This window comes from Ignavibacteriales bacterium, from assembly GCA_026390775.1.
Lineage (GTDB): Bacteria > Bacteroidota > Ignavibacteria > Ignavibacteriales > Melioribacteraceae > Fen-1258.
The window spans coordinates 1153432-1211102 of the sequence record JAPLFF010000007.1 but is presented as its reverse complement, the minus strand read 5'-3'; the positions used below and the strand labels follow the sequence as shown (position 1 = coordinate 1211102).

52 protein-coding genes (2 of these 52 only partly in view) are annotated in these 57671 nt (G+C 35.3%); 28 read left to right on the top strand and 24 right to left on the bottom strand.

From position 1 onward, the window contains the following. On the bottom strand, nt 1–145 hold the 5' portion of the coding sequence (locus tag NTZ27_10555; GenBank protein MCX6175183.1) for a DinB family protein. Its footprint begins 335 nt before the window's first position; 145 of the gene's 480 nt are visible here — the first part of the coding sequence; its start codon is at nt 143–145; its stop codon lies off the left edge, out of view. 249 nt (nt 146–394) lie between these two features. After that, on the bottom strand, nt 395–709 hold the full coding sequence (locus tag NTZ27_10550) for a hypothetical protein (GenBank protein MCX6175182.1): 315 nt from the start codon (nt 707–709) through the stop codon (nt 395–397). Nucleotides 710–861: 152 nt separating this feature from the next. Between NTZ27_10550 and NTZ27_10545 the strand changes: the two genes are divergently transcribed. Next, on the top strand, nt 862–1293 hold the full coding sequence (locus NTZ27_10545) for a hypothetical protein (GenBank protein ID MCX6175181.1): 432 nt from the start codon (nt 862–864) through the stop codon (nt 1291–1293). An 86-nt stretch (nt 1294–1379) separates the two neighbouring features. On the opposite strand, the gene NTZ27_10540 is transcribed toward NTZ27_10545, so the two are convergent. The 5 genes from NTZ27_10540 to mnmE form a co-directional block, all read right to left on the bottom strand. Further along, the gene (locus NTZ27_10540) at nt 1380–1961 is read right to left on the bottom strand and encodes a PadR family transcriptional regulator (protein MCX6175180.1); all 582 of its coding nucleotides are present in this window, start codon (nt 1959–1961) and stop codon (nt 1380–1382) included. 70 nt (nt 1962–2031) lie between these two features. Next, nucleotides 2032–3150, bottom strand: coding sequence for an SIR2 family protein (locus NTZ27_10535; protein ID MCX6175179.1), 1119 nt, complete (start codon nt 3148–3150; stop codon nt 2032–2034). Between the two features lie 153 nt (nt 3151–3303). Then, a complete protein-coding gene (gene rsmG / locus NTZ27_10530) occupies nt 3304–3984 on the bottom strand; it encodes a 16S rRNA (guanine(527)-N(7))-methyltransferase RsmG (protein MCX6175178.1) in 681 nt (226 codons plus the stop codon). A 14-nt stretch (nt 3985–3998) separates the two neighbouring features. After that, entirely contained in the window at nt 3999–5876 is a 1878-nt protein-coding gene (gene mnmG / locus NTZ27_10525; GenBank protein MCX6175177.1) for a tRNA uridine-5-carboxymethylaminomethyl(34) synthesis enzyme MnmG, read from the bottom strand. Between the two features lie 73 nt (nt 5877–5949). Beyond that, a complete protein-coding gene (mnmE, locus tag NTZ27_10520) occupies nt 5950–7305 on the bottom strand; it encodes a tRNA uridine-5-carboxymethylaminomethyl(34) synthesis GTPase MnmE (GenBank protein ID MCX6175176.1) in 1356 nt (451 codons plus the stop codon). A gap of 224 nt (nt 7306–7529) precedes the next feature. Between mnmE and clpB the strand changes: the two genes are divergently transcribed. From clpB to NTZ27_10475, 9 genes are all read left to right on the top strand, one after another. Then, the gene (clpB, locus tag NTZ27_10515; protein MCX6175175.1) at nt 7530–10148 is read left to right on the top strand and encodes an ATP-dependent chaperone ClpB; all 2619 of its coding nucleotides are present in this window, start codon (nt 7530–7532) and stop codon (nt 10146–10148) included. A gap of 69 nt (nt 10149–10217) precedes the next feature. Beyond that, nucleotides 10218–10613, top strand: coding sequence for a hypothetical protein (locus tag NTZ27_10510; protein MCX6175174.1), 396 nt, complete (start codon nt 10218–10220; stop codon nt 10611–10613). Nucleotides 10614–10987: 374 nt separating this feature from the next. Then, entirely contained in the window at nt 10988–11368 is a 381-nt protein-coding gene (locus NTZ27_10505; protein MCX6175173.1) for an STAS/SEC14 domain-containing protein, read from the top strand. Next, nucleotides 11365–13614 carry a PAS domain S-box protein gene (locus NTZ27_10500; protein MCX6175172.1) on the top strand — a complete coding sequence of 750 codons (2250 nt, stop codon included), beginning with the start codon at nt 11365–11367 and terminating at the stop codon, nt 13612–13614. The genes NTZ27_10505 and NTZ27_10500 overlap by 4 nt, the downstream gene beginning before the upstream one ends. Before the next feature lie 162 nt (nt 13615–13776). Then, nucleotides 13777–14142 carry a hypothetical protein gene (locus tag NTZ27_10495; GenBank protein ID MCX6175171.1) on the top strand — a complete coding sequence of 122 codons (366 nt, stop codon included), beginning with the start codon at nt 13777–13779 and terminating at the stop codon, nt 14140–14142. A 272-nt stretch (nt 14143–14414) separates the two neighbouring features. After that, complete coding sequence (locus tag NTZ27_10490) at nt 14415–14723, top strand: potassium channel family protein (protein MCX6175170.1); 309 nt, start codon at nt 14415–14417, stop codon at nt 14721–14723. 51 nt (nt 14724–14774) lie between these two features. Next, nucleotides 14775–14924 (top strand): hypothetical protein, encoded by a 150-nt coding sequence (locus NTZ27_10485; GenBank protein MCX6175169.1) that lies wholly within the window; start codon nt 14775–14777, stop codon nt 14922–14924. An 18-nt stretch (nt 14925–14942) separates the two neighbouring features. Next, nucleotides 14943–15323, top strand: a complete 381-nt coding sequence (locus tag NTZ27_10480) for a hypothetical protein (GenBank protein MCX6175168.1) — start codon at nt 14943–14945, stop codon at nt 15321–15323. A gap of 42 nt (nt 15324–15365) precedes the next feature. Next, on the top strand, nt 15366–16241 hold the full coding sequence (locus NTZ27_10475) for a hypothetical protein (GenBank protein MCX6175167.1): 876 nt from the start codon (nt 15366–15368) through the stop codon (nt 16239–16241). 43 nt (nt 16242–16284) lie between these two features. On the opposite strand, the gene NTZ27_10470 is transcribed toward NTZ27_10475, so the two are convergent. The 4 genes from NTZ27_10470 to NTZ27_10455 form a co-directional block, all read right to left on the bottom strand. Next, nucleotides 16285–16530, bottom strand: a complete 246-nt coding sequence (locus NTZ27_10470; GenBank protein MCX6175166.1) for a TolC family protein — start codon at nt 16528–16530, stop codon at nt 16285–16287. A 64-nt stretch (nt 16531–16594) separates the two neighbouring features. Further along, entirely contained in the window at nt 16595–17884 is a 1290-nt protein-coding gene (locus NTZ27_10465) for a TolC family protein (GenBank protein MCX6175165.1), read from the bottom strand. Next, nucleotides 17862–21005 carry an efflux RND transporter permease subunit gene (locus NTZ27_10460; protein ID MCX6175164.1) on the bottom strand — a complete coding sequence of 1048 codons (3144 nt, stop codon included), beginning with the start codon at nt 21003–21005 and terminating at the stop codon, nt 17862–17864. The genes NTZ27_10465 and NTZ27_10460 overlap by 23 nt, the downstream gene beginning before the upstream one ends. A 4-nt stretch (nt 21006–21009) precedes the next feature. Continuing rightward, nucleotides 21010–22116 carry an efflux RND transporter periplasmic adaptor subunit gene (locus NTZ27_10455; GenBank protein ID MCX6175163.1) on the bottom strand — a complete coding sequence of 369 codons (1107 nt, stop codon included), beginning with the start codon at nt 22114–22116 and terminating at the stop codon, nt 21010–21012. 379 nt (nt 22117–22495) lie between these two features. Between NTZ27_10455 and NTZ27_10450 the strand changes: the two genes are divergently transcribed. After that, a complete protein-coding gene (locus NTZ27_10450; GenBank protein MCX6175162.1) occupies nt 22496–23368 on the top strand; it encodes a hypothetical protein in 873 nt (290 codons plus the stop codon). 123 nt (nt 23369–23491) lie between these two features. After that, nucleotides 23492–24475 (top strand): hypothetical protein, encoded by a 984-nt coding sequence (locus tag NTZ27_10445; protein ID MCX6175161.1) that lies wholly within the window; start codon nt 23492–23494, stop codon nt 24473–24475. A gap of 80 nt (nt 24476–24555) precedes the next feature. Here the strand turns inward: NTZ27_10445 and NTZ27_10440 are convergent, their stop codons facing one another. The 5 genes from NTZ27_10440 to NTZ27_10420 all read right to left on the bottom strand — a co-directional run bounded on the left by NTZ27_10440 (nt 24556) and on the right by NTZ27_10420 (nt 30514). Beyond that, on the bottom strand, nt 24556–26001 hold the full coding sequence (locus NTZ27_10440; GenBank protein MCX6175160.1) for an alpha/beta hydrolase: 1446 nt from the start codon (nt 25999–26001) through the stop codon (nt 24556–24558). Between the two features lie 34 nt (nt 26002–26035). Next, the gene (locus tag NTZ27_10435) at nt 26036–27487 is read right to left on the bottom strand and encodes a pitrilysin family protein (GenBank protein ID MCX6175159.1); all 1452 of its coding nucleotides are present in this window, start codon (nt 27485–27487) and stop codon (nt 26036–26038) included. Nucleotide 27488: 1 nt separating this feature from the next. After that, nucleotides 27489–28853, bottom strand: coding sequence for a pitrilysin family protein (locus tag NTZ27_10430; GenBank protein MCX6175158.1), 1365 nt, complete (start codon nt 28851–28853; stop codon nt 27489–27491). Between the two features lie 229 nt (nt 28854–29082). Continuing rightward, entirely contained in the window at nt 29083–29505 is a 423-nt protein-coding gene (locus tag NTZ27_10425; protein ID MCX6175157.1) for a hypothetical protein, read from the bottom strand. Between the two features lie 331 nt (nt 29506–29836). After that, nucleotides 29837–30514, bottom strand: coding sequence for a phosphoribosylanthranilate isomerase (locus NTZ27_10420; protein ID MCX6175156.1), 678 nt, complete (start codon nt 30512–30514; stop codon nt 29837–29839). Nucleotides 30515–30708: 194 nt separating this feature from the next. On the opposite strand from NTZ27_10420, the gene NTZ27_10415 reads away from it, so the two are divergent. The 6 genes from NTZ27_10415 to NTZ27_10390 all read left to right on the top strand — a co-directional run bounded on the left by NTZ27_10415 (nt 30709) and on the right by NTZ27_10390 (nt 34433). Further along, a complete protein-coding gene (locus NTZ27_10415) occupies nt 30709–31257 on the top strand; it encodes an ORF6N domain-containing protein (protein MCX6175155.1) in 549 nt (182 codons plus the stop codon). A 68-nt stretch (nt 31258–31325) separates the two neighbouring features. Continuing rightward, complete coding sequence (locus tag NTZ27_10410) at nt 31326–32060, top strand: HNH endonuclease (GenBank protein ID MCX6175154.1); 735 nt, start codon at nt 31326–31328, stop codon at nt 32058–32060. Nucleotides 32061–32326: 266 nt separating this feature from the next. Continuing rightward, nucleotides 32327–32539, top strand: a complete 213-nt coding sequence (locus tag NTZ27_10405; protein ID MCX6175153.1) for a cold-shock protein — start codon at nt 32327–32329, stop codon at nt 32537–32539. A gap of 240 nt (nt 32540–32779) precedes the next feature. After that, on the top strand, nt 32780–33652 hold the full coding sequence (locus tag NTZ27_10400; protein ID MCX6175152.1) for an SPFH domain-containing protein: 873 nt from the start codon (nt 32780–32782) through the stop codon (nt 33650–33652). A gap of 44 nt (nt 33653–33696) precedes the next feature. Then, nucleotides 33697–34215, top strand: a complete 519-nt coding sequence (locus tag NTZ27_10395; GenBank protein ID MCX6175151.1) for a hypothetical protein — start codon at nt 33697–33699, stop codon at nt 34213–34215. A 17-nt stretch (nt 34216–34232) separates the two neighbouring features. After that, nucleotides 34233–34433 (top strand): Arc family DNA-binding protein, encoded by a 201-nt coding sequence (locus NTZ27_10390; protein ID MCX6175150.1) that lies wholly within the window; start codon nt 34233–34235, stop codon nt 34431–34433. 24 nt (nt 34434–34457) lie between these two features. On the opposite strand, the gene NTZ27_10385 is transcribed toward NTZ27_10390, so the two are convergent. Together NTZ27_10385 and NTZ27_10380 are read right to left on the bottom strand one after the other, a co-directional pair. Beyond that, nucleotides 34458–34928: a copper chaperone PCu(A)C gene (locus tag NTZ27_10385; protein ID MCX6175149.1), complete on the bottom strand. Its 471-nt coding sequence runs from the start codon at nt 34926–34928 to the stop codon at nt 34458–34460. Between the two features lie 53 nt (nt 34929–34981). Continuing rightward, complete coding sequence (locus tag NTZ27_10380; protein ID MCX6175148.1) at nt 34982–35563, bottom strand: SCO family protein; 582 nt, start codon at nt 35561–35563, stop codon at nt 34982–34984. A 168-nt stretch (nt 35564–35731) separates the two neighbouring features. Here NTZ27_10380 and NTZ27_10375 point away from each other — a divergent pair, with 168 nt between their 5' ends. The 4 genes from NTZ27_10375 (at nt 35732) to NTZ27_10360 (ending at nt 40442) form a co-directional block, all read left to right on the top strand. Beyond that, nucleotides 35732–36445 (top strand): methyltransferase domain-containing protein, encoded by a 714-nt coding sequence (locus NTZ27_10375; protein ID MCX6175147.1) that lies wholly within the window; start codon nt 35732–35734, stop codon nt 36443–36445. Beyond that, nucleotides 36442–37881 (top strand): 23S rRNA (uracil(1939)-C(5))-methyltransferase RlmD, encoded by a 1440-nt coding sequence (gene rlmD / locus NTZ27_10370; GenBank protein ID MCX6175146.1) that lies wholly within the window; start codon nt 36442–36444, stop codon nt 37879–37881. The genes NTZ27_10375 and rlmD overlap by 4 nt, the downstream gene beginning before the upstream one ends. Before the next feature lie 161 nt (nt 37882–38042). Then, on the top strand, nt 38043–39260 hold the full coding sequence (locus tag NTZ27_10365; GenBank protein ID MCX6175145.1) for a YaiO family outer membrane beta-barrel protein: 1218 nt from the start codon (nt 38043–38045) through the stop codon (nt 39258–39260). Nucleotides 39261–39272: 12 nt separating this feature from the next. Continuing rightward, nucleotides 39273–40442 carry a hypothetical protein gene (locus tag NTZ27_10360; GenBank protein MCX6175144.1) on the top strand — a complete coding sequence of 390 codons (1170 nt, stop codon included), beginning with the start codon at nt 39273–39275 and terminating at the stop codon, nt 40440–40442. Between the two features lie 5 nt (nt 40443–40447). Here the strand turns inward: NTZ27_10360 and NTZ27_10355 are convergent, their stop codons facing one another. From NTZ27_10355 to NTZ27_10340, 4 genes are all read right to left on the bottom strand, one after another. After that, on the bottom strand, nt 40448–42439 hold the full coding sequence (locus NTZ27_10355) for a sulfatase-like hydrolase/transferase (GenBank protein ID MCX6175143.1): 1992 nt from the start codon (nt 42437–42439) through the stop codon (nt 40448–40450). A 31-nt stretch (nt 42440–42470) separates the two neighbouring features. Continuing rightward, the gene (locus tag NTZ27_10350) at nt 42471–43877 is read right to left on the bottom strand and encodes a glycosyltransferase (protein MCX6175142.1); all 1407 of its coding nucleotides are present in this window, start codon (nt 43875–43877) and stop codon (nt 42471–42473) included. Further along, nucleotides 43870–44868, bottom strand: coding sequence for a HEAT repeat domain-containing protein (locus NTZ27_10345; GenBank protein ID MCX6175141.1), 999 nt, complete (start codon nt 44866–44868; stop codon nt 43870–43872). The genes NTZ27_10350 and NTZ27_10345 overlap by 8 nt, the downstream gene beginning before the upstream one ends. Nucleotides 44869–44997: 129 nt before the next feature. Then, on the bottom strand, nt 44998–45375 hold the full coding sequence (locus NTZ27_10340) for a response regulator (GenBank protein MCX6175140.1): 378 nt from the start codon (nt 45373–45375) through the stop codon (nt 44998–45000). A 590-nt stretch (nt 45376–45965) separates the two neighbouring features. Between NTZ27_10340 and NTZ27_10335 the strand changes: the two genes are divergently transcribed. From NTZ27_10335 to NTZ27_10310, 6 genes are all read left to right on the top strand, one after another. After that, nucleotides 45966–51035 carry a choice-of-anchor A family protein gene (locus NTZ27_10335; protein ID MCX6175139.1) on the top strand — a complete coding sequence of 1690 codons (5070 nt, stop codon included), beginning with the start codon at nt 45966–45968 and terminating at the stop codon, nt 51033–51035. A gap of 431 nt (nt 51036–51466) precedes the next feature. Continuing rightward, on the top strand, nt 51467–51613 hold the full coding sequence (gene rpmH, locus NTZ27_10330; protein MCX6175138.1) for a 50S ribosomal protein L34: 147 nt from the start codon (nt 51467–51469) through the stop codon (nt 51611–51613). Then, on the top strand, nt 51614–52012 hold the full coding sequence (gene rnpA, locus NTZ27_10325; protein MCX6175137.1) for a ribonuclease P protein component: 399 nt from the start codon (nt 51614–51616) through the stop codon (nt 52010–52012). 1 nt (nt 52013) lies between these two features. Then, the gene (gene yidD / locus NTZ27_10320; GenBank protein MCX6175136.1) at nt 52014–52223 is read left to right on the top strand and encodes a membrane protein insertion efficiency factor YidD; all 210 of its coding nucleotides are present in this window, start codon (nt 52014–52016) and stop codon (nt 52221–52223) included. A gap of 13 nt (nt 52224–52236) precedes the next feature. Then, a complete protein-coding gene (yidC, locus tag NTZ27_10315; GenBank protein MCX6175135.1) occupies nt 52237–54084 on the top strand; it encodes a membrane protein insertase YidC in 1848 nt (615 codons plus the stop codon). A gap of 62 nt (nt 54085–54146) precedes the next feature. Continuing rightward, a complete protein-coding gene (locus NTZ27_10310; protein ID MCX6175134.1) occupies nt 54147–56855 on the top strand; it encodes a BamA/TamA family outer membrane protein in 2709 nt (902 codons plus the stop codon). Here the strand turns inward: NTZ27_10310 and NTZ27_10305 are convergent. Further along, nucleotides 56849–57397: a hypothetical protein gene (locus NTZ27_10305; GenBank protein MCX6175133.1), complete on the bottom strand. Its 549-nt coding sequence runs from the start codon at nt 57395–57397 to the stop codon at nt 56849–56851. The genes NTZ27_10310 and NTZ27_10305 overlap by 7 nt on opposite strands. Before the next feature lie 12 nt (nt 57398–57409). Further along, nucleotides 57410–57671: the 3' portion of a hypothetical protein gene (locus tag NTZ27_10300; GenBank protein MCX6175132.1), read on the bottom strand. 260 nt of this gene lie beyond the right edge of the window; the window shows 262 of its 522 coding nt (coding positions 261–522); its start codon lies beyond the right edge, outside the window — the gene reads right to left on this strand; the stop codon is at nt 57410–57412.

The window sequence follows — 57671 nt, the reverse complement described above, 5'->3', positions numbered from 1 at the left end:
TAATGTTATGTGCAGATGGAATTGATCTTTTGTTTGCTTGCTTAAAAGAAATGTTTTCAAGAACATCTTTTAGACATGCGCCGTGCCATGGATCGCCGAAAACTGAGTTGTGTAATTCAACAGATAATTTTTCAGAACGGTTCATATAATTGTTTTTAATTTAAAATATCCTTTAATGTTTTTGAAAAGGGTTGCGACTCTTCTTTTTTATTTTGTCCATATATTTTTATTCGATGCAAGATAAGGTTCGGTTTCTTTAAATAAAATGAAAATAAATAACACTATCACTAAAAACTGAAATTCGATCTCTGAATTATTATTAAAAAATCCGCTCTACTAAACTTCATAGAGCGGATTTTAGGGAGTATGTATGAGCCACTTGTGCGGGGGAAGACTATTGTTTAATTCTATTATGCTTCTTTATGTAAATATTTTTACTCGCTCTATTTTGTTCGTTTCGAATATGTCTGCGCTCGCCGGGAGTTAGAGCGCCATCGGCTTTTGCAATTCGCTTATCACGTTGAATTGCCTTTTGTTGATTTTCTAATTTCCGAACTTCGCCTCGCGTAAGTTCTCCGCTTTTTATTCCCTGATGAATTCTTAGTTGCTGGTTTTTTTGAGTTTTGTCTATTTTGGGTGTAACAGTTTGTGCGGAAATGGCTGTATAGCTTACACTGAGAATTATTAATATTGCGAATATCCTTTTCATTGTATATTCCATCTAAATAAAAAATATTTTGCTTACAAACCATAGACAGGTATGTCTATGCTAATGGTTTAATGCAGAGTAACAAATATTTTTTTCCTTTATTTTCTCAATCGTTTTTATAAGATTAATCTTGTTAATAAAATGAGTTCTACTTGACAAAAATCAGACTTCTCTCCGCTATTCTTTTCGTTATAGGTGGCATTGGCTGTAAAGAAAATGTAGACTTAACTTCGCCGAATACACCGGCTGTTGTTATAAATAAAATAATTGATTCTGTTTTAGTACAGATAAATTATGGTCAGGAAGCATCAATTGAGAATAATATTACAATCAAATTTGATGGTGTTGGCGATTCACGTTGCCCCATGGATGTAATATGTGTTTGGGCTGGTGACGGCGGGGTTAGTTTAATACTCTCTAATGGAAGAGAACAATTACATACATTTCTTCACACTGCATTATTCCCAAGAGAAATTCATTATAACGGCTACCGAATAATTCTTAAATCATTAAATCCTTATCCAAAATCTGCAAGCTCAACAAAGTTAGATGAATACAATGTTGATCTAATAATTAAACGGTAAGAAATTTTGATTTGGTAGAGAACGTGTTTTAGGAGGGCCGCACTGTTTCGATAACTGCTAATTAAAATTATTCTTCTCGGTAAGTCTTACATCATTCTCATATCGAAAGGTGATATATCAGAAATAGTATATCTAACATTTAATTCTTTGATCAACTCACGAATTGTTTTCATTTCAGCTTCTGTTAAATGCATCCTATGTTTCAGCATAGCCAAACTAGTATATGCAACTTTAGAAGGATCCATTTCGAAATTCAAAATTTGTTTTCTGATGTTATAAGAAAAATTTTCAAGCCGCTCTAATTTTTTTTTAAGCTTCATCATAATTTCGGGTTTGCTAAGATTGTACATTAATAGAATTCCTATATCAAAATTTGATGGCCCGGTTGAATCATCTTCTAAAAAACTTGTTATCGAAGAATGTAATTCAAATTCACCTTCAGGCGTGATATTGTAAATTGTTTTCTCAGGAAGATTTCCATTTCTCTCTTGTCGTCCTAAAATGAGTCCGTTTTTTTTCAAATTATTAATTGTCGCATATACTGTCGAATCTGCCAGCGGCAGCCATTTGCGTGTATTTAATCTTTCAAGCATTTTTGTAATCTCGTAAGGATTATGCTCTCTTTCGGACAAAACGCCTAATATTAACGTTGCTAATTTTGATAACATTGTGATAATTCCACTACTTTAATGAAGTAGTGTTAAAATAGAGCGAGATTTTGATTGTGTCAATAAATTTCTAAGAAAAGATTGAATTTATTTCATTTTCGTCATTAACGAATTCTTCGAAGGAAGAATAAATGAAACGTACATTGGGAGTGAGTGATTTGTAGTTAAGTTCTAAAGATTCTTTGTGTTTGGGGTTTATAACTATTATTTCTTTTTCCAGAGTCATTTGTTTTTTAAATAATGCTTTAATATGTACGTCTGAGTTAGAAAGCGAATAACCGATGAACACAATTTTTTTTGTCGCTCTAATTTCGCGGGAAGCTTCCGCCATTAATTGCGAAATTAATGGATGATGGATTGTTTTGAGATACGTTGGCGGCATTATAAGTGTTTGAAATTCTGTCCCGTCTATGGGACATAGAACCTCGTATTCTTTATTCTCGGGATAAGTATAACCCAAAAATTTTCCCTTATTTAAATCTATCATTCTATCCCAGGGAGTAAGCAAAGTTTGGTTGCAACACTTACAATATTTCCAGTTTAAGCTTCCATGTAATTTTATAATTTTAAAAGGAATTGGATTATCCTCTTTATCTACCGATACAGGTTCTCGCGGATTAATCCAAAAATTAAAATCCCGTAATTCTGGTAAGCGCTCGTAATTCATTAAATGAATACAATAATCAATGTACCCGTGATTCTTAAACAAAAAATCAAATGCTTGTTCAAGCAAGGTATCATAGTTTAGTGTAATGATTGAAGTGTTTGAATTATTTTTTTGTATTGCTTTCCAAAATAGATGATAGAAATGACTTCGTTTATCAGTTTGAATATTAACAACGTAGTGAATTAACTTAATTAGATATTCTTTAATGTCTCTAATTTTTTCATTTGTATATTTAGAATTAAGGCTTTCATTCTGTTGAATAAAATAATCTATGAACCCAAACACTGCTTCTAACTGCGGGTATTGATTTGTAGTCGGATTGAATTCAAAATTATCTTTAATAAACTCCGTTACAATTTTCCCAATCTCTGAATTTTCAATCTCGTTTATTCTACCTGAAATGATCATCGGCAACATATCTCTCTGCAACGGAACTCCATCGGCGTGAGAAGCTCCTGCGCCTAGAACAAAAACGACATCTCTATTTGCAGAATATCTTAAAAATTTTTCTGTAAGATTCATTTTATCAGATAGCTATTTCAGCTTTATTTTATAAGGGCGAAATAAAGGATTAAATAAGTTAAATCATTATCAAATAATTCCGACGAACAAATATAGCTTTATTCTTGAAACTGTTCACTTAAAAAGAGGAGGGTATTCTTTGGTCGAAAAAGTTTACTTGTTGATCTCCAATAAAATCAACTTCTTCCCTTTTTCATTTCTTGCATTGGTGGGTTTGTATGACAATTCGAAAACAGTGGACTTTTTAATGTGTGCTTTGTATTTCAATTCTGCTGTTTTAAATTCATCAATCAAATCCCCCCCTTTAATTGTAGCAATGTAAGCTTTCTCTTTAATTAAAGGCAGCGAATAACGAAGGAGAATAATTAATGGAACTGTTGCGCGGCTTAATACTAAATCAAAAGAATCGGAATATTTTTGTTTAAACTCTTCGCTTTCAACTCTGGAATTTTCTGCTACGATATTATTCAGTTTAAGTTTATTAATAAATTCTTTTACTGCTTCAATTTTTTTTGCAGTTGAATCTACAAGAACGCCTCGCATCGCAGGGCAAGTAATTGCCAACGGAATTCCCGGGAACCCTCCTCCTGTGCCAATATCTAAAAATTTAGAAATTTTACTCGGAAGATATTCTGCTATATAAGAAGAAATAAAAATATGGTTTTCGATTATTTGTAAAACATCACGTCGAGAGATTAAGTTAAGTTTTGTGTTTTTTTGTGTAACAAGATGTGCAAAGTGTGCTAATCTTTCTAACTGATATTCATCTGGATTAAGACTATTTTCCCAAAAAAGCTTTTTTAGTTCCCGTAAGTACTGCTCTTGAAGATCCAACAAAACCCTCTGAATTAACTTTTTAAATATACTAATAAAACGGAAATATCTGAAGGTGTGACTCCAGAGATTCTAGAGGCCTGACCTATCGAATGTGGCTTGATTTTAGCTAATTTTTCTCTTCCTTCAGTAGAAATAGTCTTTAAATTATTATAATTTAAATTTAATGGTATTAACATTTTTTCTAATTTTTCTGTTTTTACAACTAGTTCTTCTTGCCTCTTAATATATCCCTCATATTTTATTTCAATCTCTAGTTGCTCTAATAATTCTTCTTTATTAATCAAATTACTATATACTACTGAATCTTCTAATCTTAACAAATTTAATATCTCTTTTAATGACAGTTCTGGTCTTTTTACTAACTTTTCAATTGTTTCGGAGTTATCAATCTCGGAAAGATTTTTTGTCTCTAGTAAAATATTTATTTGATTAGGCAGTATTTTCGTTTTCGACAACAAATCTTTACCTATAGTTATTAAGACTTCTCTTTCTCTCGTTTCATTAAATAATTCTTTAGATATTAGTCCAAATTCATATCCATATTTTAGAAGTCTTCTGTCTACATTGTCTTGCCGTAGAAGAAGTCTATGTTCAGCTCGAGAAGTAAACATTCTATAAGGTTCACTAGTGGACTTCGAAACCAAATCATCTATTAAAACCCCAATATAAGCTTCACTTCTTTTTAAAATAAATTCAGATCTCTTTTGTATTTGTAGAGCTGCATTAATTCCTGCTATAATTCCTTGTCCAGCAGCTTCTTCATATCCGGAAGTTCCATTAATTTGTCCTGCAAAATAAAGTCCTTTTATTAACTTAGTTTCTAGAGTAAGATCAACTTGATAAGGTGGAAAATAATCATATTCAACTGCATATCCAGGGCGGACTATTTCCGCATTTTCGAGTCCTCTAATTTTTTGTATTGCTTCATATTGTATCTCTGCTGGCAATGAAGTTGAAAAACCATTAAGGTAAATCTGATCTGAGTCTAAACCTTCAGGCTCTAAAAAAAGCTGATGTCGAAGTTTATCCGAAAACCTAACAATTTTATCTTCTATTGATGGACAATATCGAGGACCAACACCCTCAATTAACCCAGTGAATATAGGTGATTTATCAAATCCCCTTTCAAGAATACTGTGTACTACTCTATCAGTATAGGTAATGTGGCAGCTTACTTGTGGAAGAAATGGGAATTGATTTTTAGATGTTCGAAGCGAAAAAGGCTTAGGATTTTCGTCTCCCTTTTGCTCTTCTAAAATTTCCCAGTTGATTGAATCTTTCTTTAATCGTGGTGGAGTTCCAGTTTTCAACCTACCTGATGAAAAACCTAAATTTATTAGCGATTCAGTTAATCCTAATGCCGATTTTTCACCATATCGTCCGCCCTTCAATGAAATTAAACCCGTGTGCATTAATCCGTTCAAGAAAGTCCCAGAACAAATTATTAGTGCTTTACATTTTAATTCATTCCCTGAAATAGTTTTTACATACGAAATTTTCTTATTTTCCTCATAAATTTCAAGAACTGAATCTTCAATAATTTCAAGATTATTAAATGAAGTTATTAAATTTACAGCCTCTAGCGAATATAACTTTCTATCTGATTGACACCTACCCGCCCATACAGCCGGACCCTTTGATTTATTTAGTACACGAAACTGTATTCCAGTTTTATCAGCAAGAATACCCATAAATCCACCAAGTGCATCAATTTCATGAACTAAATGCCCTTTAGCACTACCTCCGATCGCTGGATTACACGACATTCTACCAATAGCATTTTTATCCATAGTTACAAGTCCAACTGAACAGCCCATTTGAGCAGCTGAAATGGAAGCCTCAATCCCAGCGTGACCTCCACCGATAATTATAATATCAAAATTTCTCATTAAAAGCTTTCTGTTTCACATGGAACGATTTTATTTATTAAGATTTGATATCATCCGTTTCCCGTGAAACTAATTATTTTCCAATGCAGAATTTTGCGAAAATATTGTTCAATATGTCATCAGAAGACACAATCCCTATTATTTCTCCAAGGGACTCTTCTGCACTTCTCAGATCTGTGGATATAAATTCGCCGCTCATTTTATTCTCGGCTGATTTTCTAGCATTTCTTAGTTGTCCGGTTGCATTAACAAGTGCTTCATAATGACGGACTGATGAAATAATGGCCGATTTCTCTGTATAGTTGCTAGAGCCTACTGCTTTTTCCTTCAATAAATTGAATAAATCTTTAATGCCTATACCATTCAATGCTGATATTTTAATATCTCCAAAATAAGATTCCCCAGGTTTTAGATCAATTTTATTCAATACTGTTAATATTCTTTCTTTGGATGTAAGTTGTAATAATTGATTATATAAGTCCATAGAAAAACTCTCAGTTACATCATTTAAAAAAATTACAATATCCGCATCTTTCACTGCTTTTTGACTGCGAGATATTCCCTCTTTTTCAATTTCATTATACGAACTTCTGATTCCGGCCGTATCAAACAAACGAAATAAAATTCCATCAATTGAAACTTCTTCGCGAATTACATCTCGTGTAGTCCCGGGAATATCGCTTACGATTGCGCGAGATTCTTTTAAAATATAATTTAGCAAAGATGATTTCCCCACATTCGGTTTGCCAACTATCACAACATTCACTCCATCTCTTATAACTTTGCCAAATTTATATGTTTTTAATAGTTGATCAATTTCAAGAATTATTTCATCAATTAATTTAATTACCTCAGTCTTTGAAACGAATTCTAGATCTTCTTCTGCAAAATCCAACTCTAATTCTATAAGCGATGATGCCGTTACTAATTTATTTCTTAAATCCTCAACTTTTTGGGAAAGTAGTCCATCAAGCTGATTTCGCGCTCCTCGAAACGAAGCTTCAGTTCTTGAATTTATTAAATCAGCAACGGCTTCAGCTTGAGCCAGATCTATTCTTCCATTCAAGAATGCTCTTTTTGTAAACTCCCCAGGATCAGCCGTACGAATATTCAATTTCAAAAGTGTTTGGATTATTTTCTGTGTTATGAGAGAACTTCCATGAGTGTTGATTTCTACAGATTCCTCTCCGGTGTAAGAATTTGGTTTTTTGAAAATTGAAATTAGTACGTCATCTATCAATTCTTTATTTTCATCAAAAATCTTTCCGTAATGAATTGTATGTGTTGAACTACTAGATAATTTATGTTTCCCCTCAAAGATTTTATCAACTGAAGAAATGCTAACTGGGCCGCTAACTCGTATTACCGAAATAGCGCCAACTCCGGCCGGTGTTGCTAAAGCTACTATTGTATCATCTTCAAAATTCATTTCGTTCCGGAATAATTTATTAAAGAGTTTGAGAAACGGGGGCACTAAATTAAAACAATTAGCAATTACACTCAATAAACTGATTATGAAATAACTGACAGTAGAATTTTATTACTAATTCAATATTTACTAATTCGTAATGATTTATTACGAACTCGAAACTATTTTAGTAAATGATTTGTATGAGCGGTAAATTAGTATTAAAAATTATTTGGGTTATGACAATGGCTTTTAATTTAAATAAGTTTACGGTCAAGGCTCAAGAAACTGTTCAAAGTGCAATAGAGATTGCCCAAAACTATAACAATCAAATTGTTGAACCTGAACATCTTCTTGCTGCTATGCTTCAAGATCAATCAAATCTTGCTGTTTCAATTATTCAAAAATCCGGCGCTAACATCAATCATATAAGAATAAAGATTGGAGAGTTATTAGAGCGGCTACCAAAAATTTCCGGAAGCGGAATAGGGAACCAACAACTTTCGATAAACTCTGCAAAATTGTTTGATATCGCCTCCGAAGAAACAAAATTGTTAAAAGACGAATATGTTTCGAATGAACACATTCTTCTTGCACTAAGTGAAGATAAAAGTCCCGCCGGAAAAATATTAAATGAAACGGGAATCAATAAAAAAATAATTTACTTGGCGCTTAAAGATATCCGAGGAAATCAAAGAGTAACTTCACAAAATCCAGAAGACACATATCAATCTTTGCAAAAGTACGGGCGTGACCTGAACGATCTTGCACGTTCTAATAAACTTGATCCAGTGATCGGGCGCGATGAAGAGATCAGACGTGTTTTGCAAGTACTTTCGCGAAGAACAAAAAATAATCCGGTGTTAATCGGCGAACCCGGTGTTGGTAAAACTGCTATTGCTGAGGGCATTGCTCATCGAATTGTATCCGGGGATGTGCCGGAGACTCTCAAAACAAAAAGAATTGTTGCGTTAGATATGGGCGCTCTCGTAGCAGGGACACAGTTTCGTGGACAATTTGAAGAACGTCTCAAAGCTGTTATTAAAGAAGTTCAGGAAGCCGAGGGTGAAATAATTTTATTCATTGATGAATTGCACTTACTTGTTGGTGCGGGCAGAACAGACGGATCAATGGATGCGGCAAATATTTTGAAGCCGGCGCTCGCTCGCGGAGAGCTTCACGCAATTGGTGCTACAACTCTTGATGAATTTAGAAAGTACATTGAAAAAGATGCGGCGCTTGAAAGAAGATTTCAGCCTATACTTGTATCTGAACCAAATGAAGAAGATTCAATTTCAATTTTACGCGGACTAAAAGAACGTTATGAAATCCATCACGGTGTAAGAATAACCGACGGGGCAATCGTTGCTGCTGTTCAACTTTCCAACCGTTATATCACTGACCGCTTTCTTCCTGATAAAGCTATTGATATTATAGATGAATCCGCATCAAAGCTTAGAATCGAAATTGATTCTATGCCGGAAGAGCTTGATGTTGTTGAACGAAAAGTAAAACAGCTTGAGATCGAAAGAGAAGCGTTAAAAAGAGAAAAAGATTCGGATTCTGCATCACGTCTTGGCGAACTGCAAAAAGAGCTTAGTGAACTTCATGAAGAACGAAACAAATTAAAAGGGCACTGGCAGTTGGAAAAAGAAAAGATCCAGAGAATTCGTTCTATGAAAAGTGAGATTGAAAAAGCAAAAGTTGATGCAGATCGTTTTGAACGCGAAGGAAATCTTGGTAAAGTTGCTGAGCTACGTTATGGTATTATAAATGAATTAGAACGTAACCTAAAAAAAGAAACCGAAGAACTTGCTGTCATTCAAAAGAACAACAAAATGCTTAAAGAAGAAGTTGATGCTGAAGATGTTGCTGAAGTGGTTGCAAAGTGGACCGGCATTCCGGTAAGCAGAATGCTTGAAAGCGAACGCGCAAAACTTTTACGATTGGAAGACGAATTGCATAAAAGAGTTATAGGGCAGGACGATGCTGTTGCTGCTGTTGCAAATGCAATTAGAAGATCGCGTGCGGGATTGCAGGATTCCAACCGTCCGATCGGTTCATTCATCTTTATTGGAACAACGGGAGTGGGAAAGACAGAACTCGCGCGTTCTCTGGCAGAATTTCTGTTCGATGACGAACACGCTATGATAAGAATAGACATGAGCGAATACATGGAAAAATTTTCCGTGTCGCGGTTGATTGGTGCACCTCCCGGATATGTTGGTTATGATGAAGGCGGACAATTAACGGAAGCGGTTCGCCGAAGACCTTATTCAGTTGTTCTTCTTGATGAAATTGAAAAAGCCCATCCGGATGTTTTTAATATACTTCTTCAAGTTTTAGATGACGGCAGATTAACAGACAATCAAGGCAGAACGGTTGATTTTAAAAACACAATTATTATAATGACATCTAATCTCGGCTCACATTTGATTCAGGATAAACTTTCTGAGATAAATGAAACCAATTTCGAAAACATAATCGGTGAACTTCGTGTTTCGCTCTCTGAACTTTTACGAAGAACCATCCGCCCCGAGTTCTTAAACCGTATTGATGAAATAGTATTTTTCAAACCGTTATTAAAAAGTGAACTGAAACAAATTATTGATATACAATTGCAGAAAGTAGGAAAGATGCTCGCCGAAAAGAATATCATGATAGACGTTGATGAAGATGTAAAAGATTTTCTGCTTCAGCACGGATATGATCTAACATATGGTGCTCGACCTTTGAAACGCACTGTGCAAAAGTATATCATCAATCCGCTCTCTGCAGAATTGCTAATGAACAAATTTGAATCGGGAGACACAATTGTAATTCGTTATCCCGGAGCGGGGAAACTTGAGTTTGTTAAGCGTTAGGGATTGATTCTTGTTGATTTAAATTCAGAGCCGGCTTAATTTTCCATGAAAATAATTCTAGGAGAATTTATGAAATCAGTAAAATATATTTTTATTGTGGCCGGAGTTTACGGATTAATTGTTTTGCTGCCGATGTACTTTTCCGAATCTAGATTTAATGTTGACTTTCCGCCCGCAATAACTCACCCGGAATATTTTTACGGATTTATAGGTTTAGGCATCGCTTGGCAAATTTTGTTTTTCCTGATTGCAACCAATCCTCTTCGTTATAAACTTATGATGATTCCAGCTATAATAGAAAAATTCTCGTTTGGTATTGCGGTTATAATACTTTTCTCTCAGCAGCGCACTCCGATTATGATTCTCAGTACTGCAATTATAGATCTTCTCTTTGGCGTTTTGTTCATATATGCGTTTTTCAAAACGAAAAAAGAACAAATAAATACTAAGCTCTGGTTATTTTAAAAGCATAATAAAAATAATTTTAGAACGGTGGTTGGTTGCCGGTTTTAGGGTTGTCACTCCGGAGTAACGGCACTTAACAAAATAAAAAATACTGAGACCCAGCTCTGAACCGCCCGGATAATTCAATTGCACAATTACCTTATTTCTTTTAACTTAATATCAATCGGATCGCTTATATGTGTGGATTCGATTCTCAGTTTCTTTCCACTGAATCCATTTTGGCTCTGATCATGAGGCATTCTGACATAACTTAATTCGTTATAAATTATCTCCTCTATTCTAGAATTGTCATGGAAGGATAATGTTCCTTTAGCCATGCTTTTCTGTTTGGTTCGCAAATTAGTGAAAATACTTGCACTAAGAAGGGAGGTATTATGAGAAATGAAATTACTACGTCATCCCATAAAATTTTCTTTCTTGACATCGGGATTATAAAGGACATTCCTTTTACTCAGGATGAGACCCTGAATAAAGCTAAAGAAGCCTTAGAGGCAGCAAAAAAATATACCGGTAGTAAAAAATTTCCATTACTTGTAGATGTTAGACAGCAAAAATCAATCTCAAGGGAAGCTAGACATTTCTACTCAAGTAAAGAAGTCACAGATAATGTCACAGCCCTCGCTTTTCTCGTTGAGTCCACAACATCAAAAGTGCTCGCAAATTTCTTTCTTGGTTTGAATAAACCTCCGTACCCAACCAAATTATTTACAAACGAAGATGAAGCTATTGAATGGCTTAAGGGTTTTTTGAAATGAATAAGAATCTAAATGTTTCGAGTGATGAGAAAATTTCTAAAATTTTGAATGCTATTATGGAAGTTGCAGCGGGCAATTACGGAACAAGATTAATTCCATCAGAAAAGAATGACGAGATTGATGCAATAATGGTCGGCTTGAACATGCTTGCTGAAGAAATCGAAGCATCGGGGGATAGTTTAGAAAGATTACTTAAAGAAAGAACAAACAAGCTGACCGAGTCCGAAATCAAATACAGCACGCTTGCGGAATCCGCATCAGAGCATATTTTTATTATTAATCAAAATTTTGTCCTTGATTATGTAAATGAATCAGCCGCCAAATTTTTCAGTGCCTCTCCAAATTATTTGGTTGGGAAAAACATAAACGAGCTATTCCCTCCCACACAACTTGAAATGATGAAAGCAAATGTTTCCAAAGCATTTAGCGCGGGCATATCTCACTATGACGAAAGGGAATTCGTATTCAACGAAAGGAGCATATGGCTTCAGACTTCTTTAGCGCCAATTTATTCATCAGATAAAAGGAATGTAGTTTCTGTTCTCGGCATTTCCCGCGATATTACCGAGCGCAAACAAATAGAGAAAGATCTTTACGAAAGTGAAGAGCGCTTTCGCCAATTGTTTGAAAACTCGCCCATCGGCATATATCGAACCACACCGGATGGGCGCATCCTCGCCTCCAACCCAGCTATTACTCGTATGTTAGGTTATTCATCATTCGAGGATTATGCCGACCGTAATTTGGAAAAAGAACCAGATACCTCATTCTCTCGCAGTGCTTTCAAAGAACAACTGGAACGCGACGGTTACATTACCGGACTTGAAGCAATTTGGCACAAAAGTGACAACACGCTCATTTATGTTCGAGAAAACGCTCAAGTGGTACGGGATCAAACCGGCAAAATCTTATATTACGACGGTACCGTTGAAGATGTTACCGAGCGCAAACGGACCGAAGCAGAAGTCCAACGCCGTGCTAACGAAATTGCAAGTCTGTACGAAACAACCCGAGATTTAGCTATCCTGCCGGAAGATTTAACCAGCCTATTACTGAATATTGTGAAACGTGCCGTTGCGCTTCTCATCAGAACCGACGGAGGAATTTATTTGTATGACAAAGAACATGGCGATTTGGTCGTTGCAGTAGCAACAAATCCTTTGAAGCCAGTTGGCACGCGGGTTCAACTCGGGGAAGGCATGGCTGGCCGAGTTGCACTTACCCACCAGCCGATGATTGTCGACGATTATCGCACTTGGCCCCACCACTTACCGATATATGAAGGCGCACCTATCACTGCCGTCATCGAAGTGCCCATGCTTTATCGCAGTGAGTTGTTAGGAGTACTCGTGGTAGAGGAATTCCGCGAGACAACACGCAAGTTTACTCAAGACGATTTACGTCTATTAACTATCTTTGCGGGACAAGCAGCAGGCGCCGTGCATACTGCACAGTTATTCTACAATGTTCAACAAATTAATGCGGAGCTGGAAAAGAACATAAATGAACTTAAAGCAACGAAAAAAGAAATTCAAAAAATCAATCTCCACTTAGAAGAACTGAATGCAAACAAAGATAAATTTTTCTCGATTATTGCACACGATTTGAGAAGTCCATTTAATGGATTAATTAATGCATCGGAAATTCTTCTCAATGAATTTGAGACTCTCTCAAAAGAAGAAATTAAAGAGTTCCTCCAGCCAATTAACTCCAGTGTAAAAAATATTTATAAACTTTTGGAAAATCTTCTCAATTGGTCTTTAAATCAGATGGGTAAAATGGAATACGAGCCATCAAATATTGATTTATCGAAGGTTGTTAACAAAACATTCGAAGACGTACGGGAAGAAGCTCTTAAGAAAAATATTAGTATTTCAAATCATGTAAAGGATAATACATTTGTGCATGCTGATATCAATATCCTTCATACAATTATTCGAAATCTTATCATTAATAGTATCAAGTTTACAAATCCGGGAGGAAAAATAAGTGTTTCCTCAGTTACTAAAGATCCTTTCGTTGAAGTCTCTGTTCAAGATAATGGTATAGGAATTAGTCCGGAAATTATAGGAAAACTTTTCCATATTGATAAATCACATCCTACTAAAGGAACTGCTGGAGAGAAGGGAACGGGATTAGGGTTGCCTTTATGTAGAGATTTTGTTGAAATGCATGGCGGTAAAATTTGGGTTGAAAGTGAATTAGAAAAAGGAACAAAGCTTACATTTACTTTGCCGGAGGCATGACAGCATCATTACCTTTTTACAATCACTTCATTAGAAGCTTTATGTTATATAGATAAATCACAAAGTGCTTTAGTATTCACCATCTTACTTAATTGAGCACTAAGCGTTAGACGCAACTCCGTTACACGCCCGCGTATTGTTTAACAAAAGAGGAGAACTACAATGAGTAAAGCTGGTTTGAGTGTTTTCGTTTTCGGTTTGTATCTGGTTTTCTTAGTCGGGCTCGGTTTCATGATTATGCCTCACTTTATTCTGAGCATATTCGGGCTGAGCGCCGGAGACGATATATGGATTCGTATGGTAGGAATGCTAGCTTCAATTATTGGTGCCTACTATATTATTGCCGTACGAAAAAAGATCGAAGGATTCATCAAGTGGACGGTTCCGCTTCGATATTACGCAGCTTGTTTCATGCTGTTAATGTTTGTGCTGGGCAAAGTGGGTTCGGCGATATTGTTATTTGCAGCTATTGATGCAGTTGCTGCAACATGGACTTTTGTTTCGTTGCGCTCCACAAAAAGTACATAATACTTCTTTAAACAAAAATAATTTGAGAGTGTTTAGTCAAGACTCTTGATCTTGCTTAGATATTCAATTGTCATTCCAGAAAGTCCCGGTTTATCGGGAGTTATCCGGAATCTATATGATTTTTCCTTTATTGATAAAGTAAGTTTTAAAGTTTAAGTTGAATATAAAGTGGCGTTGGCAAAACCGTCATTGTTGTTTTGGGCGGCGCGTTAGGCGCAACACCGCTATAAATCTGCTCTATCTTAAAATTAAACAAAGGAGAAATAACAAATATGAAAAGATCATTTCCAAAAGAATTTTTTTCACTTCTTTCTGCCGCATGGAATCTTCTTATCTTTTATTTAATACTAATATGCGGCGGGGCCTTCGTTTTTCATATTGAGGGATTAAAAAACAGTAACGGCTCTTTTGGCGATTGCCTCTACACTGCTTTTACTACTTCCTTTACTATCGGCTATGGCGATATGACGCCGAGCGGAACACTGGGAAGAGTTACTGCAATAGTCTTGGCAATCGTCGGAATGATGTTTGTCGGAATTATTATTGGCGCGTCAGTTAAAGCACTTGAGAGATGTAAATAAAATAGTTACGCAATTAAAACGATGTACCGAAATCATTTTTATAAATAATTATTGACGTTGGTTTTTCAAACTGGCATTGCTGCTATGGGCGGCGCTTTAGTTGCAACGTCGTTAGCTGTCTTGAACAAAGGAGATCAAATGAAATTATTGAAAATATTTATGGTTTTAATGCTCGTTTTTTTCACAAAACTACTCGCATAATTTTCGATAGAAATCTTCTTGAATGATCCTTTTGATCAAACAACCACCACTATTAGAGAAAAACTTGTTGATAAAAAAATTGAAGAAAAAGAAATTATGAATTACAAAGCGTTGATGTATTACGATTGGCTAGAACCGATATCAATAAAAGTCGGTTATATGTTTACAAAAGATGATAAACAAAATGAGAAAGTCATCACGACTGGGAAAGAAAAAGAAGACGACGCACAAAAATTATTTGACATATCAAAAGTAGCCCTCACAAAAAAATATGGGAATAATTATTCTGAAAATAGTATGCTTGGATTAACAATGATAACGTGGAAGGGAATAGAAGGATATTTAGTTATGTTATCTCAAAAAGGTGAAAAAACAATGCTCATAATTATGAGCAAGTGATTATTCTTTTAATAAAAATTAAACGGTTAACAAAAAATACAAATGGCAGAAAATACAGATACAGGAGACGAAACTTTAGAAGATCCAATAAATATCGAATCGGTTAATACTTCTGACAAAAATATTTCTTCTAAAGAGCCTGACACATTAACTCCAAAAAAAGAAAGTGAAAATATGGAAACACACGCCCATCACCTGCATAATGCCCCAGGACAAAACTTCTGGCATTACTTCTATGAATTTCTAATGCTGTTCTTTGCAGTGTTTGCAGGGTTTTTGGCAGAAAACCAAAGAGAGCATTATGTAGAGGGAAAGCGGGGAAAAGAATTTATGGTATCTCTTGTAAAAGACCTTCAATCGGACACCGCTCAATTTTCGAGAATAAGGATGTACCGGCTTGACAAATTACGTACAATGGATTCATTAATTATTTTCTTTGTTAACCATACTACCGGGCCGGTTCCTGCTCATGGATATACGTTAGCCATAAAGCTTTTTGGTCATTTCGGTTTTTTTCAAACCAGTGGGACACTCGATCAGTTAAAAAGCTCCGGCGGCTTGCGATTGATAAGTCATAGAAATGTAGTTGAATCCATCGAATCCTATGATCAGCAAACTAAACGTATAGCGTTGCGGGATCTCTATGAAACCAATTTTTCTTTTGATAATAATACTATTCTGCAGAAATTATTTGATGGCAGAGCGCTGTTAAAAATTTATGCCGATACTACTTATTATAAGAAACCTGCATCTCCATCTGCTGTAATAAAACTGAATGAGCAATATTTAGATGAATTCCTGAATAGCTTAAGAACTTTTCAATATTTGGTAAGGCTTGACATGGACTTGCAGGTAGCGGTTAAAGAAAAAGCAACAGAGCTGATAAGCCTGATCAAAAAAGAATACGAGCTGGAATAAAAAATGGATGAAAATAACAATAAATTTAGTAGACAAGTACCTGCTAATTAGCTAAAAAGAAGCACGAACGCACAACATGGGCCTGACAAACTTTCTTCAACAGCAAATTTTTTTCATTCATCTTCGCGGCGTAACGAGCGGTTGAAAGTCTGCTTTGTGCTGCAGTGTAACTCTTTTGTACTTCGCGGAATTCAAGCGGGGAAAAGGTACCGATTTTTAATTCCTCAAATGCAAGATCAAGATTTTCTTTTGCAACCGAAACATTCTCTTCTTCTAAATTTAAGATCATTTCGAATCCGAACAATATTTATCATCTCATATATTGGCGGCAAAATAGGGTGATTCAAAATTTTTTATTTAAGTATTCCGATTGCTTTTTGCAAGCGAACGTAAGAAACCTGGTAGTCGTACAAAGCCTGTATATACAGAATCTGTGCATTGAGCAATGTAACGCGTGCATCTGTTATTTCTATCGGGTTGCCTACTTCTTCCTTGTATCTTCCTTCGGCAATTTTAAGTGTTTCTTCCGCTTGGCTTACTAATGATTTCGTCGCGTCAATTTTAGCAACTGCAAGCCTTAAATTTGTGTATTGCTGTTGAACATCGAGGTTAATATTCTGTTGAATAAAATCGAATGTTGCTTCCGCATTTTTAAAATTTGCCCTTGCTTGATCAATTCCTGCATCCAAAGCAAAGCCCTGGAAAAGAGGTAATGATAAAGTAACGCCGAGATTCCATGAATTTAAAAAATTCTGATCTAAAGAAAATGTTCTCCAGTTATAACCGCCTGTAAGATTAATTGAAGGAAGATTTGCTGTCCATGCTGAAGTTAAGAATGATTTATTAGCATCAACTCTAAGCTTTGCACCGATAAATTCAGGACGATTTTCCCATGCCAAAGCAAGCGCACTCTGAATTTTAACTGTGTCTTTTGTAATTCCCAAATTATCTTTTAGATGAACATTATTACCGAATTTTGTATTAAGTATATTTTCTAATTGAAGTCCGCTTACTATAATATTGTTCTGTGATGTTATCAGGTTAACCTTTGCATTAGCTTCATCGGTTTTAGCTTTAAGCACATCAAATTGGGGTTTCTTCCCAACATCATAAAAACTTTGCGCTTGCCTAAGATGCTCTTGGGCTTGCCTCAAAGATTCCAGACTAACATTATTTATTCTATCAGCTTGTAAATAAGTAAAGTAAGCAATGTAAGTATTTAAAATGAGGGTTTGTTTTGACGAAAATAAATCCTGTTCGGAAGCGCTTTTTAAATCCGAAGTTCCTGAAACACGCGAATACGATTTGTCGAAATCGAAAACAAGCTGCTGCAATTGAAAACCGTAAGAATAATTTTCATACGTAGCCTCTCTTGCTGTTGGTCCTTGGAAAAAATTACCGCCGTTTCTATTCCATCCCGTGTTAAAAGATACCTGTGGAAATAATGTTGATCTTGTAAGCGTCAAATTCGCAGAGGAAAGTTCATAATTACTTTCTGCAATCTTTATCTGTGGATTATTTTTTAAAGCAAGGTCAATGCACTTTTCAATTGTTAATGTATCCTGCTGTGCAACAGCAATGTTAGTAATAAATAAAAAGGTAACTGGCAATAAATAGTATTTATTCAATTGAGTATTCTTCATTTATATTTTTCTTTTTTTTGCTAAATCTCTCTTCAAAGATTGTATAAAGAGTTGGAACAAATAATAATGTTAAAATTGTAGAGACAGTTAGACCACCAATAACTGCAATGGCAAGTGGTGATTGAGATTTTTCTCCACCCATACCTAAAGCAAGAGGTATCAAGCCTAAAACGGTTGCCAATGTTGTCATAAGAATCGGGCGGAGTCTTGTTCTACCGCCTTTAATCACAGCTTCGTGCAATCCCATTCCGGTTTTGCGCAACTTGTTTGTGTAATCAACTAATAATATTCCGTTGGATACAACAATTCCTATCATTACAATCACACCTTCAAAAGATGTAACTGAAAGTGTTGTATCAGTTAAGAATAATGCCCAGACAACTCCGATCATACCCAGAGGAACCGTAAACATAATTATGAAAGGATCAACAAGAGATTGAAATTGAGAAGCCATTACCATATAAACAAGAATGATTGCAAGTATTAATGCCAATCCAAGATCGCCGAACGTTTTGTTTTGCTGTTCAACATTTCCGCTCACGGTCACCACAAATCCGGACGGAATTTGAACATTGGCTAATTTATCATTTATGTCTTTAGAAACACTTCCAAGATCGCGTCCGGTTACGTTTCCGGTAATCTCAACAATTCTTTCCTGGTATTTTCTATCAATTTGAATTGGAGATTTGACAAGAACAACTTTCACAAGGTTCGACAACTTTATCAATTGTCCCTGAGTACTTTGCACGCTTAACTCTTTTATGTCATCAATTTTATTTCTGTAATCCTCCGATAGCCTCACCAAAATATTATATTGATTGCCGGTGGCAGGATCGGTGAACACAGAAGCAACAGAACCGCTGATTGCAGTTGTAATTGTATTTGAAATTTGAGAAACACTAACACCAAGAGCGCCGGCTTTATCACGGTCGATCGAAACATTTAATTCAGGTAAATTTAATTCACGAGATATCTGAACATCTGTTGCACCGTTTGTAGATTTTACGATATCGTAAATCTGCTGGCTGAGTTTGTTTGCCTGATCGAAATCTTGACCGCTGATAATTACATCAATTGGTGCCGATGAACCGAAGTTCAAAAGGAATTTCAAAAAACCGCCAGTAGTAATAAAGATTTGAGCCCCAGGAAGATTCATTAGTTTTGGACGAATGGCTTTAACAACATCGAATACAGTTCTGTCTCTTTCACCGGGGGCAATAAGTGAAACGCTTATATTGGCAGCATGACCACCAGAATTTCCACCAAATGAAGATCCGCTTTTTGCTGACGGAACACCTATGTCAGAAATAACAGTCTTTGCTTCTGGAACATTACTACGAATTATACTTTCAATGCGTTCTATGAATTTTTCGGTTTCTTCTATTCTGGTCCCAACTGGTAATTTAACTGATATAGAAAATTGGCTTTCGTCTGTATCCGGGAAAAATTCTGTTCCAACAAACTTGAATAAAAGAAAAGAAAAAATTGCAAAACCAATAACCCCAAAAATTACAAAACGTTTGTGCTTCAATGATTTTGTCAGTGTATTCTGATAAAAAGTATCAATCTTGTCTAGTAAATTTTTGAAGTAATTCTGAATTCGATGCGAAAGTTTTTTAGAATTCAGATCCACTTCTCGTTCCGCATGAAGATAATTGTAACACATTAACGGGGTAACGGTTCGAGAAACAAAGAACGAAGAAAACAATGCAACGGTTATTGTAATTACCAAAGGAAGAAAAAGAAGTTTGGCAATGCCCGTCAAAAATATAACCGGAAGAAATACAATAACCGTAGTGAGAGTAGAAATGAAAATTGGGGAGGCAACTTCGAGCGCTGCATCAAGCGTGGCTTGCATTTTCACTTTGCCATCAGCTTTCATGGTTTTGTAATGACGGGTTATTACTTCCAGTTCCACAATCGAGTCATCTACCAATCTCCCTATTCCTAAAGCTAAACCACCGAATGTCATAATGTTCAAAGTTGTTCCGCTGAACCTAAAAAAGATAAACGTAACAAAAATTGAAAGCGGAATGGCTAAAAAGATAATTACAGCACTTTTAGAGTTTCTAAGAAAAATTAAAATTACAAGCGTTGCTAAAAGAGCTCCTAAAATTGCTTCCTGGAATAATCCGCTAATTGATTGTTTAATGTATAAACTTTGATCTGTACCCAGCGATGCTTTTACAGATGGAGGCACATCTCTTAGTTGGGTAAGTGCTTTAACAATTGCGTTTACAACTTGAACAGTATTAGCACCGGAAGTTTTTTGAATACGAAGAACAACACCTTCCTTACCATTATTTCTAATAACTTCCGTCTGTTCTTGATATGAATCTTCAACATAAGCTACATCTCTTATCCTGACCGAAATACTGTTCTGGGTTTTTACAACAACATTACCCATTGGCTCAACAACATTGAATTCACTTTCTGTTTTCAGCGAATAATCAAAAACTCCTGTTTTCAAATCGCCGGATGGAACAATTAGATTCGATGCAGACATAGCTTCCAAGACTTGCTGAAGTGAAAGGTTAAGAGCGTCAATTCTATTTCTGTCAACCTTAATATGAATTTCACGAATCTTGCCGCCGGTTACTTGAGCAAAAGCAACACCTGGAATATGTTCTAATTGAGGTTCAATAACGTTGTAAGCTAAATCGTAAAGCGCTCTTTGATCTAAATCGCCGTTTAAAGCAATTGTGCAGACAGGAATATTTGTAATATCAAACCTGAGCACAAGCGGTTGTGATGCCGCAGATGGAAGAAAGTTTAGAATTCTATTAACCTTCTGTATAACATCGATTAAACCAACATCCGTACTTGCATCCCAATTAAAATAAACTCGAATACTTGATTGTCCTTCCCGTGTTGATGACTGCACATAGTTCACGTTATTTGTCGAACTAACAACTCTTTCAATTGGAACTGTGACAGTCTGTTCCATGTCGGTTGGACCGGCGCCGTTGTTATAAGTTATTACACTAACAACTGGAATCTGAATATTTGGAAGCATGTCTATAGGTAGCTGGTTAAGAGAAACAAATCCTAATACAAAGACGGCAATAGCCACCATGAAAGTTGTAATAGGATATTTAAGAGCAAATCGGGTAAGCCACATATTTTTACTTTGCTATTTTAACTTTCATTTTATCTTTAATTAACGTCTGACCAACAAAAACAATTCGATCGGTTTCATCTAATCCGGAAAGTATCTCCAGTTTATCATCCGTTCTGATTCCAATTTTAATATACCTTTTAGAAACGGAGGTATCAGAATTAAGAGCATAAACAAAATCACCTTTTTCGTCATTCAAAACAATTTGATTGGGAATAATATTTGAGTTGGATTTTTTTTCTGTTACAAATTGAACGGTTGCAAACATACCGGGCTTTAACAGAGAACCAGAATTCACTATTTCTATTTCTACTGCCATTGTCCGGCTTGCAAGGTCAATTGCCTGACTAATCTTACTTATTTTTGCACCAAATTTTTTGTTAGGTATGGCATCGACAGTTACAATTACTTCTTTAACGCTCGATAAATAAGAAACATTTCTTTCGGGAACATTTACAATTGTTTTCAAACGATCAATATTCATCAACATAAATAAAACTGAACCTTGAGCATTTGTTGTCGCTGTAATATAAGAACCGGGATCGAAATTTCTTTTGGTAATAGTTCCTTGAAACGGTGCCGTTATTTTACAATAACTTAATTGAGTTGCTGCGTTATTATAGACGGCTTCCGCTGCTTCTAGCTGAGCAAGCGCGATATCGGAGGCAGCTTTTGCATTATCCAAATCCTGTTGAGCAACTAATTTTTGTTCAAGAAGTTTTTTATTTCTTTCATAATTTAGTTTTGAATTTAGATTGTTTGCCATGGCTTGCATGTAATTTGCTTTTGCTTGTTTTGCATTCTGAGAATAAATGGTTGTATCAATTAAAGCAAGTATCTGATTATTTGAAACTCGAGTTCCAATATCGACATAGTTTTTTTCAATAGTACCGTTTACTTTTGAAAAAATACTAGCTTGTTGAATTGGAAGTATGTCTCCCGTCAATGATTCGGTGCTTTGAATATCCCCCTTGATTAATTTACCAATTACAACAACTGGTTTCGGTGTTTGTCGTTTTAAGGAATCCCCACTGGCAATTTTGATAATAAAAATAAGCAGAAGAATAAAAATTGCACTGCCTACAATTATGTACGATTTTTTTGAAAGATGCATTTCAGTTCCTATTTTAACTCACTTTTATTAAATAAAACCAAAGCAAAAAAATTATTATTAATAATTCTCAACTTAAAAAAGAAGTATAAAAAATTTTGTTTTCTCATTCAAGGATTTGAATTGTAATAAACCAAAATGTAAAATGATTCCAAAAACAGACGCTGTGAAAAATTGTGTAGTTTTAAACTATAAACTTAATTATCATTTTACTGTTCATATATTATTATGCTCTAAGTTTGATTGTTTTCTGTTTTGCCGGTAAAAATAAGAATAAGATTTTTACTTTCTCAGTTAATTTTTGTTAAGAATCTATAATTTATAAACTCAATAATTTGTATTGAAATCTCAGCCTTATTAAGTTTACGCAACAATTTTATGTATGATGAAAACCCTTCTTCTTCTTTTTGCAATTGCACTCGGCGTATTCTTTCCCTACGGACATGAATACACTTTTTTAATCCGCTACTTTTTAATGCTGATGCTCTTCTTTTCATTCCTTGATGTGAAGATAGACAAGAAAATTATCAGAAAAAGTCATTTCGTTATTCTCGGCACTATCATATTTACTTCTGTCATAATTTATTTTCTCTTAAAACCGTTTAGTCAAATACTTGCCGAGACAGCATTCGTAACGGCTATTGCACCCACAGCTATAGCCGCTCCTGTAATAATAAGTCTAAAGAAAGAAAAAGTAGAGTTTGTTACATTCTCGCTCTTGTTGAATAATGTATCTATTGCTCTTCTGCTTCCTTTTCTTCTCCCGCTGTTAATGAACAGCAGTTCCGATATTTCTGTCGGAAAAGTTTTGCTTCCAGTTATTATAACTCTTTCAATTCCTTTGGCGGTAGCGCAGTTAATAAAATTTATCTCACCAAAAATTTGGCGGCTCTTAATTAACTGGAAAGATTCTTCTTTCTACATTTTAGTAATAAATATTTATATAGCCACATCCGAAGCTTCTTACTATATAAAATCGGAGCTTACCAACAGTTTAGAAATTGTTTTTCTAATAGCGGCTACATCCGCTGCTTTGTGTATTTTATTTTTTACTCTTGGATGGTTTATCGGTGGAAAAGAATATTCTTCCGAGGCGAGCCAATCTTTAGGACAAAAAAATAACGCCTTCACAATTTGGATCTCGCTTACATTCATTAATCCTTTGGCGGTGCTTGGTCCGGTCTTCTATGTGTTTATACAAAATATTTATATCTCGTGGGAGTTGTATAAACATCGCCGTGCTGAACAAAACTAGCGCTTAATTTGTTTTCTCTTCTTAAAACTATAAAACAAAGCATACGTCAACCGGTACAAAAAATGTGGACATTTTCTCTTTTTTAATTAAATTATTATTGTCTAACCAAAAAGAAAGGATTAAATGAAGAAGTTCTTAAAAATTGCAGCATATATACTTGGGGGAGTAATTGTCTTAGTAATTGCTTTCTTAATTTATTTCAATTCTTCTTTTCCAAAAGTAGATCCACCGTCTAACGAAAAAGTTGAGATTAATCCAGCGCGATTAGAACGCGGGGAGTATCTAGCTCATCATGTTACTGTTTGTATGGACTGCCATTCAACTCGTGATTGGTCTAAACTTTCCGGACCAATAACACCCGGCACTCTTGGCAAAGGCGGAGATAAATTTGACGAAGCTACCGCCGGAGTTCCCGGTGTTCTTTATGCTGGAAATATTACACCTGCTGGAATAAGCAAATACACAGACGGCGAGTTGATGCGGGTAATTACAAATGGCGTAACAAAAGAGGGAAAAGCACTTTTTACTTTGATGCCCTACATTGGATATAATAATCTTACAAAAGAAGATTTGTATTCAATTGTTGCATACATTCGTTCTCTTGAACCGATAAAAAATGATGTGCCTGAGAGTTCTCTTAATTTTCCGTTGAACTTAATTGTAAAAACAATTCCGCCAAAATCTTATAAACCTTCGCCGGAACCGAATAAAAACAACCCGACTGAATATGGAAAATATCTTGTTTCTGTTGCCGGATGTTTTGACTGCCACACACAAATGGTTAAAGGCGATTATGTAATGGAGAAAGCATTTGCAGGTGGATTCGAATTTTATTTTCCGGGCGGTATTGTTCGTTCGACAAATATTACACCCGAACCTGTTTCCGGTATTGGTGCATGGACTAAAGATGTATTTGTTGCAAGATTTAAATCCATGGATCCCCAAAAATATCCGCCGATGCAAACCGAAATGAATGATTTCAATACTGCTATGCCGTGGACTATGTACTCGGGAATGACAAATGAAGATCTTGGTGCTATTTATGAATTCTTGAGAACTGTTATACCGATTAAGAATGCCGTAGTGAAGTTTACCCCTAAACAATAATGGATAAATGTCATTCTGAACGAAGTGAAGAATCGCTAATTTCATCGAGACACTTCGCTTCGCTCAGTGTGACAAATTAATTACTTTGTTACCAGTAAAATCCAATCTTTCATAATCTTCAAAGCATCTTCAGAAAAAGTTTCTTCAAGCTCTCCGTACTCTGTAATTGTACAAGTTTTACATTTTTGAAATAAATGATTAAGTCCGGGCATTTCAACTATTTTAAAATTTTTATTTCCTCCGGCTTTAAGAGCTTTCTCAATTTCGGGTAAGTTCTGTTTTGGATCTACTTGAAAATCCTTCCCGCCATTTATTGCAAGAACGGGAACGGTTACGTTTTCTAAAGTTGGGCGGGGATCATACTTTAAGAAAAATCTAAACCATGGGGAAAGTATTTGTTTTATTTGCTGATCCATCATCGGTTTTTGTGTATCCTCTTCTTTCTTCTCTGCATCAGTTAGAGTCGGATATATTTCATCATACAATGCTCTTATTTTTTTCTCAGCTTTATCATTATCGGATTCATTTAAAACAATGTCATAAATTTTTTCTGAAAGTTGATTTCCTTTAATAATTTTTTCCTCGCTCTCTCCGCTAGCTTGATTTATTAATTTTGCTTGAAGAAGAAGAATCTCTCTACCGGAAACGCCAGGTCCTGCTATCATTACAATGAAATGAACATCGCTAGAATTAACGGCACACATTGGTGCAATTAATCCGCCTTCGCTGTGACCTGCAATTCCAATTTTTTTAGGATCTACTTCTTTCCTTGTCTTTAAGTATTCTACTGCGGCAAGCGCATCAGTAGCAAAATCTTCTGAGGTTGCAATTGCAAAATTACCTTTCGATTTCCCAATACCGCGGTCATCAAATCGTAAAACAGCAATTCCATTTCGGGTTAAGTAATCAGAGATCACCAAAAATGGTTTGTGATTCATTAATGATTCGTCTCTATCCTGGGGACCCGAGCCGGTAACTAAAACAACAGCATGAAATTTTCCGTTGCCCTTGGGATAAGTGAACGAACCAGCAAGAGTAATATTCGCAGATTTATTTTCAAAAGTTACTTCTTCATCATTATACGGATATGGTTTCTGTGGATTCTGCGGGCGTTTTATCTCAACAAGTTTATCAATCTTTTTTAGTTCAAGCGGTAAGGTCATTCCTCTTTGGGTGAAATTTCCGCGAATGATCATACTGTCTTTCACTGCTGCACCAATATATTTCGCGCCTATTGTTTTGGATTCGAATTTCAAACTGTCTTCGGTAAACAAAACATTTTCTACCGGAATATTATTTACGCTTTGATCGGGACTATCCATAAAAGCACCGTTAGAACCGTCATCATTTTTAAAAGTCTTTATCACAATTCGTAAAGCAACCGCACCAAATTTCAGTTTCCCTTCCCACAAGCTTGTGAATTTCTTTTCTTCTTTCTTTTGATTTTCCTGTGCGAATAAGAAATTATTCGCTCCGGAATAGAACAGAATTGAAAATAAAGCAATATACTTTACTAAACGTTTCATTTTATTCCTCGGTTGTTGATAATAATTATTTTGTTCATTTGCTAAGCTGCGGTACTTTGCCTAAAACACCTTCGATCGAAAGATTCTTTAATTCTCCGAGATTCAAATTTTTGATTCCTTCTTCGATCTTTGCTTTGTCTCCCACAACAACAACTATCATCTGATCCGGTACAATATATTTTTTAGCGGCACCGTTTACTTCTTTATCATTTACATTTAAAATCTTCGAAACAAATTCACCGAAATAATTTGAAGGCAGATTATATGATACCATTTCTTCAAGCTGTCCCGCTATTTCTGAAACAGATTGAAAATTTCCGGGATAACTGAGAGCAACTAAATTCTTCGCACGGTTTAAATCTGCATCTGTCAATGGTTCGCGGATTCCGTTAAGCTCGTTAAAAAATTCTGTTAATGCTTTATCTGTAACTTCCGTTTGAACAGAAGAAGATGCAATGAAACTTCCCGGTGCCGGTCTGAACATAAATCTTGATGAAGCGCCGTAAGTGTAACCGTGTTTCTCTCTCAAGTTTTGATTTAAGCGCGAGGTAAAAGATCCGCCGAGAAGTGTGTTCATTACAACGACGGGATTGTAATCCGGTGATAGCCGCGATGTACCGATCCTTCCAATATTAATTACAGATTGAGCAGCCCCCGGTTTATCAATCAAATAAACAATGCGGTTAGCAACTTGAGCCGGTTCATTTATTTTAACCTGCTTAACATCACCCTTTTTCCATTTACCAAAAATATTTTCTAATTTTTTCTTCAGTTCATCTTTCTTGACATCTCCAACAACGATAACAAAAGAATTATTTGCCGTAGAGTATTTTTTATAAAAACTCTTCATATCATCAACAGAAAAACCATTGATCTCATTCTCGCTTGTCATTCTTCCGTAAGGATGATCTTTTCCGAAAAGAATTTTATTAAATGCCGCGGCTGCAATTGCCGTCGGTTGATCATGCATTTGCATTAACGATGTTAAGCGGTCTTTCTTTTTTCTCTCCAATTCTTTCTTAGGAAAATCCGGACGCAAAAGGATATCGCTCATGATTTTCAAAGCTTCATCAAACTTTGATAGCGGTGTATGAAGATATATTCCTGATGAATGTGCGCCTGCATTTGCAGAAATCCTTGCGCCTAAAAAATCTATTGCATCTGCAAGTTCAAGAGAAGTTTTCCCTGAGGCACCTTCGGTTAACATACTCATCGTTAATCCGGCTAATCCAGTTTTATTTTCCAGATCGTTAACGCTTCCCATTTTAATAATAACATTCAGTTGAACTAACGGGACTTCGTGTTTTTCCATCAACACAACTTTTAATCCGTTTGAAAGTGCAAATTGCTGAATTGACGTCAGATTTAATTTTTGAGGTGCAGGCAGCAATGGCGGTTTTGTTCTATCCGGAGTCTGTGCATAAAGAGAAAAACAAAAAGCGGAAACAACAATTAATCTTATCGAAACTAAAAATATCTTTTTCATATTATTTACCCTCCGCTTTAGGTTGAACTGCTAAATCTGTTTTGCCTTTAGGGACAATGCTTAGAATTACCCGTCCGTTATCGGGCAAATAAGTTTGTGCGGCGGTTTGAATATCGTCTACACTTAACGCTTTGTAGCGTGAAAGATCTTCGTTAGCATAATCGGGATTTCCTGCATAATAAAAATAGTCATTTAGTTGATTTGCTTTTCCGCCGAATCCGCCCGGCTTTTCTAACGCATCTAAAAACGTGGCTTCATATTGATTGACACTACGTTGTAATTCTCTTTGCTTTGGTGCTTCGTTTTTTATTTTATCTATCTCCTGCTGAATTACTTTTTTCAATTCTTCGAGAGTATGACCGGAGCGTGCTGTTGCAACTATTTGGAACTGTGAAGAAAGTTTGCTTGAACCTTGAGATGCACGTACATCTTGCGCGATCTGAAGTTCGTAAACTAATTTTTGATACAGCCGTGAATTTTTTCCTCTAGATAATATATTTGCAAGAACATCAAGCTCCGCATCTCCCGGTGCGAATCTCTGCGGGGTAATCCAGGTCATATACAAGCGTGGAAGCTGAACATGGTCTTCCATAACTAAAATTTTTTCTTCGTTCAATCTTACCGCTGCAGGATTTTGAGGTTCTACAGGTTTTCCTGCCGGAATTTCGCCGAACCATTTCTCAACAAGTTTCAAAGTCTCTTGCGGATTTATATCTCCCGCAATAGCGATTGATGCATTGTTCGGTACGTAATATGTTTTGAAGAACTCAACAACGTCGCTATATGTAGCAGCACTTAAGTCAGTCATAGAGCCGATGACCGGCCAGCTGTAAGGATGAGTCGGCGGATAAAGATTTTTTAAAATTGTTTCTTCAGATAATCCGTATGGGCGGTTCTCATAGCTCTGACGTCTTTCATTTTTTACAACCGCTCTTTGTGCATCTACACTTTGAGGTGTCATCGCATCAACAAGAAATCCCATTCTATCAGAATCAAGATATAACGCAAGTTCAAGTGCGTTAGAAGGAAGGTCTTCATAATAATTTGTTCTGTCTTCGGTTGTTGATCCGTTATTTTCTGCGCCTGCTGCTTCAAGCAATTTATCAAATTCGCCATCAGCAACATGTCCGGATCCCATAAACATTAAGTGCTCGAACAAATGTGCAAATCCTGTGCGTCCCGGTTTTTCATAACCCGAGCCGACATGAAACCATGTGTTAACCGTAACCGTTGGAGTTGAGTGATCTTCATGCAGTAATACATTTAATCCGTTTGAAAGAACGTGGCGTGTATAAGGAATTTTGATCTGACCCTGTGCAGATAAAACCGTGCACAAAGTAATTAGTAGAACAAGAGTTTTTCTCATGCTTTCACCTTTGATGAATTATGATTGGATAAAAAATATATATTTCCGCTGAATAATAGAACGAAAGAATTAATGCAAGATTAGGCGCGCTAAAACATTGTATGGCTTAATAAAAGATTGCCTTTGACAAGGATGAACATTTTCCCGAATCGTAACAACAAGATTAGAATTTGAAAATGTTTACCATTTTGACAAAACGATCTATCGGAAGTTTGCAAAAAAAATTGCGTTAATCTTCTGTCCTAATTTTTCTAAAACTGATTGAAATATATTTTCTTCCCATAACGAAAGTTCCATTTAATTCGATTTTTCTTGAGCTAAGTTCTCCTTTAAATAACGAATCAATTTCCTTGAAATATATCTTGACCTTATAACCATCAACTATTGTTTCTGCGGCAGTAAGATTAAAAACATCCGCATCGGGACTTTCCATTCTGGTTACTAGTATTCCTCCAACATCTTCAATACTAAAAGAAATTCTATACAGGTTGCCGTCAATGTCTAACGTATTCTCGCGATTTGGTCCCGTTACCCATTTGCCTATAAATAATTTATCAGTGTTTTCCTGCGCGAGCGAATAACCATTAAGAACGGATAAATAAATAATCGCTGCAAATAAAAATATTTTGAATAATGAAAAATATTTTGTCATTGTAATTCCCTTCAAAATTTGTAAACTGCAGTTATAATTACTTCCGAATTTATAGTAAGTTTTTGTTTAAGCAAAATTAGAAAAGAAACATGGAATAGTGAAAATTTTTGCTTTCTATTTATAGATCGGCTTTAAATCCCGCCTCTTGATATTAAAAACAAACTTGGGCAATTTGCGTCTGCAGAAACTCAGCGACAAATGAAAAGAAATATCAAAATAAAGAAGAAGAAAATCCGCATTCCTTTGCCGAAGCAGCGAGAGAAGGTAAAAGAATCGAGCAAGATCTATAGGCGAAGTAAAATAAAAATTATTGAAGAGTAATTTTCCGTTTCTAAGAATTGATAAGCGCAAATCCTTCTTTGGATTTTTCCACAAACCTTTTAACCATGTCGTAATTTTTTCTTCCATCTTTGGATTCCACTCCAGTATGTACATCAACTCCGGCGGGATGAATTTCTAAAATTGCTTTTTTAACATTCGTGTGATTAAGTCCGCCGGCAATGATAACCGGCTTGGGAGAGATCTTAACTAATTTTCTGCTGATACTCCAATCATGAGTTTTTCCGGTTGCGCCTTCAGCACCAGTTGCCGGATCGAAAGTATCCGTGATGAATGCATCAACAAAAGCTGAATGCGTTTCAATTGTTCTTTCAAGTTCCGTATAGTTGTTCTCTGCGACAACAAGACTTTTAATTATTTCAAGATCGGGTCGCAGTAATTTTGTTCTTTCCAATTCTTCTCTGGAAATCTTTCCGTGAAGCTGAACGATTTTAACGTTCAGTTTTGTGCAGAGTTTTATTATCTCGTCGGCATTATCAAGATAAGTTATAAGTACGGCTCTGTGCGGAGAAGAAATTGTTTTGATCACTTCAACTGCTTCATCTTCGGTTAGATCTTCTTTATGCACGGGCAGTCTAAGCGGAAAGCCGAGATAATCAACGCCCGCGTTCATCAGCATTGTTGCTTCTTCTTTATCAATCACTCCGGCTATTTGAATTATATCTTTCATAATGTCTTTTTGTTTTATTAAAAATAGTCCGAAGAATAATCCCCTCCAAATACCTTAACGTAGAGACGCATGGCTATACGTCTCTAAAATTAACATAACAAATATTACTGCTTGATATTGAAATCGAAGTTGAGCAAGTTGCAAATAAATAATTGGAGGTCACAAATTGTGACCTCCAAAACCAAGGGGACCTTATGGGGAAAAGAACAGAATCATTATTGCCGGTTGAAAGAATTACTTCCAAAATATTTCTGCTTCGCAATGAAAAAGTTTTGATTGATCGTGACCTTGCTGAGCTTTACGGGGTCGAGGTAAAGAAATTCAATCAAGCGGTAAAGAGAAACATCGAAAGATTCCCGAATGATTTTATGTTTCGTTTAACGGCAGAGGAATACAAAATCTTGAGGTCACAAATTGTGACCTCAAGTTTAGCCGGACAAAAGACTGGCTGGGGCGGAAGAAGATACTTACCTCTTGCCTTCACAGAACAAGGTGTTGCTATGTTGTCTTCTGTTTTGAACAGCGAAAGAGCGGTGCAGGTTAACATTGCAATTATGCGTGCGTTCGTGCAGATGAGAATGTTCCTGCAGAGCAGCGATGTGCTTGCAAAGAAATTGAACGAACTTGAAAAGGAAACAAAGAAGAAATTTGCAAAACAGCAGGAACAGATAAAGTTTATATTTGAAGCGATAAAAGAATTGATGCTGGAAAAGGCAAAGCCGAAAAGGAAGATTGGGTTTTAGATTATTATAATGCTTGATATTGAAAAATATGTTGAGGAAGTTGTGGTTGTAATATTAAGCGAAGAAAAATGAAGTCCTTTCTTATTAAACAGAATTTTAAAGTTGACGATATAATATCTTATACCGAATTAGTTGCCACCGAAAAAATACCTTTACAAAAGGGAATGAACTTTAATGTAAATCTGGAATATTCCGTCTTTTTAATGTCCGTTCGTAAAAACGCTCCTTATGCTGACGTATACAATGAAAAGGCAAATGCAATTATTTATGAAGGACACGATGTGCCAAGCAATTTGGCTGATGATCCTAAAAAGGTTGATCAACCTTTAACTACACCAAAAGGCTCATTAACTGAAAACGGAAAATTCTTTACTGCCGCTCAATCTTTTAAAGAGGGGTTACTAAAAGAGCCACACAAAATAAAAGTTTATGAAAAGATCAAAAATGGAATTTGGTGTTACAAGGGGTTTTTCAGTCTAGTAAATGCAGAAATAAAATACAGTGGAACACGAAATGTTTTTAAATTTTATTTAATGCCGATAGAATTAAAATCCTTTAAGAGAGAAATTGAAATTCCACATACTAGATTAATACCGACCAACGTGAAAATAGAAGTGTGGAATAGAGATCGTGGTGAATGTGTAAAGTGTGGTTCTAAAATGAACTTACATTTCGATCATGACCTTCCGTTCTCAAAAGGTGGGACTAGTTTAACTGCTGCAAATGTTAAAATACTTTGTATGAAGTGTAATCTAAGTAAATCAAATAAAATTTTATCTATACCACCTATTTTTCTATCATAAATACTTCCTCGTTACAAAATCCTTCCATCCATTTTCAAACAATGAAGCACTTAATCTCAATATAAATAGAATGGCGAGTTAAATTTTATCTCGGCACAGCGGCTCTCTTTAAATTAGTTTTATAATAATCCTTTCCGTATGTTTACACCCGTAAAGGCAGTAACTTTAGATGTAGATGTAGACGTAGAAGTATCTTCGAAGCCTCACCTGTTTAAAGCCTGTCGTAAACAATCAATTATCAACAAATTAACAAAGGAGCATCTGTCATGGCAGAGCGCAAACAAGGATCTGTTAAATGGTTTAACAGCACCAAAGGTTTTGGTTTCATTTCACAAGAAGGCGGAGAAGATGTATTTGTACATTTTCAAGCAATTGTAGGCGATGGATACAAAACATTAAACGAAAACGATAAAGTTGAATTTTCAGTTACTCAGGGTCCGAAAGGACTTCAAGCTGCTGAAGTTAAAAAGATCAGCTAATAGTAACTCGTTTTAGATTTAGCCCCCGCTAGCCGGGGGTTTTTTATTTTAAAGAAGATCAAATAAAATTTTTAATTCTCTGCCAAGCTAAACTTCCTTGCATCCATAATAATCTCTGATTTTTAGCTAAAATCTAACTGTCTTTTCTCTGATTTTGGACTGAAAAATTAATTTTATCTACCTCTTGACATTATAATACCAATATGATATCATTACGATAGCAATAATTAGGAGTATTAAATGGAAGCAATAACTGAAAAATCAGCCAGAAAAATGAATGGCTTTGTAGCGCTTGTATTTGTTATCATAGCAATTTTTGTTGATGTAACAATTCTGATCAGGGGAATAATGAATGATAAACCGGAAGTTCTCTGGATCTTTGTTCCATTTACATTATTAATTTTTCTTTCCTTCAGCGGATTCTTAGTTGTTCAACCGAACGATTCGAGAGTGCTTGTTCTTTTCGGAAAGTATCTTGGAACGGTCCGCGTTTCCGGATTCTGGTGGGTTAATCCTTTCACAACAAAAAAATTGGTTTCACTACGGATCAGAAATTTTCAGAGCGAGACAATTAAAGTAAACGATCTTCACGGCAATCCAATTCAAATTGCAGCCGTGGTAGTGTGGCGTGTTGTTGATCCGGCGCGTGCTCTTTTTGATGTTCAGAATTATGAAGGATTTGTCGCGATACAAAGTGAAACAGCTATTCGCGGACTTGCAACCGAGTATGCCTATGATTCATCCGAACACGATAAATTTTCTTTAGTTGGAAATCAGGCTGAGATTGCAGAGGCAATGAAAAAACAAGTTCAAACAAGACTCGAGGTTTGTGGTGTGGAAATATTGGAATCAAGAATAAGCCACTTATCATACGCACCGGAAATTGCACAAGCAATGTTAAGAAGACAACAAGCACAAGCAGTTGTTGCAGCAAGAACAAAGATTGTTGAGGGCGCTGTTGGTATGGTTGAGATGGCGTTAAAAGCATTGAGCGAACATAATATTGTAAATCTCGACAACGAAAAGAAAGCAACAATGGTTAATAATTTATTAGTAGCGCTTGTATCTGAAGTTTCTGCTCAGCCGGTGATCAATGCAGGCTCGTTGTACTAAAAGTGTAGCGTGTTGAACGAAAAGTATTTAATTAGGATTTTAAAATGAAAATGATTTCAGATTATGTCGGCAAAAGTATTTTTATTGCGCAAACATCTATATTTAAAAGAAATTATGAGATACGAGTAAGCGAAGAACTTATAGGTTCAATGCAGCAAAAAGGATTTTTCGGAATGAAGTGGGAAGTGGATATTCAAAACAAAAAATGGGAAATATATAAACCGAGTTTTTGGAGAAGTGCTTTAGATATACGCGAAGCCGGTTATGAAATGCCAATTGCAAATTATACAAGGGACGGATTTAGAAGTAGAGGAACTCTTTCTTTGCCGTTGGGTGAAAAATTAAAAATTGTTCCTCACTTATTTAAAAGTTTCTGCGAAATCAACAACGAACAGGAAGTTTGTTTGGCGAAAATTATTCCGAAAAGAATTTCCATGAAAGATCGGGCTGAAGTAATGATTTATTCGAAATCAGATTTGCTGGATAAATATCCTTGGATAATAATTCTTGCATATATAATTACAATTGAACAAAGACATCAAGCGGCACATTCGGCTCACTAGAAACAAAGAAGAAAGTAATGGCTGAAAAGAAAAAATTTTTATTAAGAATAGATGAGAACATCTATGCCGCACTTGAAAAATGGGCGGCAGATGAATTGCGCAGCATCAATGGACAGATTGAATATTTATTGAAAGACTCATTAAAAAATGCGGGAAGATTAAAAAGTAATACAGGTGAGAGTGAAAATAACAGCGATGTGGGTAATTCCCCCGGTTAATTCAAGTTGGTTCTGCTTATTGATCTATTGTTGAGTCTTATTCGTCATCGGCATATCGCGTACTTCGGCTTTAACTTTAATTTTCCCAGCATACTTTAATAGAAGTACGGCATCGAATGAATCGCCAAGTTTAAGGTCCTTTTGTAAATCCAAAAGCATAACATGAAATCCGCCCGGCTTAAACTCAAATTCTGATTTCGGGTTTATAGCCAATTTACCGGCGGGGCGCATTCCAATTCTATCATTATCCCTTTTGTATGACTCGTGCACTTCAACTATGTCTGCTAGTTTTGATTCTGCGCCGATCAGTGTATCGGGTTTAGAGCTATTATTCTGAAGTACAAAATAAAGCGCCGAGTTTGCACCTTTTGCTGCCGGTCGTACCCATGCGTTTTGAATTTTGAGTTTTGAATTTTGAATTTTAGGCTGCTGTGCAAATATTATCATATTGAGGGTGAATATTAACATGACTATTGCTAATGATCGTATTTTCATTTTCTTTCTACTTTCTTTTTACATTATTTTCTATTCTTTTAACCAAGTGCTGCTTATTGTAAACTTTTTATGTCGGCAACTATTTCGTTTACATTAATAGTGCTTCCTTTATAATTCTTTCTGATCTTACCGTCGGCATCAATCAACTGAATTCTGTCTGTATGAACATAGTAATAAATTTTTCTGCCGTTCTTGAAAATGGTTGAATCACTTGGAACTGCGAACACACCAACTTTCTTTATGATCGAATCCGTAACCGGTTTTTCTCCGGTAAGGAAAACCCAATTACTCAAATCAAGGTTTCTTATGCCGGCAAATTTTCTAAGTGCTTCCGGTGAATCGAATTTAGGATCAAAGCTGAGCGATACAAATTGAACATTATTAATTTTTTCTTTTTTTAACTGCTCTTGTATTAATCGCATGTTGTTTGTACTGAGAGGACAGATATCCGGACAATTAGTAAAGATGTAGTTCATAACGACAATTTTATTTTTTACAAAATCCGGAAAGACAACATTTAGATTATTCTGATTAACAAGATTGTATCGTGTGCTTCCAAACTCCCCAATAACCGGAAATTTCTCTTTGCAACCCCAGAATAGAATTATAATAAGAAGAAGATGTTGCCGTTTCATAAATTTTTTATCTGATATAAATTCAAGTGTACTTATATTTTCATGATCAAAATAACAAAAATGCTCTATAGATTTCACAAAGAATAATTAAGGGGGTCGTGTGTATATTTTTATCAATTAAAAGTTGGTAACTTTGCGCTGACAAAGGAAACAATATTGATAAAATAAATGAACAAAGAAAAAATTCTTCTCCCAGGCTTAGATAAACAAATAAATTTCCTCCGAAAAAATCTGACTTCTGAAATTAACTCTGCATTAGTAATCGGATCCACCAGCGAAATTCCCGCGGAAATTATTTTTAATAAATTTAATTGTAATGTTGAGGTTATCGTTGAAGACTATGAGTCCTTGTTAAACTCGAAACTAATTTTAAGCAGTGAGTCTAATGTTAACGTAAGATTAATGAGTTTTGAGGCAACCGATTTCAACTCTTCCTCATTTGATCTTGTCTATGCACAAGCTTCAATTTCTTCTACTACGAGAAATAAAATAGTAAAGGAGATTAAAAGAATATTGCGGCCGGATGGATTCTTCTGTGTTGGAGAGGTTGTAACCCTGAAAAGAGATGTCCCACAATATGTTCAAGATATTTTTGATGCTTCTGATTTATTGCCCCTATTTGTAGAAAATTTAGAAAAATATTATTCCGAGCAAAAATTTATTTTATCCGGTCGCATAGATCTCACAAACACTTTGAATGAATATTTTTTATTAAACAAAAATTTGCTCTCAACCAGCAAAGAAAATCTAACCGAACGAGAAAAAAGTTATTACAAAAAACTTCTCAATAAAATCAATCATGAATCAAATGCATATTTAAAGTTAGGGGCCGATAAGTTTATTGGTTTTATTTCTTTGCTGCTTAAGAAGGGACATGAATGAAAAAAGGAGACCTTCTTGAGCTGAAAATTACCGATTATGCTTTTGAGGGAAGGGGCGTTGCAAAAATTATCAAAGAAGTTCACTCCTTAGATAATGAAGAGCAGAGAAAATTTGTTGTATTTGTTGATGGCTCATATCCCGGCGATGTTGTTACTGCACAAATAACAAAGATCAGAAAATCTTACGCTGAAGCAAAAGTAAAAGAGTTCATTAAAACTTCGCAACTAAGAATACCTGCAAAGTGTAAATACTTTGGAATATGTGGCGGATGTAAAGTACAAAATCTTAATTATGTTGAACAACTGAAATTTAAGCAAGAACACGTTGCGGATTTATTTACTCGAATCGGCGGAGTTAAAGAATTTGAACTTCTTTCTATTATTCTTTCTGAAAAAATCTTTTTTTACAGAAACAAAATGGAATATTCTTTTTCTGACAAGCGGTGGCTCAGTGAAGATGAGATCTCTTCAATGCAAGAAATACATGATCAGTCGTTCGCATTGGGATTACATATCCCGGGTATATACGATAAAATTTTGGATATTAATGAATGCTGGTTGCAGTCAGAGATTAGCAACAGCATACTAAATCATGTGAGGGAGTTTTTCAAAAAACACCAAACTTTACCCTATTCTGCTCAAAATCATACCGGTTTTTTAAGAAATTTGGTAATAAAGCAGTCGTTTTTAAATAATGAAATTATGATCAATCTTGTTGTTTCAGAAGAGAACGAACGACTGTTCATATTATACAAAGAATCTCTTCTCCTTTCGTTCCCTCAAATAACAACATTGGTTTTTAATATTAATAAAAAATTATCTCAAGTTGCTTACGGTGATTATGAAATTGTTTCCTATGGAAGCGGCTTTATTTTTGATTTCATCGGCAAATGGAAATATAGAATCAGCGCTAACTCTTTCTTTCAAACAAATACCGCTCAAGCGGAAAAACTTTTTACTATCGCATTAGAGTTTGCCGAGTTTAATGGGGACGAAATTGTTTACGATTTGTATTCTGGCTCCGGAACTATTCCAATTTTTATTTCGAAATGTGTAAAACAGGTTTACGGATTTGAAAATGTTGAGTCCGCTATTGCAGACGCTGTTGTAAATGTTTCGTTGAATAATGTTTTAAACTTTGAGCCGATATTAACGGACTTGAACAAATCATTTCTTCCAATAATAAAAGAAAGGAATCTACCAAAGCCCAATGTTATCATTGCCGATCCGCCGAGGAGCGGTATGAATCCAAAAACCGTTAAGGATATTTTAGAATTGATGCCTAAAAAAATAGTTTATATAAGCTGTAATCCCGCAACTCAAGCACGAGATACTAAATTACTTTGCGACGGTGGATATAAATTAATCAAGCTTAGACCAGTTGATATGTTCCCGCATACTTATCATATAGAAAATGTTGCATTGTTAATAAAATGACTTTCAGCACAATCCATCTAAAACTATTTTATAAATCTACAGTCTTCTTCTCGTTAAGAATTTCTCCGGATAATGTTATTAATTTTAAGATTATTCTATATATTAAGGAGAGATATTGATAACGATCATACTTTCCGCATTTTAAAAACTATGAGAAATAAATGAAATATTTTCTTCTCTCAATTATACTTTTGTTAAGCATAAATTTATGGGGACAATCTCAGCTTACTTCAGATGAACTTTTTGTTAAAGCAAAAGATGCTGCCTTTAATCAGAAAGACAGAAAATCTGCCAGACAACTTTGTAAACAAGCATTAACAAAAAGTCCTGATTATGCTGATATCTCTATTTTTCTCGGCAGACTTTACACTTGGGACAACATCTATGATTCAGCTAGAGTAATTTTTAACAATGTTATAAAAAAGGACTCTTCAAACAGCGACGCAATAAGCGCCGCAATTGATCTTGAGTATTGGTCGGGTAATTCCATCGTGGCTTTAAGGTTTTGCAATCTTGGTGTTTCAAAATTTCCTACCTCAACTGATTTTTTATTAAAGCAAGCTAGAGTTCTTGATGATCTGGAAAAATATGATGAGGCTTTTCTCTCTCTTGAAAAAATATTTAAGCTGGATAAATCGAACACTGAGGCTTTTGCTTTTGCCGAACGGCTGAAAGATAAAGTCAGAAAAAATGCTATCGGGCTAACGTATCAGTATGAGCGTTTCGATAAAACATTTGAGCCGTGGCAACTTGGCTCATTCAGTTATTCTAGAAGACTTTTTTTCGGAACAACTATTTTTAGAATAAATCTAGCGCGAAGATTTGAGAGTAACGGTATACAATATGAAATTGATATGTATCCGAGTTTTGCTAGCGGTTTTTATTCTTATTTAAACTTTGGTTATTCCAAAGACGGAATATTTCCGAAGCAACGCTACGGTGCATCTCTATATTTAAGTTTGCCTCTAAGTTTTGAAATTGATGGGGGGTTCCGTTTACTAAAATACTCGAGCGATACTTGGATCTATACCTTTGCTCTCGGAAAATATTGGGGAAATTATTGGTTCTCCTTAAGAACATTTATTACCCCGCAGGTTGAAAAAGCATCTTATTCATATTCACTAATTATTAGATATTATCTATCGGGCGCAGATGATTACTTGGCTTTATCAGTCGGCACAGGAATTTCTCCGGAGGAAAATTCAGTTGATCTTCTGGGAAATTGGCTGAAGTCCGATAAACTTGGGATAGAGTATCAAAATAAACTTAGCGGAAAATTTATTTTAAATTTATCCGGCGATTACAGTCGAGAAGAATATCTCACAAACGAATTCAGAACCAAGATCTCTGCTGGTCTCGGCTTAAAATTTTTATTTTAACTCCTCCAAAGAATGAAAAAAAGAAATCTCCTCCTAATATTTCTTCTGATAATTTTAATTTCATTACTGCCTTTAATAATGTTTGTAACTTGGCATCTCAAACCGAAAAAGGAATTAAAAATTGCTGTAATTGATAAAACCAGTTTTACAACAGACTGTGATGAACACAAATCTTTAAACTGGATTCTTAACAACAATAAATATTGCAGACCGAACAGAGATTTATATTCTGTTTCTGAGGATTACTACGGCTTCTTTCCTAAAGAAAACAAAAAATATTTAATAAACGATTTTGAAAATTTTGATGAGGTTCAACTAAAGAATCTTGCAAATAGACTTGACATGATTTATATGACCGACCTATACGGAATTTACAGTAAGGATTGGTATGGCAATAATTATCGCGGCGAGCGTTCGCAATTAATTTATGGGGGAATGTCTGGCAAAGATTTATCGTTATTAAATTTGATGCGGGACCAAAAAAAATTAATTATTACTGAGTTTAATACGATTGCTCCTCCTACATCGAGAAGAGTTGAAACTCAATTTGAAGAAATGTTCGGATTAAAATGGAGCGGTTGGACGGGAAGATATTTTAACGTTCTCGATACAACCGCCAACAAAGATATTCCTGTTTGGGTAGTAAGAGATTATAAAGATCAGCATAATAATCATTGGCCATTTAAGGGTTCAGGAATTGTTTTAGTAAACAACGATGACCGAATAGAAATTTTAGAAAATAAAAAAGACTTAAAAGAAGAAGTTCCATATATAATTTCCGCTGAAATAAATCAAAAACGGTTTGGGATTCCAAAAAAACTAAAATATTCTTACTGGTTTGATGTTATGTTAACCAAAAGGTTAAACAATGTTGTTTCCGTCTATCAAATTTTCAGCAATGCGAGAGGAGATTCTATTTTGCAATCGTTAAATATTCCGAACCCTTTCCCAGCGGTGATAGAACATTATGACAAGGATTATAAGTTTTATTATTTCTGCGGTGATTTTTGCGATAATCCAGTTAGAATGATTCTTTCAAAATTTTGGGGAATAGCAAAATTTAGATGGTTGATGTATCCCTCAAATGATCTTGCCGAAAGAGAAAGTTTCTTCTGGCTGTATTATCAGCCTCTCGTTAGTACGATCTTAATAAATTATTACGATTCGTTGCAGAAGAAATAGGTTGGTTAGTTTAATTTTATTAGCAGCGAATCCGGGATTAATTTTTTTGTTTCCAACATGTAATTATTGCGCCTTCTATAATCCGCAAATTCATTTTCAATTTTGTTTTCCATTGTTTTATCATCTAAAGGAACAATGCCTAAATCCTTCGATATTTTATATAGTGTTTTATCGGAATAAAAATATTCTCCGTACAGATAATCAATAAGTTCATTTTTATTTCTCATCAACGGGTATCTATGAATATTTCTAAATTGTCTTGCTGTATCAAGACCGGATCCGATAAAAGTTGAATGAGAAATTTTTTCCGTTTTGTATTGATCCGCTAGAAATGCTAAAAGTGTGGGCGATATATCAAAATGCGAAGAGATTGAAGAAAATTTAGCTGAACGTTTTAGCATCGGGGAGTAAATTATTAACGGAACATGAAACCTATCGATTTGAGTAGCAATCGGAATCTCGGGCATTCTATGGTCGCCGGTAATAATGAAAATTGTGTTCTTAAAATCATCTCTATTTTTGTATTCATTAAAAAAATATCTGAATGCATCATCGGTATAAAGCACGGTTGAAAGTATATCTCTATAGCTTTTTACGCTCTTCATAACATCCGGCTCTAAATGAAGATTAGAGTATATTTCATCAAACTGTTTTCGATAACGGTCTTGATCATCTACTAAAAATGGATCGTGCATAGATAATGTAAGAAAAATGTTGAGCTGATTTTCTTGTTTATCAGAATTAATCCCTACAAACCCGCGTTTAAACAAATCTTTGTCGCCGTATCCCCATGAAAATCCGTTTCCTTTAGCGGGCATCTTATTATAACCGCTACCAAAATTATTCTCGTCAACAATAAGATCAACATTTTGTTTTTTAAGAAAGATGTCCATTAAATCGAAATGTGAATTTCCGCCATAATAAAAATGTACTTTATATCCATAACGCTTTAAATATTTTATCAAAGAAAAATGCGGTGGTTGGTTTTCTGCCATCTCTAAAAAACCATTTTTTCCAAATGGAAGAGAGCCAAATATGGAAGAAAGTGCAGCAAAAGTTCTGCCTCCAGTGCTCAAAAAATTTTCCCAATAAAGACTTTGTTTTGCAAGTGAATCTAAAAACGGAGTGAAACTGCCCATATAAGCATTCTCGCCGGAATATCCCCTGCCCAAACTTTCTGTAATAATAAAAACAAAATTCGGTTTCTTCTCGCCAATATTAAAAAAATTGGATAATACATTTTTTGTGTTTTCTTCATGAAGAAATGGGTAATTACTGTCTGTGTACTTAAAGAAAACTTCTTCTCCTTTGCCCGAATCTATATAATAATTGGAAACCGGTAGCTCGAGTTCCTTTTCAAAAAAATACGAATATGTTTTAGCTGTAAAGAAATCCAGCTTATTTACTGCTAAAAAATATTCTGATGTGTTTGAGAAATTTTGCGGTTGGGGATTAAGTTCAGTTCCAAAAATCAATGAGCCGACAATTAGAATGCAATAAATTTTTATTACAGTAAAATTGAATCGGATCTTATGAAATAAGAATATTATTCCCGAAATAATGCCGATAAATAAAATTAATAAAACAAAATAGATGGGATTCAATCCGCCGCTGGAAGTAACAGTTTGGTTTATTTCGAACATTGAATAACCGAATAGATCAGAGCCGAGAGGAATTGAAGTTTTTGTAAAATATAAATCGAGCAGTAGATATATGATTACCACTAATGTAAGGGAAACATTTAAAACTATCTTTGATGTTTTTTGATGTACTAAATATAGAATTATAAATACAACTCCGAATATCGCGGCTATTTCGAAAAAGATGTTGATTTCCGAAAGGAATGATATAAACAAAAGATTGAACTGAATGCTGTGCTTTATTATGTTATTCCAGACAAATAGAATTTCATATAATCGAATCAGAAAAAAAACAAACAGAATTGCCAGCGATGAGGAAGTGAAATATTTGAGCGAGTCTATCAATTTATTTTTCATTATTTAAATCTTCCTTTGCTAAATTGAACTGTTAAGAAGAAAAACCTTTCTTTTCCATGTGCCCCCATTTTCTATCTCCCAAAAGGTATTCCAACGAACCCATAAAACGGTACCAAAGAGTAAGCTGTCTATATCCAAAGTTCTCGAATACAGCAATGATAAATAATTCGATGAGCTGCGAAACTCGTTCGTACTTTCTAAATGTTAGCTCTTCTAAAATTACTGAAAGGAGTGAAAGAACAACTCCGTAAAGAATTGCTGCCGAAAACAATACAAGAGCAAAATTCAATGATACCATTCCGAAGATTAACGAAATAAAAAAAATAATATAACCAATAGTTTCAATGATGGGTCCGAACATTTCAAAAAACACAAAATATGGAAACACTATCATCCCTAATAATCTGTAACGAGGATTAAAAAACAATTGTTTATGAAGCATAAGACTTACAATAGTACCTTTCTGCCAGCGTTTTCTTTGTCGTCCCAAAATTTTTATGTTTTCTGGTGCTTCGGTCCAGCAAACCGGATCTGGAATAAAAGAGATCAATGCTTTCGGATTTTCTTTTCGTAATAAGCGGTGCATTCTTACTATTATTTCCATATCCTCGCCAATACAGTCTTTAAGAAATCCGTTCACTTTCATCAATTCATTTCTTTTAAAACAACTAAATGCGCCGGAGATAATTAAGATGCCGTCCATTATTTGAAATCCATTCCGACCAAACATAAACGCACGTATATATTCAACCACTTGAAATTTAGCAAGCCAGGATTTTGGTAAATTTACACTGGTTACATATCCTTTATTAATCTGACAACCGTTTGCTATCCGAACAGTTCCGCCAACAGCAATTACGTTTTCGTTTTCAACGAAAGGATAGCTCATTTTCAGCAAACTGTCTCTTTCAATGATTGAATCTGCATCGACTACTATTATTAGATCGCTGTCGGAGATATTTATTCCAACATTAATAGCGTCGGCTTTACCGCCATTTTGTTTGTCAACTATCACCAAATTTTTGTAGTTCTTACAAATGTAAACCGCGTTAACCTTTTCGGTTGGAATATTATCAAAAGGAAGGTAGGGAACTTTAACGGCATTAAATTTTTCTTTTAGAATATTTAGTGTTTGATCTTTCGAACCATCATTAACAACAATAATTTTATATTCGGGGTATTCAATCTGTAAGAGTGCAAGTAGTGAAGTATATATTCCGGCTTCTTCGTTGTATGCGGGCACGATCAAAGAAATCGATTTATATTTTTTTAATTTGAATACATCTTTTAGATCTTTAAACGCTTGGTTGTTCAAATATCTTTTTAAATTATAAAACGACAGAAAGCTTAGAAGAATATAAATACTTCCTATCGCAAGAAAATAAAGTAAAATAAAATAATTAAAATATTGCACTATGTTCCTGATGACATTAGTCATTTTCTAAAATTCTTTTCTCCATAATTATTCTTCGAGCAATGATTGACTCTATCTGGTTCAACGGATTTTTGGCATATCCCAGAAGTTTATACTCAGTTTTGATTGAACACTTATACATTGCTTTCGCTGCAGCAATTTTAACTTCAATCTCGGGATCTAACATTTTACTCATTATGTAATCTTCAAGCGATGTGTCTCCAATTTTTCCCACAGCTTCTATTGCCGCAACCCGTATCTCCGGTTTGGAATGTCCCAAGAAAAATCTAAGCGCGTTAACGGAATCTAAATTTTCAACTTCTCCCAAATATCTTAACGATTCAATGATCAAATACTTATCGCCGCTGAAAAATAAAATGTTTAAAATTTTCTTAAGGGCTTCGGCATATTTAAAGTGCCACAAAACCGTAATTATTACAAGAAGAATGTGTGTTGATTTTTCTGTGTCTAGTCTTTCTGTCAATATTGGGCATATTGATTTATCGAACCTTAGAATTATTGACAAAATACTGTCGCTGGTTAAGTTCTTTCTTTTTTTAGCAATATCTATGATGAGATTAATTTTTTCGTATGCATTAAGATAGGCAAGACTTTCTACGGCTGTTCTAAATATCAACTTGTTGGGTGAGTTTAATTTTTTTACCAGTAAATTAATGGTCTCTTCGGTATTAATATACCTTAAAAAATAACTTGCTTCAACTTTATCCTTTGTGCTTAGTTTATCAAGTTTGTTGAAAAAATATTCCCGCAGACTTGTTTCGGTAATTAATTGCTTAAGTCGGTTTAGATCATCTCCTTTTAGATTAAATAAAAATGTTCTTAAATATGAAAATAAATATTTGTATTTGGATTTTGGAATTCTGGATATAAGATTTAGCGGGTTCTCGGTTGAATAAAGATAGTTAAAAATGTGATCTTGCCATTTCGAGATGAATTTTTTCTGCCGTCTGGTTTTCAGAAAGCTTACCAACCTAAGCAAGAAAATACATGCCATAAAAAAGTATGCAAACAGCAATAGAGTGAACAGGGCTATTAGTATATAAAAATTGTAACCGGTAGACAATAAATATCCGATCTAATTTGTTAATAACAGATAGTTATAAATATAATAAAAGAGATTTGATTACTTAAGAAGTGTTTTTTCAATTCTCAATAAAAGTTCTGTTGTCGAGAAGGGCTTGGTAACATAATCTGTCGCTCCTGCTCTTAAACACTCAAGCACAGTACTTTCGTGTGAATGCGTAGATAACATAATTACCGGAATATCAGAAATTCTGGAATCGGCTTTAATTTCTTTAAGAAGAGTTAGCCCATCAATAACCGGCATCATCACGTCTGATATTATTAATGCAGGCTTGCTTCGAACAAGATACTCAATTACTTTTTCACCGTTCAAAAAGCTTTTAACCTCGTAACCTTCTTTTTCAAGTTTGAATTTGATTAAACGAGTAATTCCTTCGTCATCTTCAATTACAACAATATTCTTTTTATTTGTGGCCATGCCCTTTTGGTGGGATAGAAAAAGTTAATACTTTGATTAGAATTTCTTTTAACAATTTACTCAATAAAATTAAGATTCCAAACGAGCAGGTTAAAAGTAGATTTTTAAGGAACGATCATATTTTTTCAAGTTATTACCAAATAAATTTTTTCACAAAATTTTGGGAATAACACTAGAATAAAACTAACTACTTGAAGATTGCCTTTTCTTTTTGTTATCCAATTTGGAATGGATGTTTGCTGAATATTTTTATTGATTATTTTACAATTACAGATTCAAATTGAGAATGGGATAAGATTTGTAAAGCAATCGTGCTATAACGAATCCCATTAATAATTCCTTCGCTTTGAAATCAACTATTTTACCCCGCTTACACATTAAATTTTGAAATTAATTTATCTAAAAATGGCCCGTTTTTAACGTTTTTTATTTGGCTCACTTTCTTCGAACTATATCATTTTGAAACAATTCTGATTAAAAGAAACATAGAAAAATTTTGTTTTTAATCAAAAAACTCGGTTTTCCTATGGCATTCGTCTTGCCCTTTACTTACCACTTAAAAGAATAACCTTAGGAGAAAGAAAGTGAAAATGTATACTAAACTGTTATTGAGAGTGATCGTTTTTATATCACTTATTTACGGTTTGTCAACTAATGTATTTGCACAGAGTAAATTTTTACCCAAGGTGCAAGATCATACCAGCATTGCGCAAGTTAGCTCTAGTAATGCTGAGGGTACGGGCGTAAGTTTCGTAAATCCATATACTAATGTGCGCGATACATACTTCGCCGGATTATTTTTAGGAACTCTTAATTCTATAAGTACAAAATTTTACTGCATTGATATCAACACCCACTTAGCAAGAAATGAAGATTATTGGGATGAGGGCAGTACGCCTTCAGAAATAACCTATATTCTCAATAATTATTTTCCGTTTAAAACCAGTTACGCAGGAAAGCTTTCCGATCTAAATAAAGAAGCTGCTGCTATTCAATTTGCTATCTGGCATTTTAGTGATAATACTGATATCAATTCAATTTCCGGAGCCGATGATATAAAGAACAGAGCTAATGCTATTGTTACGGACGCAACTGCTAATCATAATAATCACGCTCCTCTACAAGCACTGTTGATCCTTCCCTCCAATCAATCACTAGCAACAGGAACTAATGCGACTTTTGATATTTATGCTTTGGATCTAAACGGAAATCCTGTATCAGGATTGGCCATTGCTATTTCATCAACAATAGGAACTTTAAGCGCTACTTCCGGAACAACAAATACAAGCGGTCATTTAGGACCAATTACTTTAGCATATAGTGGTCTTGGTACCGCAACGATTAAAGTAAAAGCAAATGTTGCAATACCACAGGGAACTAGATATGTATACAAAGCGGGATCAAATCTAAAACAAAAATTAGTTTTAGCTACTCCTGCATTTGACACGAAAGAAGAAACCGCTACCGTTAATTGGTATACAAAACCAAGTCAATGTGATCTTAATGGATTTACAACATATACTCAGGGTGGTTGGGGAAGTCCTTCCAGTAGCACTCCTGGTAAGATTAGAGATTTATATTTTTCAACTGTCTTTCCAAGCGGTTTAACCGTTGGCGGAAATTTTACTATAAAATTAACTTCTGCCACTGCTGTAAAAAATTATTTACCTGACGGAACCACACCGACGGCATTAACACAAAATTATATTGATCCTACAACCAGCATTAATGTTCTGGCGGGACAAATTACTGCTCTTAAATTAAATGTTTATTTTAATGCAGCGGGTAAGATCGGATCTAATTCAACTAGTTTGGGTAGCCTCGCAATTGCAACAGGTCCTTTTACAGGAATGACTGTAAGTGCATTCTTATCATTAGCTGAACAAGCTCTTGGAGGCGGCTCTTTAAGCGGCTTCACATTTCCACAGTTTAACGACGCTGCAACAGCAATCAATGAAAATTTTGATAATGGAACAGTTGATAAAGGTTTCCTTTCTTGCATAGAATTAGTTTGTAAAAATACTGTAGGTAGTTATGTTTATCGTGATATTAACGCTAACGGAACAAAAGATTCCGGTGAACAGGGTATTGCCGGTGCAGTTGTTGAATTAGTCCAAGGTTCTTCTGTTCTTGCTACTGCTACTACAGACGCTAACGGTCATTATTCTTTCCCGAACTTTCTCAATGGTGCTTACACTGTTCGTTTAGCTGCTTCTAACTTTGCTTCAGGCGGAGTATTCTTCAATACTACTCAAGTAAAATGGTATACTAAAAATAGTACCTCTGTAAACACAACTCTAAATTGTAATGATAATCTCTCTATCAATTTCGGTTATTATAAAACATGTATCGGAATTACAAAAACAGCAGACAAAACTACATATAAGCCTGATGATATTATTACTTATACAATCACTGTTGAAAACTGCGGTGATATTCAGCTTAGTGGCGGCGTTGATGTTTATGATAATTTACTCTGGGGAACAACTGCGTATCATATCAATTTAATAAATCCAGGTCAGACATTTACAATTCCTATAGCAAGCACAAAATACACAGTAAAAGCTTCCGACTGCGGTAACTTAAAGAATACGGTAAGAGCAGAAGGACATCCTGTTGACGGTTCTGCTACTGTTATTGCTGAAACAAGCGTTACTGTCACTGTTGATTGCACGGTTTGCGAGAACACTGTAGGCAGTTATGTTTATCGTGATCTTAATGTTAATGGAGCTAAAGATTCCGGTGAGCCTGGTATTGCTGGTGCAATCGTTGAATTAATTCAAGGTTCTTCTGTTCTTGCTACTGCTACTACAGACGCTAACGGTCATTATTCTTTCCCGAATTTGGTTAACGGAACTTACACAGTTCGTTTAGCTGTTTCTAACTTTACTTCGGGCGGAGTATTCTTCAATACTGCTCAAGTAAAATGGTACACAAAGAATAGTGCTTCAGTAAATACAACTCTAAATTGTAATGATAATTTATCTATCAATTTCGGTTACTATAAAACTTGTGTTAGCATTACAAAGTCATCAGACAAACAATCATACAACAAAGGCGAAACAATAACTTACTCGTTCTTAGTAGAAAACTGCGGCGATATTCAATTGCACGGTGGTATTGATATATTTGATGCAATGTTGAATAAAACCGGAAACCATTTAATTAATCACATAGACATTCTTGATCCTCATCAGTCAACAACATTTACAATGACTTATTTGACAGGTGATCAAGATTGCGGACAATTGGTAAACACGGTACGCGCAGAAGGACATCCGGTTGATGGTTCTGCAACGGTGATCGATGAAAGCAGCTGGACAGTTAATGTAATCTGTGATGAAAAGGCTGATATAAAAATTGAAAAGACTGTTGATAATCCAACTCCTCAATGTGATGATAATGTTAATTTCACTATTAAAGTTACCAACTTAGGACCAAATTCTTCTTCCGGTATTGAAGTAACAGATTTATTACCGAACGGTTTGAATTATGTATCAAGCACTGCATCTCAGGGTTCATATAATTCAACTACAGGAATTTGGAATGTTGGAACACTTGCAAGCGGAGCTTTCGCTACATTAACTATAAAAGTAAAAGTTGATTGCGGACAGGTTAACAATTCCGCATTCGATCTTGGTACAGCAAAAGATTATAACTTATTTGTTATCGAAGATGCAAATCAACCATCTTCAGATACTCAAGGTAAAGTTGCCGTAGGTCGCGACGCTTACTTCGCTAACTATAGTATAAGCGATCAATTGCCAGCTAACAGCGGCGATGTATTAATTGTTGGTCGTGATCTAACATATATTAGCGGCGCTATCTATAATGGAAATGCCGTTTACGGGCATGCAACAAATCTTCCGCAATTATCAGTTAGTATTACAGGCGGAACATTGCGCCATGATAATCCTATAAACTTTGCTGCAGCAAAATCTTATTTGCAAAGTTTATCAACAACGCTTTCCAGTTACACTGTAAACGGAACAACATCATTCCAGTACGGTGGATTAACATTAGCCGGATCCGATCCGTTCTTAAATGTTTTCTCTGTAAGCGGAACCAGTTTATCCTCTGCAAATAATATAACAATCAACGTTCCTAATGGTTCAGTAGTGCTTGTTAACATCAGCGGAACATCTTTAAGTTGGACAGGCGGGCTTACAGTTAACGGAACAGCAATTACTAACGTACTTTATAATTTCTATCAAGCAACAACATTAACAATATCAGGCATTGATATAAAAGGTTCTGCTCTTGCACCATTCGCAACAGTAAACTTTATCAGCGGTGTTATAAATGGTCAAATGATTTGCTATTCGCTCACGGGCAGCGGTCAGTTTAACTATGCAATGTTTGGCGGACATATTCCTTTCGATAAGAACATCACAAACGTTGCAACTGTTTCTGCTTGTTCAACACCTGATCCTAATCCGAACAACAATACATCAAGCGCAACTATTACAATTACAAATACTACTGGCGGCAATAATGGCAACGGTAATAACGGCGGAACATGGACAAATATTTGCTCGTTCGGACAAGGTGAAATAGTTTACTCACTCGCATACGGCAGCAATGGATATATCTACGCTGGAACATGGGGCGGAAAGATTTACAAATCAACCGATGGCGGAAAGAATTGGATTGTTATCAACACTGGAATGAATGTGTCCTTCATCTGGTCACTTAATATCAGCGGTGGTGTAATATTCGCAGCAACAGAAAAAGGCGTTTATAAATTCAACGGCTCTGCTTGGATATTAACAAGTCTTTCAGGTAAAGACATTCATGCTCTCGTTTCTTACAACGGAACATTGTATGCCGGTACATGGGGATTCGGAGTTTACAAATCAACAGACTTAGGCACAACATGGACACAAATCAATAATGGTTTCGGCGGATTCTTAGCAATTCAAGCTCTTACCATAACAAGTAACGGAAACATATTTGCCGGAACTGCGGGCGGCGGTATTTTCAAATGTACAGACGGAACTAACTGGAATAAATTAACATGCGGTTACAGTGTGATCTGGTCTCTCGCTTCAACATCTACTACAATCTTTGCGGGAACTTATGGCGATGGTTTGTACAAATCAACAGACGGCGGATTGAGTTTTACAAAAGTTGCCTCTCTTAGCGTAACATTTGTTTATTCAATGTCGGTTGATTTGAGCGGCAAGATCTATGTCAGCTCTCTAACAAACGGTGTTTATATGTCTTCTGATAACGGCAGTACATGGATATCTCTTGGAATGAGCGGATATGGTGTAAGCGCCATGATGGTTAACCCAAGTTCTGATGATGTTTATGTTGGAACAAAAGAAGGTCAAGTTTATAAGATCTCTGGAAGCAACAGCGCTACAGGCGTTGGTGATAATTTTTCAACACCGACAGAATATAAACTTTCCCAGAACTATCCGAACCCGTTTAATCCATCTACAAATATTGAATTCGTGGTTCCAAATGCTGGAATGTATTCGTTGAAAGTTTACAACACACTCGGTCAAGAAGTAGCTAACTTAGTTGAAAGTGAATTAGCCTCCGGATTACACAAAGTAACTTTCGATGCAAGCAGACTTGCAAGCGGTATGTACATCTACAAGTTGAGCGGAAACAATGTAAACGTTTCCAAGAAAATGATCTTGATGAAATAACAACCTTAATTAGTTAAATAATCTTAGTCTAGAGGGACCCTGCTGCGGCAGGGTTCTTCGTTTTAGAGAGTAAATTTATCTGACTCTTTTTAAAACTTCCGTTCAAATTGATACAAAGTAATTTCAATATCATTTCATTTTTCAACCGGAAACACAATTAAATATGGCACGTTGCTTGTTCTATATATAACAACATAAGCACCCTCTTATGGAAAGCGAACCCTCTAAAAAGCTTTCTTCACGGCGGCGGTTATTTTGGTGATAGGTACTTCGGCTGGGCTTGTCACTGGGAAACCGCCTTCCTCTTTTAAATACCCGATACATTCGAAAAAATCATTTTACATGTTGGGAATTTCTAACACAGTTAACAACTTTGGTTATTACTTACAAAATCTTTAATTTTGCACACTTTCAAATGAATAGGTAACAAAATGAAGCGCACTTTTCAGCCAAGTAAAACAAAAAGAAAAAATAAACACGGCTTCCGCGAAAGAATGGCAACCAAAAACGGTCGTAAAGTTCTTGCGCGCAGAAGAGCTAAAGGTAGAAAAAAATTAACCGTTAGCGACGAAGGATAATTGAAACAGTTTGGTCTTTCTTCAAAGGAAAGAATCAAAAGTAAAAACGAATTCGATCTTGTTTATTCCGCCGGAGAAATTTTATTTTCTTCGTCTCAAAAATTCAAAGCTGTTTTTTTCATTCAAAAAGAATCTGAAACGAGTGGAATTAAAACAGCTTTTGCTGTTTCAAGAAAGAGCGGAATAGCGGTCTGGAGAAATCGAATTAAAAGACTTTTACGGGAATCGTATCGTCTAAACAAAAAAGAGATTTGTTCAGAAGTAGGAATAAAAAACTTGAGGGTGTTTATTGTATTCTCGCCTAATACAATAAATCAAAAAAACAGTAGAAAAATTTTATTGAAAGAGGTTATGCCGGAAGTAATTGATTTGACGAACAAGATCATGGCAAGACTGTAAAATGAGGCATGTTCTAATATATTTAATCAAGCTCTATCAAAAATTAATTTCGCCGTTGTTTCCACCCTCTTGCCGTTTTTATCCTACTTGTTCCGAATATGCGGTTCAAGCAGTTACAAAGTACGGCGCACTTAAAGGCGGGGCAAAAGCAGCCTGGCGAATTTTGAGATGCAATCCTTTTAACAAAGGCGGGATTGATCCGGTAGAATAAATAAAGGAATAAAATGGACAAGCAAACAACATTTGCATTTATAATCATAGGACTTATTCTTGTGGTGTGGCTTTATTTCAATTCTCCCGCTCCTCAGCCGCAGCAAAAAAAGAAAGGACAGCCAACTGCTGTTGAGCAGAAAGATACTGCCGCGGTAAAACCCCCGGTTCAACAAAAACAAACAGCAAAACCCGTAGAAGAACCTTCTCCTTTTGGCGCCAAAAAATTAACAGAAAAAATAACAACGATCGAAACAGATCTTGCCAAAATAGAACTTACTAATAAGGGCGCAAAGATTAGAAGATATTTTATTAAGAAATATAAAACATGGTATCACGCCGACGTTAAAGACACGAATTTTTACAACCAGCATGTTCAATTAGTCAACACAGCCAAGGATGGCGGAGACTTTAATATAATCTTTGTTACAAAAGAAGGAAAACTTGTAAACACTTCTTCAATAGATTTTAATTCTACAGCAACTAATTATTATTATAAAGTCAGCAGTAAAGATTCTGTCGCTATCAATTATGAATTTTTGACTGATAAAGGAAAAGCAATAAGAAAGAATTTTGTTTTTTACGGCGATAACTATGCATCTAAGATTGATGTCGAGCTTGAAAACATGGATGATGTTATTAGCAGTTATAGATATGATGTTGTTTGGTCTAACGGATTAGTTAATCTCGAAGAAAATTCTGTTGATGAGGCTAATCATTCAAACGCAAGTGCATACTCCGGCGACGAACAAGTTATTGTTGATGCAACCAAGGCCGGTGAAAAAGTTACTAAAGACATAAACGGAAAAGTTGATTGGGTTGCAATCCGCAATAAATATTTTGCAATGATTCTCGCTCCCACTAATCCAAGCAGTGAAGGTGGTGCTTTTTTTGAAGGCAATCATCTTGTAAATCAATACGGCGTAAAAGAAATTTACAGCGCCAGTTTGAAAATGCCGTTTAAAAACCAGAAACTTCAAAAGGATTCATTTACGCTTTATCTTGGTCCTATTGATTATGGTATTCTCAAATCTTACGGGAAAAATTTTCAAACTGTTTTTGATTTTGGAAGTTTCTTCGGATTAAAATTTGTCATCAGACCAATTTCTGAGTTTATACTTCTTCCTCTTTTTAAATTTTTACATGGATTTATTTCCAACTTCGGTATCGTTATAATTCTTTTCTCTATCATTATAAAATTTGCGCTTCATCCTCTTACGCGTCAAAGCATGAAGTCTATGAAAAAGATGCAGATGCTTCAACCGAAGATCAATGAATTAAAAGAAAAAAATAAAGACAATCCTCAGAAAGTTCAGCAAGAAACGATGAAGCTTTATTCTACCTACGGAATTAATCCGATGGGCGGTTGCCTGCCAATGCTTTTACAAATGCCGATTCTAATTGCCTTGTGGAGTTTATTTAACGTTACTATCGATATTCGCCAACAGCCATTTATGCTGTGGATTACAAATCTTTCATCGCCTGATATTATTTACAAATTACCTTTTAAAATTCCTTTCTTTAATGTTGATGTTATCAGCGGTCTTGCTTTGATGATGGGAATAACAATGTTTATTCAGCAAAAAATGAGCGTTAAAGATCCATCACAAAAAGCATTGGTGTATATCATGCCTGTTATGATGACTATAATGTTTATGAGTTTCCCGTCTGGCTTGAATCTTTACTACTTCATGTTCAATGCTCTTTCGATCGGCCAACAATATTATATTAATCATAAGCATGATAATGTAGAGCTTGTTCCTGTGGCTAATCCAAACAAGAAAAAAGGATTCATGTCGAGAATGATGGCGGCGGCTGAAAAGCAATCTCAAGAACAGAAAAAATCTTTAAAAAGAAAATAAATGTTGTGTGCCTCCGGTGGGGGCACAAAGTTTAATTTTGTTCTAAACATAATTACTATCGGATGCTCAATAAAAAATTAATAATAATTTTTATTTCTTTACTGCTCATTTCTTGTCTATCTGCTCAGACAAAGACAACTCTAAAATTAGATTTAACAGAAAAATATCTGCCGTTCGGATTAACAGAAAAAGTTGTAGTTAATTTTCCTAAGATCGGTTTGGCTCTAAGCGGAGGTGGGGCGCGTTCAATTTCTCAGCTTGGTGTTTTACGTGCATTTGAAGAAAAAAATATTCCTATAGAATTTATTGTTGGAACAAGCATGGGAAGCGTGGTTGGCGGTCTTTACTCTGCGGGATATTCTATAAACGATCTTGATTCGTTATTACAAAAAACAGATTGGGGAAGTTTTTTTTCTACGCAACAATCCAGCAGAAATGATCTTTTTGTAGATCAGAAAATTACTGAAGACCGCGCTATAGTTTCATTCCGAATGGAAGGATTAAAACCTCTTATACCAACATCAATCAGTTCCGGACAGCGAGCCGCAAACTTTTTAAATCTTGCAGCAATCAACGCACCCCTTCAAGCAGAGGAGAGTTATAACAATCTAAGATTTAAATACCGCGCAATAAGCAGCGATTTGATCTCCGGGAAAGAAATTATAATTGATAAGGGTCCCTTGGGACTTGCAATGCGAGCAAGTTCAAGTGTAACGCTTCTTCTTCCTCCCGTGAAAGTAGATACATTAATGTTGGTTGATGGCGGATTGGTTTCTAATATTCCATCAAAAGAAGTAAGAGCCCTGGGGGCGGATATAATCGTTGCTGTTGATGCTTCAAGTCCTTTATACAGCGAAGAAGAATTAAATTTTCCGTGGACGATTGCCGACCAACTGGTAAGCATCCCGATGAGAATTCTCAACGATCAGCAACTTGCAGAAGCTGATTTTGTTATTCAACCAAAATTAGATAAAAGGAAAAACTCCGATTTTACAAATCTCTCTGATGTTATTGCACAAGGATACAATTCTGCTTTGCCGATGATTGAAAAAATAAAAAAAACGTTTGAACTAAAATTTAAATCCTCATTAGATATTCCGGAAAAAATATTTACGCACCTAACACTAAAAGATAATCCCACGGAGTTTGAAAAGAGTTTCTATAACAATCTTATAAAAAAAGATTCTGTTTCGAACAAAGAACTTCTTTTTGAACTAAGCAATAGTTTCAGCGAGGGCATCTTAAAAGATGTTTCAATGGAAATTGAAGAGACGAACGGCAAGTCCATTCTCTCGGTCTTAACAAACTACAATCCGATAATCTCAACAATTGAAATTTCGGGAGCTTCTCCTCTAAACCAAGAAATGGCTTTCAAAATCTTGGCGTCATTAATTGAAAAACCTTTCAGTCCACGTAAAACTCTAACTGCCGCTTTAGAAGTGATTCGGAAATTTAAGTCCTTCGGATATTCTCTCGCGAGAATCGAAAAGGTTTCTTTTGATGAGAACACACGGGTACTTTTACTAAAACTTAGTGAAGGACTGATTTCTAAAATTATTGTTGAAGGAAATACTAAAACAAAAAAAGAAATTATTACACGCGAGTTTCCGCTCAACACCGGAGATTATTTTAAGTATGATCTTGCCGAAAAAGGTTTAACAAATCTTAGAAGCACTAATTTGTTCGACCAAATTGATTTAATTGTTGTTCCGGTTGATGACGAGAATGAATTAAAAATAAAGGTTGTCGAAAAAATTTCAAGCGTAATAAGATTTGGAATGAGGATTGATAACGAATATCAAACTCAATTCTTGCTTGATGTACGAGACGAAAACTTTAACGGAACCGGAACGGAAATCGGCGCAACTATTTCTGGTGGTATCCGTAATCGTGTTTATAGTTTAGAACAAAAAGCCAACAGAGTTTTTGATTCATACTTAACTTATAAAGTACGTGCCTTTCACGAATTTAACGATATAAACGTTTATGCAGATGATCTATTAACAGACGATAACAGTTTTTCGAGAAGCAAGACTGGAGAATATAGACAGCTGTTCTACGGCGGTTCGTTCGCAATTGGAACTCAAGTCGGGCGGTTTGGAAATATTTTTGTTGAAGCACGTTATCAAAGAGATGAGATTAAAAGCAAGTCCGATTATTCCGGGCCTATATACAAGACAGATATAACAAGCCTTCGTTTCTCTTTTTCGGTAGATTCACAAAACGATTATCCTTTCCCGACTGAAGGATTTTTTGTAAAAGGAGTTTACGAGACTGCACAAGCCGCATTGGGAGGCGATATAAGTTACACAAAACTTTTATTCGATTACAAAAACTATTTCAGCTTTAATAGCAAAACAAACACATGGGGCTTTAGAGCAATGATCGGTTCTGCCGATAAAACACTTCCTCTTACGGAAGAATTTTCTTTGGGTGGTCAAAATTCATTTTTTGGTCTTCGTGATTATGAATATCGAGGGCGGCAAGTATTTTTAACTTCGCTGGAACACAGATATAAGCTTCCAATAAAATTATTCTTTGATACATATGTGCGTGCGCGTTACGATCTGGGCTCGATTTGGGAGGAAGGCGAACAAATTCGTTTAAAGGATTTGCGTCATGGTATCGGCGCCTCGTTATCTATTAAAACGCCGATTGGTCCGGCAGATTTTTCGGTCGGTAAAAGTTTTTATTTCAAAAACTCTTTATCCAACAGCGTTATCGTGTGGGGCCCAACTTTCTTTTATTTTACAATTGGTTACTACTACTGATCTTTATTGTTTTCTAATTCCGCCGATCTTTCGGCCAATGCAAAGTATTTTATTTCTAATTGTTTGTCCCCGATTTTTTTATAGTGTTCTGCCAATGCATAATAAATTTTACTTTTAAATTGAACTGCTGAAATCCTCGTTTCTACAAATTCTAAAAGAACTTTATTGGTGGGGAGATCAAGATCATAATTATACAAAGATAAAAGACTCAGCAACGGCTCAAAGGAATTTGGTTTATAATCATGTGCTCGTTTATAATAATGAACGGCATCTTCTAAAGAATTAGGATAATCGTCTTTATGTTCAAATATTTTTGCCGTCCAAATGGAGAGATCATACGCATGTAGAGGGAATTCTTTAATTAATTTTTCTACGAACATTTTAATTTCGTCTGTTGATAGAGCCGGATTCCCGAGAAGTATTTTAAATATTTCCGGATCTGTTGTTCTTAATTTGATCGCTTCTTGAAACGCATCAAAGAGAAAATCCGGAGAAGTCGAATTACGAAAAACACTTTCTATTTTGTTGAGCTCTTCTTTCATCGTTCTGCTTCTTCAATTAACTTTTTGGGCTGGCTTAGACTGATTATATAAAAATTTAATCACATTTTCTTTTGTGAATTTGGGTAATTCTTCTTTGAATTCTACCGTTTTGTTCTTGTCCCATTGTTTTTGCTCAATCTCAACGTATTTGTGACCGGGCAAAAAGGCAAAGCGTCTATCCGTTAAATTATTTTGGTCGTCAAACAAAAAGAAAGTAATTATAACCGGGATATTAAAATTTTTTTGCCAGCGCTCGTAAGATTTAATCGCCCGC

What these genes read in the sequence shown, in the direction of transcription:
- NTZ27_10550 (MCX6175182.1), bottom strand. Translation starts at nt 709, where the DNA reads ATGAAAAGGATATTCGCAATATTAATAATTCTCAGTGTAAGCTATACA.
- NTZ27_10540 (MCX6175180.1), bottom strand. Translation starts at nt 1,961, where the DNA reads ATGTTATCAAAATTAGCAACGTTAATATTAGGCGTTTTGTCCGAAAGA.
- NTZ27_10535 (MCX6175179.1), bottom strand. Translation starts at nt 3,150, where the DNA reads ATGAATCTTACAGAAAAATTTTTAAGATATTCTGCAAATAGAGATGTC.
- mnmG (MCX6175177.1), bottom strand. Translation starts at nt 5,876, where the DNA reads ATGAGAAATTTTGATATTATAATTATCGGTGGAGGTCACGCTGGGATT.
- mnmE (MCX6175176.1), bottom strand. Translation starts at nt 7,305, where the DNA reads ATGAATTTTGAAGATGATACAATAGTAGCTTTAGCAACACCGGCCGGA.
- clpB (MCX6175175.1), top strand. Translation starts at nt 7,530, where the DNA reads ATGGCTTTTAATTTAAATAAGTTTACGGTCAAGGCTCAAGAAACTGTT.
- NTZ27_10510 (MCX6175174.1), top strand. Translation starts at nt 10,218, where the DNA reads ATGAAATCAGTAAAATATATTTTTATTGTGGCCGGAGTTTACGGATTA.
- NTZ27_10505 (MCX6175173.1), top strand. Translation starts at nt 10,988, where the DNA reads ATGAGAAATGAAATTACTACGTCATCCCATAAAATTTTCTTTCTTGAC.
- NTZ27_10500 (MCX6175172.1), top strand. Translation starts at nt 11,365, where the DNA reads ATGAATAAGAATCTAAATGTTTCGAGTGATGAGAAAATTTCTAAAATT.
- NTZ27_10495 (MCX6175171.1), top strand. Translation starts at nt 13,777, where the DNA reads ATGAGTAAAGCTGGTTTGAGTGTTTTCGTTTTCGGTTTGTATCTGGTT.
- NTZ27_10490 (MCX6175170.1), top strand. Translation starts at nt 14,415, where the DNA reads ATGAAAAGATCATTTCCAAAAGAATTTTTTTCACTTCTTTCTGCCGCA.
- NTZ27_10475 (MCX6175167.1), top strand. Translation starts at nt 15,366, where the DNA reads ATGGCAGAAAATACAGATACAGGAGACGAAACTTTAGAAGATCCAATA.
- NTZ27_10470 (MCX6175166.1), bottom strand. Translation starts at nt 16,530, where the DNA reads ATGATCTTAAATTTAGAAGAAGAGAATGTTTCGGTTGCAAAAGAAAAT.
- NTZ27_10465 (MCX6175165.1), bottom strand. Translation starts at nt 17,884, where the DNA reads ATGAAGAATACTCAATTGAATAAATACTATTTATTGCCAGTTACCTTT.
- NTZ27_10460 (MCX6175164.1), bottom strand. Translation starts at nt 21,005, where the DNA reads ATGTGGCTTACCCGATTTGCTCTTAAATATCCTATTACAACTTTCATG.
- NTZ27_10455 (MCX6175163.1), bottom strand. Translation starts at nt 22,116, where the DNA reads ATGCATCTTTCAAAAAAATCGTACATAATTGTAGGCAGTGCAATTTTT.
- NTZ27_10450 (MCX6175162.1), top strand. Translation starts at nt 22,496, where the DNA reads ATGATGAAAACCCTTCTTCTTCTTTTTGCAATTGCACTCGGCGTATTC.
- NTZ27_10445 (MCX6175161.1), top strand. Translation starts at nt 23,492, where the DNA reads ATGAAGAAGTTCTTAAAAATTGCAGCATATATACTTGGGGGAGTAATT.
- NTZ27_10440 (MCX6175160.1), bottom strand. Translation starts at nt 26,001, where the DNA reads ATGAAACGTTTAGTAAAGTATATTGCTTTATTTTCAATTCTGTTCTAT.
- NTZ27_10435 (MCX6175159.1), bottom strand. Translation starts at nt 27,487, where the DNA reads ATGAAAAAGATATTTTTAGTTTCGATAAGATTAATTGTTGTTTCCGCT.
- NTZ27_10430 (MCX6175158.1), bottom strand. Translation starts at nt 28,853, where the DNA reads ATGAGAAAAACTCTTGTTCTACTAATTACTTTGTGCACGGTTTTATCT.
- NTZ27_10425 (MCX6175157.1), bottom strand. Translation starts at nt 29,505, where the DNA reads ATGACAAAATATTTTTCATTATTCAAAATATTTTTATTTGCAGCGATT.
- NTZ27_10420 (MCX6175156.1), bottom strand. Translation starts at nt 30,514, where the DNA reads ATGAAAGATATAATTCAAATAGCCGGAGTGATTGATAAAGAAGAAGCA.
- NTZ27_10415 (MCX6175155.1), top strand. Translation starts at nt 30,709, where the DNA reads ATGGGGAAAAGAACAGAATCATTATTGCCGGTTGAAAGAATTACTTCC.
- NTZ27_10410 (MCX6175154.1), top strand. Translation starts at nt 31,326, where the DNA reads ATGAAGTCCTTTCTTATTAAACAGAATTTTAAAGTTGACGATATAATA.
- NTZ27_10405 (MCX6175153.1), top strand. Translation starts at nt 32,327, where the DNA reads ATGGCAGAGCGCAAACAAGGATCTGTTAAATGGTTTAACAGCACCAAA.
- NTZ27_10400 (MCX6175152.1), top strand. Translation starts at nt 32,780, where the DNA reads ATGGAAGCAATAACTGAAAAATCAGCCAGAAAAATGAATGGCTTTGTA.
- NTZ27_10395 (MCX6175151.1), top strand. Translation starts at nt 33,697, where the DNA reads ATGAAAATGATTTCAGATTATGTCGGCAAAAGTATTTTTATTGCGCAA.
- NTZ27_10390 (MCX6175150.1), top strand. Translation starts at nt 34,233, where the DNA reads ATGGCTGAAAAGAAAAAATTTTTATTAAGAATAGATGAGAACATCTAT.
- NTZ27_10385 (MCX6175149.1), bottom strand. Translation starts at nt 34,928, where the DNA reads ATGAAAATACGATCATTAGCAATAGTCATGTTAATATTCACCCTCAAT.
- NTZ27_10380 (MCX6175148.1), bottom strand. Translation starts at nt 35,563, where the DNA reads ATGAAACGGCAACATCTTCTTCTTATTATAATTCTATTCTGGGGTTGC.
- NTZ27_10375 (MCX6175147.1), top strand. Translation starts at nt 35,732, where the DNA reads ATGAACAAAGAAAAAATTCTTCTCCCAGGCTTAGATAAACAAATAAAT.
- rlmD (MCX6175146.1), top strand. Translation starts at nt 36,442, where the DNA reads ATGAAAAAAGGAGACCTTCTTGAGCTGAAAATTACCGATTATGCTTTT.
- NTZ27_10365 (MCX6175145.1), top strand. Translation starts at nt 38,043, where the DNA reads ATGAAATATTTTCTTCTCTCAATTATACTTTTGTTAAGCATAAATTTA.
- NTZ27_10360 (MCX6175144.1), top strand. Translation starts at nt 39,273, where the DNA reads ATGAAAAAAAGAAATCTCCTCCTAATATTTCTTCTGATAATTTTAATT.
- NTZ27_10355 (MCX6175143.1), bottom strand. Translation starts at nt 42,439, where the DNA reads ATGAAAAATAAATTGATAGACTCGCTCAAATATTTCACTTCCTCATCG.
- NTZ27_10350 (MCX6175142.1), bottom strand. Translation starts at nt 43,877, where the DNA reads ATGACTAATGTCATCAGGAACATAGTGCAATATTTTAATTATTTTATT.
- NTZ27_10345 (MCX6175141.1), bottom strand. Translation starts at nt 44,868, where the DNA reads ATGGCATGTATTTTCTTGCTTAGGTTGGTAAGCTTTCTGAAAACCAGA.
- NTZ27_10340 (MCX6175140.1), bottom strand. Translation starts at nt 45,375, where the DNA reads ATGGCCACAAATAAAAAGAATATTGTTGTAATTGAAGATGACGAAGGA.
- NTZ27_10335 (MCX6175139.1), top strand. Translation starts at nt 45,966, where the DNA reads ATGTATACTAAACTGTTATTGAGAGTGATCGTTTTTATATCACTTATT.
- rpmH (MCX6175138.1), top strand. Translation starts at nt 51,467, where the DNA reads ATGAAGCGCACTTTTCAGCCAAGTAAAACAAAAAGAAAAAATAAACAC.
- yidD (MCX6175136.1), top strand. Translation starts at nt 52,014, where the DNA reads ATGAGGCATGTTCTAATATATTTAATCAAGCTCTATCAAAAATTAATT.
- yidC (MCX6175135.1), top strand. Translation starts at nt 52,237, where the DNA reads ATGGACAAGCAAACAACATTTGCATTTATAATCATAGGACTTATTCTT.
- NTZ27_10310 (MCX6175134.1), top strand. Translation starts at nt 54,147, where the DNA reads ATGCTCAATAAAAAATTAATAATAATTTTTATTTCTTTACTGCTCATT.
- NTZ27_10305 (MCX6175133.1), bottom strand. Translation starts at nt 57,397, where the DNA reads ATGAAAGAAGAGCTCAACAAAATAGAAAGTGTTTTTCGTAATTCGACT.